This is a genomic window from Acinetobacter sp. RIT698, from assembly GCF_009668065.1.
GTDB classification, from domain to species: Bacteria; Pseudomonadota; Gammaproteobacteria; order Pseudomonadales; family Moraxellaceae; genus Acinetobacter; species Acinetobacter guillouiae.
In genome coordinates, this window is record NZ_WJYH01000038.1 from 1 (window position 1) to 41,686 (window position 41,686).

Genomic DNA, 41,686 nt, shown 5'->3' on the forward strand with positions numbered 1-41,686 from the left:
ATACTTATTGATAATGACTCATCACTATATTGTTATAAGCCTCTGGATGATGTAACCAAGGAATATGCCCTGAGTTTGAAAGTGTAAATACGTGTGCTGTAGGGTATCGATTGATCACAAAGTTTTTACTTGTTGTATAGATGTCCTGATCTCCATAGACAATGGTAATCTTAAAATCTGGTTTATCTAATCCAGTTAACAGCGGATATTTGATGATTTCAGGTCTGGTTTTATTGATCGGCTCTGCTTTCAGTAAATCAAAATCATCAGTGAGATCTGGATGATCTGTTGCAATAAATCCTTCATTATAGTTTTTCATGACTTGTTTAAAGAGGCGTTTATAAGCTTCATTGCTTCCAAGCGCGCCTAAAAGGCTATTTAATCCCATTTTTGTCCATGCCCAAGCACTTGTTTTGGACTTATTAAGTTGCATGACTTCTTTTTCAGTTTGCTTCCATTGCGTATTGGTACCTGAACCTGGGCTACATAAAAAAAGACTGAGTAAATTATCGGGATGTTTTTCAGCATAGATTTGTGCATAAAGTCCACCCCAAGAGTGTCCCCATAAATGAAACTTATTGATTTTATAGAACTCTCGAACAGTTTCTATATCGCTTAAATAAGCCTGCATAGAATAGTCTTTATCACGACAAGGAGATTTTTGGGTTCCTCTTTGATGAAATGTGATCACTTGAAAATAATCTTTTAAAAGATCGGCAACGGCAGAGAGATCACTTGGAAAACCAGGTCCTCCATGCAATAAAATTAGTGTCTCTTTGTCTGGATTTGGATAAACAATACTAAATAAGGTATTTCCATTATGATCGACAATGTTGCTTTGCATTTGCGTCTTATAATTTACTGATTGTAGCGTAGAAGACTGTTTTTCTATCGAATTTGCATTATTTTTCATGTCCAATATGGTTCCTCATTTTATTTGAGCAAATCAAAAAATGGTAAGGTGAACGAATCTAAAAATGTTTCTATATTGATTCTGATTTTTAAAAAGTATTTTTATACAAGCTTATATAGTAGCTTATTTATACCAGATGATAAACCCGATGAATGGGCTAAGAAAAAATCAAGCGTAGCGATGACTTGTAATTGTTTGATTAAAATATCTTGAGTTTCTATTTTGAAAACGATGATTTGTTCACTTATTTTATGATAACAAATTATTATTTATCTGATGAATAAAGATCTTTTGAAAATCAAAAAAAGATCATGAAAAGTGAGTTGTATGGGTATTGAAAGTGTGTTTTCCCTTGGGGGAAGGCTAAGCTGGGGGGATTCTATATTGATCTTTGCTTTAAAAAGGACTTATGCAAGAGTCTTAATATAATGAGTAGATTTTAAAAAATTAATCTTATTAAAGCAGTGGAAGGATGATAAATGATGCGTGAAGAATTCTAAATTTACGCTTTATCAATAGAATTACTGGCGAAAGTAAGTCTATTGATAAAATTCAGCGAGCACATTCTTTTTAGATACACAATTGGTGATTTAAAAATACTTTAAGTTTTTCCAATCAGTAAAGATAGGATTCCTGCAGCAATCAAGGGACCCACAGGAACACCTCTGAGTAATGCAACTCCAGCGACTGTTCCAATCAATAAGCCTGCAACGACATTGGGTTGGCTGGTCATTAAGGAAACGCCACGACCACCTAACCATGCAACCAATAAACCGATCGCAATGGCTGTTAATGATTTCCAATGCATAAATGATTTTAAAATGACATCACCGGGGATTTTGCCGCTGGCAATTGGAGTAAGCACGCCAATGGTTAAAATAATAATGCCGACTTCTAAACCGTGAGTTTGTAATAATGGGAAAAACTCACTTAAAGGTGTGATTCTAAAGACGATCAAAACCCCAGCTGCAATGGTGACCGCAGTATTGTGACTAAAAATACCACATGCCAATAAAACAAGGAGCACAATTAAATTTAGGTCTAGACTAGAAAGACTCATCAATATTCAGCATTAAAAATTAATATATCCATCCATTATACTGAAAAGCGGTATGTGAATTTGCCTTGTCTGGCAATGATTCACATTTAAATTCAGTCGAGTGTGGATTTAGTGGACAATAAATTTTTCAGTTTCAGCACCCAATAAATTCCATTCATACTCAAAGTCTTGTGCCAGTTTAGACAGATTTGTTGATTTAAGTTGTTGTATTAAAATGTTTTGTGCCTCTTGCATAGCTTGGTTTAAAGCTTTATTCACCACCAATTCAACCAGACAGTTGGGTGTTTCTTGTTCATTGCCAATGGCAAAAATAGTAGGTTCTCCAACAGCCTGATAAATATCAAATAAAGATATTTCCTCTAAAGCTTGTACTAAGGTCCAGCCTCCACCGGGGCCTTTGTCTGCATGGACAAAGCCTGCTTTTTTTAAACCAGACATGGTACGACGTACTACGACAGGATTGGTGTCTAACATGATTGAAATTTGTTCAGAGGTGAACGGTTTTTTTTCACGGGCCATATGTAATAGCACATGCAACATTCGAGAAAGCTTACTATCTTTACGCATAGTTCTTAAGTCAACGCTCTTTTGTTAATTGTAACATTAAAAGTTGCAATTATAAAAATAACTCAATATAGTAACTTTAAAAGTTACTTATTGGTGTTGAAAATGAACTACGATGTTGTAATTATTGGTGGGAGTTATGCAGGTTTATCAGCAGCATTACCATTGCTTCGTGCTAGAAAAAAAGTGTTAATGATTGATGCAGGCATGCGTCGTAATCGTTTTGCTGAACATTCACATAATTTCTTAACCCAAGATGGCAATACGCCAGCAGCAATTATTCGTGATGCAAAATTACAGTTAGACAAATACCAAACTTTGTCATGTATCAACGCATCCGTCACCGAAGTGAGGGCTGTCGGGGAGCAATATGAGATTCAAGTAGACCAAGCCGATGAGACGTGTACAACCATTCAAGTCAAAAAAATAATTATTGCTACAGGTATTAAAGATGATTTACCTGAAATCGATGGTTTAGCAGAACGGTGGGGGAAAAGCATTTTTCATTGTCCATACTGTGATGGCTATGAGTTAAATCTTGGAACACTTGGAATGTTATGTTCAGGTCTACATTCGATCCATATGGCATTGATGTTACCTGACTGGGGCAATACCACTTTATTTTTAAATGATGTAATTTCACAAGCTGAATTAGATCCAGTCACACTTGAGCAGCTTAAACAAAGAAATGTGAAATTGGATACACGCAAAATTGTCAAAATACACAATCATTGTGATTTAGTCTTTGAAGATGGTGAGCAGGTTCAATTAGATGGATTATTCGTCTCCACTTTTATGCGTATCAGCGCGCCTTGGATTAAAAAACTGGGGATAGTGCTTGATATAAATGAATATAGTGAAGCCATTCAAACCACAGCCATGAAAGAAACCAATCTTAAAGGGATATATGCTTGTGGGGATATCACCCGTTCAGGTGGTTCAGTTGCTTTCTCAGTTGCAGATGGAGCGCTGGCGGGTGTTGCTGTACATAAGTCATTTATCCTTAATACTTGATAAAAGCATATATTGATCATCAATAAGGCTAAAAAAGCCTGAATGTTGTTTGGGTTTCAATTCACGATACTTTAAAATGTATCGTGAATTTTTAAGGTATTAATTTATGTTCTTGGAAAAAATGTTGCAATCACAAGGCTTTGGTTCACGTAAGCATTGCCAACAACTCATTAAAAATGGTGCAATTCAAATCCAAAACGAGGTCGTTACCGACCCTAAATTTAAACTTGATACCCAAAATCTAGTATTTTCAGTCTATACCGAAACATTTCAATACCGTGAAAAAGTCTATATTGCCTTAAATAAACCGCAGGACTACGAATGTTCCCATCAATCAACACACCATTTTAGTGTTTTTGATTTATTTGATGATGTCCTTATGAACCGAGGTTTACAAACTGTTGGTCGTTTAGATCAGGACACGACAGGTTTATTGCTACTGACGGATGATGGGCAGTTTTTGCAAGCATTGACTCATCCTAAAAAGCATGTGGCTAAAGTTTATCAAATACAAACAGCAGATCCGATTACAGATGATCAGATTCAACAACTTGAACAGGGTGTAGAATTACGCAATGAAAAGGGTACCTTTGCAGCAACAGATGTACAGCGCTTGGCTGAATATGCATTACAAATCACTGTGCACCAAGGGGTTTATCATCAAGTCAAACGGATGTTGGCTGCTGTGGGGAATAAGGTTGAAAGCTTGCATCGTGCACAAGTCGGGCAATTAGCACTCAAAGACTTAGTTGAAGGTGAGTGGGTTTATTTGACAGAAGATCAGGTGAATGCTGCTAGAAATAGTCAAAATGAACAAATAGTGATTTGATCATGGCTTTAAAGCTCTATATTGCTGTTTTAGATGAAATGCCAGACTTTATGGTTCCAACCCTTGTTGCGCATGCAGTCTTGGCTGCGCACTTACAATTTGTTCAAGATGCTGATGCTGAAAGTTATAAAAATTGGTTAGAACATTCTTTTCGTAAAATTGTGGTCAAGGTGAATCAAAAAGAATTTGATAAAATTGCTCAATTAAAGTGTTATTTAGGGCATGAAAGTACAGTATTGGATGCTAAGAAATCCTGTGCAGTGGTTTTTCCTATTTCACAGGACACGGTACCCAATGTACTTAAATTCGCAAAGATGTGGAAACCTACGTTGAATTGATTGAAAAATGCATTGTAAAAAAACTACTTGAGGAAACAATGAAATGTTTGGAATTCATTGTCTTTAACAAAGCCCATTTGCTCATAGAGTTGATGTGAATGGTAATTGTTTTTCTGGGTTTCTAAACTGATCCGTTGCGCATCTTCATGACGTGCAAACAGAATTGCAGTATCAATCAGTTGTTTGGCAGAACCTTGTCGACGAAAAACAGGTGTTACATAAACATCATCTAAAATATAATACTTTGAACAAGAAACTGATGAAAAGCCTTGGTATAACAACACAAAGCCTGTAAAAACATCATCTTTTACATGAATAAAGATAACACTTTCTTGATTTTCAAAACGTTGTTTTAAAAAATTAAAGGACTCTTGGATATTGGAAGATGCGCCGTAAAATTGGCGATATTCATCAAATAAAGTAGCAAGTTGATTTAAATCTTCTTTGGTCGCTCGTCTAACGATCATTTATTACTCCTTGCAATGATTTTTATCTTTGCAAAAGAGCATAACCAAAAAATAGAAAAGTAAACTTAATTATTTGTTTAAAAATGCGACAGTGTTATTTTTTGTCACTTTCACCCAAGATGGCATTCAGCTCTGCAAATAGATCTTCGTCGTCATCATTTAAATCAACAGAAGAATTGAGTTGTCCGTTTTGTTGGTCTTGCTTAAGTTTTCTCAGCTTGAATAACTGATCCATATTGATATTTTGATTTTCTATGGCGAAAGGGATGGATTTTGTGATGACAACTTGTTTAAAAAACAGTCGAACTGCTTGTGCAGGCGTAATCCCCAATTGTTTAAAAACAGCAAATGCTAGTTTTTTTTCTTGTGAATCAAGGCGTACTTGATAGACTTCGGTTTTTCTCATGAATAGTGACCAAACAAAATTTGAGTTTGAATGCTTATTTTAATCAAAGCTTTCGGAATTTCAATGCTTAATCGTCAAAAAGTCATATATTTGTCATTACGTCAAAATTACAGTGTCAATTCATAGTCAGAACAAAAGCAATATTCGACTTGTGTAATCGGGTCAAGGAACTCAATTTTCTTGGCTAACAGCTGTAAGGGTTGTGAAAAATCAGCAGCATCTTTATGTAGAACTTGCGGGTAAAAAGGGTCATTTTTAATTGGAATATTTAACCAATTTAAATGTACTCGTAATTGATGTTGTTTACCTGTAGTCGGCTTTAGTAAGTATTTTGCCCAAATTTGATTGTGTTCAATTAGATCAATTTCGGTATATGAGTTTGATTTTCCCTCAACAACTTTCATAGTGTAAAAGGGTTCGCCCTTTTCCATTCTCAAGTCCACAGCACATGGAAATTTTAAATCAGTATTGAATTGAGCAATCGCTTGATAGGTCTTATTGACTTGCCGTTCAGCAAACATTTGTTGATATAAACCACGTGTTTGAGGCCGTTTAGAAAACAATACAATGCCAGCAGTTTCCCGATCTAAGCGATGGATTGGGGTGAGGTCTGGGTTGTTTGTGGTTTTTTTTAAACGAACTAATAAGGTTTCTTGTATATATTGCCCTGATGGGCTGATGGTTAAAAAGTGAGGCTTGTCTACGACAATTAAATCTTCATTTTCAAACAATATCTTTTCTTGAAATGGCACATGAATTTCATGGGTTAGAAATCGATAGTAGTAAAGATGGGTATTCTCTAGATAAGGCTGATCAACCGTTAATGCTTGACCTTGCATATCGATGATGAGTTGCTCTTGAAAACGTTGTTGCCATTCATTGGCTGAAATATGTGGAAAATGTTCACATAAATAACTGAATAAATTTTTAGGTAAAGCTGCTCGCTTGGGGAGATAAACTTTTGATGCAGTTACACCATCTCTCATTGGTGGTTGATATTCTGAAACAAGGGTGACGGGTTTCATAAGCGTATTTTTTATGCAGATAAGTTTAAAGTGAGTGCTCTAAGCGAGTTGGAAAGTATCAAAACATGATTTCTAAACAATGCAACATAGGTTTTAAAGTCACGCAATGCTATCATATTGTCTGGTTTGAATCATGTCGTGAGCGTTATGCAATATTCATATAAATTAAGTCTGAGCAATGAACAAGACACCGAAATGTTGGCACAAAAGTTAGCTCAACATATTGCAAAAGGCGTGATTTATTTAATCGGTGACTTGGGGGCAGGTAAAACCACACTTACACGCTATTGGTTGCAAAGTTTAGGTCATCAAGGTGCGGTTAAAAGTCCAACATATACCTTGGTGGAACCTTATAATATCAATGCGAAAGAGGTGTTTCATTTTGACTTATACCGTTTAAATGATCCTTATGAGCTTGAATTGATGGGTATTCGTGATTATTTAGAGGTCGAGAATGCTTTATTCTTATTTGAATGGCCTTCTAAGGGCGGTGATGAAATTCCACAGCCAGATCACGTCATTCGCATTTTAAAAACAGAAGATGAAGCTGCACGAGAAGTGGTCATTGAAAGTATTTCTGCTGAATTGATTGAAGCGTTGACTTGATCAATGTTTTCAGCATTTTAAGTCCATCATATATTTTAATTTATTTAAATTTTTAGGTTAATTGAATGCAACGCGAAGATATCAGTTTAAGACGTATCCAAAATCTAGATCCAGCACTGGCCAACCAAATTGCTGCAGGTGAGGTGATTGAACGACCATCATCGGTAGTGAAAGAGTTGCTTGAAAACTCGATTGATGCAGGTGCGACTGAGCTGATTATTCGTGTGGCAAATGGCGGCAGTACCCTGATTGAAATTATTGACAATGGTCGAGGTATTCACGCTGAGGATCTAGCACTTTCAGTCACCCGTCATGCAACCAGTAAAATTCAATCTGCTGAAGATTTACATGCAATTGTGAGTTTGGGCTTTCGTGGAGAGGCGCTTGCATCTATCGCAGCGGTTTCGCGTTTAACCTTAACCAGTAGTCAGGATGATTCAGGTGTCGGTTACCAACTGGAAGTCAATGGTACAGCATTTGATCATCAAGATATTCAAGCGGTAGCAACCCAACAAGGTACACATATCCGTATTCAGGATTTGTTTTTTAATGTGCCTGCGCGGCGTAAATTTTTAAAGAAACCAAGTACTGAATTTGGTCATATTGAAGAAATTGTACGTCGAATGGCACTTACGCATTTCGATATCCGCTTTGTTTTAGAACATAATGATAATATTCGCCTTAATTTGCCGATTGCAGATAGTGGTGAGCTAAGATTTCAACGGGTACAGCAATTATTAGGTCGCCAATTCACTGAAAATGCTTACTGGATAGATGCAGACAGTATTAGTATGCGTTTATCAGGCTGGTTAGGACATCCTTCAGATGCGCGTGCACAAGCCGATTTGCAATATGTCTATGTGAATGGTCGTATCGTCAAAGATAAAACCATTTCTCATGCTTTGCGTATGGCATACGATGGTATTTTGCATGGGCATCAACATGCTGCGTATTTGCTGTTTTTAGAAGTTGATCCTGAAAATATTGATGTGAATGTGCATCCAACCAAGCATGAAATTCGCTTCCTTAATCAGCGTGAAGTGCATGAGTTTGTACGACATTTTGCTAAAGACACCTTATCTCAATTCCAAACTGCAACTGCGGATTTATCTTCTGCAATGAAGCAGGATGGAGCAACAGAAAATCAAACATTGCCAGCACAGCCGCGTTATCAGGAACAATTTCATTTACATCGCAATGCGCCAGCTGAGCAAGATGTAAGTGATCAAAATAGCCGAAGCAATTCAGATGGGTCTATACAGCATAGTGGTCTAACAGATTTTAGTGATGCACATGCCCAAACAGTCAATTATTCCCACTATGAACCACAACAGCAGTATCGTGGCACTCAACAACTCAATAACGCCTTGAAAAGCTATTTAGCCCCTTTACGTGAGTCTGGGGATGCTGATCAAGAATTAACAGATCAAGCGTCCTATGAGCGATCTGTACAAGAAATCCAAAATAAACAGGTCCATCAGGTTGATGAATATCCATTGGGAATTGCAATAGCGCAATTACATGGAATTTATATTCTTGCACAGAATACGGAAGGCCTGATTATTGTCGATATGCATGCAGCGCATGAACGTATTTTGCTACAACAAATGAAATCTGCATGGGATAAACCAGAATTTTGGACCTCACAGCAGTTGCTTATTCCTAAAGTCATTTCGATTACCCGTATGCAGGCAACCCGTGTTGATGATTTAAAACCACAGTTGGAACGCTTAGGTCTAGAAATTGATCAATATGGTGATGATCAAGTGATTGTACGTGGTGTGCCTGCGATTTTACATAAAGCAGATTTTGAATCCTTGGTACCTGAATTACTCAATGATTTAGATCCAAATGATGAAGCGCAGGCGCTACAGCAAAAGCGTGATCAAATTTTAGCAGGCATGGCATGCCATGGTGCAGTGCGTGCTCATCGAATGCTGAGTCTTTCCGAAATGAATGCTTTGTTGCGTCAAATGGAACACACAGAATTTGCCAGTCAGTGTAATCATGGTCGACCAACATGGCGAGCATTTCCATTACCCCAATTAGATAAATTATTTGCTCGAGGAGAGTAGTTGTACATGTCAAATCAATTGCCCGTCATCAATTTAATGGGACCAACCGCAAGCGGTAAAACTGCTTTGGCATGTGAACTGTATGATCATGGGAATTATGAGCTTATTTCTGTAGATTCTGCCTTGGTCTATAAAGATATGGATATTGGTACTGCAAAGCCAACCAAAGCGGAGCAGGAGCGTTATCCGCATCATTTGATTGATATTATTACCCCACTTGAGGTTTATTCCGCTGCTGAATTTGTCGAGGATGCTTGTCAACTGATTGATGATATCCATGCACGCGGTAAAACACCTATTTTAGTTGGCGGTACAATGCTATATTTTAAAGCGTTGCTTGAGGGGCTTTCTACAAATTTACCGAGTGCTGATTACGCGATTCGTGCTGCGATTGAGTTAAAAGGTGAAACGGAAGGCTGGCAATCGGTGTATGATGAATTAAAATCTGTTGATGTATTGGCAGGTGAAAAATTTAAAGTCAGTGATAAGCAAAGAATCATTCGCGCTTTAGAAGTGTATAAAATTACTGGTCGTCCGATTACTCAACTACAGGCGGAACAACCGAAGAATCAACCGTACCGATATGATTTTCATAATTATGCTTTATTGCCTGATCGCCTAGAGCTGCACAAGAGAATTGAACTTCGTTTGGAAAAAATGTGGGAAATCGGATTTTTAAATGAGGTTGAAAATCTTATGAAAAAATACGATCTCGAAGAAAATTTACCTTCTTCACGCTCTGTTGGATACCGACAAGCGATAGATTTTTTAAAAAACAGTGATTTGAGTCAAGAAAGTGAGCGTCAAATGAAGGATAAAGCACTATTTGCGACACGACAATTAGCAAAACGTCAATACACATGGTTACGATCTTTGCAAGAAACACACTCTTTTCAAACTTTTTTTACGATAAACCAAGCACAAGAAGACTTGCGAAACTTATACGGATAAAGCAAAATTTAACAACTACCTTTTTTATAAATTTTAATTGAAAAATAAAGGTAGTTTTTGCGCTGATTTTAATTTTTTTTGGAGTATAAAATGTCTAAAGGTCAAACTTTACAAGATCCGTTCTTAAATTCTCTCCGTAAAGAACGTATTCCTGTTTCTATTTTTCTTGTAAACGGTATTAAATTACAAGGTCATATTGAATCTTTTGACCAGTATGTTGTTTTGTTGAAAAACACAGTAAGCCAAATGGTTTATAAGCATGCTATTTCAACTGTAGTACCTGCACGTAATCCACGTCCTGCTGGTGCTCCTGCTGGTGCTCAAGGTGCTGCTGGTGGCTTCGGTGGTCAAGCTGGCGGCTTCGGCGGTCAAGCTGGTGGCTTCGGTGGTCAAGGTGGCTTCGGTGGTCAACAAGGCGGCTTTGGTGGTCAACAAGGCGGTTTCGGTGGTCAAGGTGGTTTCGGTAGCCAAGGTGGCTTCGGTGGTCAAGGTGGCTTCGGTGGTCAAGGCGGCTTCGGTGGTCAAGGCGGCTTTGGCGGTCAAGGTACTGACTTTGGCGGCGAAACAAAATTTGAAGATTCACAAGAAGATGAAAACAATCGTTAATTTCTTGATTTAACAAGAACGATTGTAAAAGAGACGCCAAATTGGCGTCTCTTTTTTATTGGTGTTGCTAAATTTAGAGATAAAAAAACCAGTGCAAAAGCACTGGTTTTAATTTAACGACTTAGCACAGACTTAACTTTCATTTTTCTTTGGATCTAGGCTTGGGTCTTTGATTTCAATGTAAGTATTTGCACGTAACTCTCTTAACCAGCCATCATATTCTGATTCGAATTGACGTTCGCCTAAAATTTGGCGAGCCATACGCTTTTGGTACTCTGAGGTCATATCTTGTTGACGTGTGCCTGTAACTTGGAGAATATGCCAGCCAAATTGAGTTTGAAATGGTTTACTGATTTCGTTGACTGGCGAACTTTGCATGAGTTTGTCAAATTCAGGAACCATCATGCCAGGGCTTACCCAACCAAGGCTTCCGCCATCACGAGCAGAACCAGGGTCATTTGAATAGGTTGAAGCAAGCGTAGCAAAATCATCGCCCGCTTTTAAGCGGTTATAAATACTGTCAATGGTTTGCTTTGCATTTTCAGGGCTAACAACTTCTGATGTTTTAATCAAAATATGACGCGTATTAAATTGCGGAACTAAAGCTTTTTGCTCATTCGATTTTTTTTCTAATAATTTTAAAACATGAACGCCGTCTTTTGCTGGAATTAAGTCAGTGGTTTGTCCTGGCTCAAGAGTCGTAACACGTGCAGCAAGATCTGTTGGAATATCTGAAAGCGGACGGAAGCCCATATCAGCACCATCGACTTTAACTTGGGCTGTGCTAAATTTCTTTTCTAAGCTTTTAACGTCATTGCTGTCTTTTAAGTCAGTACGAACTGCTTTTGCAATACTTTCTAACTCACTTGCAGGCGCTTCTCCTGAAATACGCATATGTAGTACATGGACTTGACTACCAACAGCAGCTTGACCTTCAGGTGATTTTAAGAAGTTTTCAACATCAAGGTCAGTGATCTTGATACGAGACATCACTTGTTGTTGACTCAATCGTTGAATGAGTAAATCTTCTGCAACACGGTTACGAAGTAATTCATAGGTACCGGGTGCAACAGCATCTAATTTTTTTTGAAAAGCTTCTAAAGAATTTGCACCAGATTGTTGAGCAACTTTTAATACGGCTTCATTTAAGCTTTTTTCATCTGCTTTTAAGCCATACTTCTTTACTTGTTCAAGCTGTGCATCATGGGTGATGAGCTGACTCAGTACTTGCTGTTGCAGAATGTTTTGTGGTGGGATTTCTTTCTTTTGTGCCTGAAGTCGATGTGTCGCTTCAGCAACACCTTGGTCTAAATCACTTTTTAAAATTGCTGTAGAACCAACAATTGCAATGATTTGGTCCTGCGGAGCAGCATAAACTGATACCGAGGTGGAGATGAGTAAAGCTAAGGTTGATGCTTTAAATAATTTTTTAAATTTTTGCGTCTTCATTAATGTGTCCAAGATTGATTAGCTTTATCAAAACCTAAAATACGATTTTCAAGTAATGAACTTAACTTGTTGTTCAAACCACCAAGTCCTTTTAGTGTGATCTCAGCCATCACTGCGCGTTTTGGCTTTGTATCAGGAAGAGAAACGTCATCTAGATCATTAAAGTACGAGCGACCATAGACGGAAATTCCCCAACAACAAGATTCATAATTCACACCCAATAAATATTCGCGTGCGACATGGTTGTCAAGGTCATATTGAACATGCCCCATAATACGCCAGTTGTCTTTTACAGGCTGTATAAATGATGCAACTGCTTGATCATATTCTCGTTGACGGTCAGGAAGGTTATTGCGATAAAAATAACCGACGTTATAAAGGTTTCCACGCTGGCCTGTATAATACAGTTGGAAGTCATGTTGTGCGCTATCACCATTTGACATCCACGCTGAGTTGGTACTCAATGTGAAGTTTTGTGAAAGTTGGCTAGAAAGACTCAGCACAGGGCCGGTATGTTTTTCTCTGTCTAAATCATCAGTATTGTTAAGCAGTGTAACTTTTCGATCATCAAAATAATAACTTTGACCAATACTGGCTCTTAAACGCTCTAAGCCCACCGTATCAAATAAACTATAACTTAAGCCTAAAGATAAAAAGTTATTGTCTTCTAAGCGGTCGTGTCCATAAAAGCGGTACGGGCTAAACAATTGATCATAGCTGATAGAAGCTGTTGTTGAATCAAAGTTTGGATAACCTGTTTGATTTTTATATGGTGCATAAGCGTAGAAAGCACGAGGTGTAATAGTCTGGAGGAATTTCCCGTCCTTTTCAAAAGTTAAACCCGTATCCAAGGTAAATTGAGGAACAACAACGGATTTATTTTTGCTATCTTGGCTTTGGTTATTTAAGTTAAGTTGATCTACCGTGGTTTGATCATAGAAAGTATTTAAACTACGTACAGAAACTTCAGGGATCACAAAAGACCATGGATTGCGGAAATTATAACGTGTCGCAAATTGGTTATATAAACGTGTACCACTTGGCTGGTTGTTATAATCAGCGTCGTTGATGTCTTTTTGGAAATACGCAGTATCGTTATTAAATTCGTATTCCAAACCTTGCGGATTTCCAGCGACATAGTTCAGTAAAAACTGTGGTAGGCGGGCATATGGCTTATCTACATCTTTGATGGTTTTATCAAGTGTTTGAAAGTCTTCAACTTTAAGCTGAGCTTTTAACCCAGGAATACCGTGATTGTAGTTAAGTTCCCAAGCGCGGCGTTGGTTAAGCTCTGTGCGAGAATTTGGATTGCTATCTAGATCTGAGAAGAAGTCTTTATCAGAAACATAGTTATATTCTAAATTGGTTGACCACTGTTTGGTGATATCCCACTTGTGTAGGAAATGGAGGTCTTTACGATCTTCATCATTATAGTCGCGGTCAGAGGGTAAGTAACTTCCCCAGACGCTACCAGCACCAAAGTTCTCAGTCAAGTAGCGAAATTCACCTTGAGCCATAAGACCACGGTCAGTAATCAGTCGTGGTGTAATGGTGGCATCATAATTAGGTGCCAAATTTAAATAAACAGGAACTGCGAGTTCAAAACCGCCATCATTGGTAAAGCCGAAACTCGGGCTTAAAATCCCGGTTGTACGGCGGTCATCGATCGGGAAGTTAAAGTATGGAACTGCGAGTACAGGCACATCCTTAACATAAAGTTTAGTCCCGCGCGTTACACCACGACCAGTATCTTGATCCAATTCAATTTTATTGGCCTGAATTTTCCAAGTGGGTTTTTCATCAGGTGGGCAGGTGGTATAGGTTGCATTTTCAAGGATGATATTGGTTGGTGAGGTTCTTTCTATTTTTTCTGCATGACCATGTGCATGGGTCAATTCTGCAATATAGAAACTATTATTTAACTGACCAGTTTCATCTTTCAGGTTGTAATCAATCTGATCACTTTGCGCGATGATACCACCTTGCGCCATTTGTACATTGCCTTTCGCTTTGGCGAAAGTTTGTGTTTTATCAATGGTCACTTCATCAGCACGGATCATACGTCCAGATTGGTCAATGACCACATCACCAGACAGGAAAGAGTCACCATTGGGATTGTAATACCCATTATCTGCGGTAATCACAGATGAGGCTTCTTCTGGATTTGTCGATTTAGTTTGAGTACTAAAAGGCGTTACCCAGACACCTTCACAATAACGGCTACTTGGATTTTTTAAATCACGTACCTGTGCTTTAGGTGAGTTTTTGTCCACATAATATTGTTCAAAGAAATTTTGTCCTGCAAAGCTTTCTTTGATGGCTGCATTCAGTTGCTTATTATTAACTTCAGAAACAGTGTCTGTCGATTCAGCATAGCTGGATACTGAACTCCCACAAAGAAGTGTCAAAATAGCAGTCGCTAAAGGATTAAATTTAAACTGATGCTTCATTTGTCTCATTAACCAAATATGCTAATCGCAATTAATTATTGTCGCATCATAGAGAAAAAGTCGATAAGTAGCTACACTTAGCACTTCAAAAATTCAGCCTGAATTAGATTAAATTGCAAATGAATACACAACGTGAACAATTGATACAAACATGGTTAACATCTGTACTCAGTTCAGATCAATTTGAAATCAATTTTTTAGCAGGCGATGCGAGTTTCCGTCGTTATGCACGAATTACCTTGAATAATAAAACATTTATGCTTATGGATGCACCTCCTGAGAAGGAAGATTGTCGTCCTTTTGTTGCGATTGATGAATTCTTTGACACAAATGGGGTGCGTGTACCTCATATTGTTGCCAAGGACTTAGATCAAGGTTTGTTGTTACTTGAAGATTTTGGCGATGTATTGCTATCTACACAATTGAATGATCAAACGGTAGATGCACATTATGCGCAAAGTTTTAAGCAGTTGGTGCAGTTGCAGTCGATTGTCGCTGATTCATCACAATTGCCAGCATATGCCTATGAAAAGCTGATCTCAGAAATGGAATTGTTAACGGATTGGTTGTTACCATCATTAGCAATCCAAGTGACAGATGAAGAACATGCTTTAATTAAAAGAACTTTTGCTATCCTTGCCAATGCAGCTTTGGCACAACCTCAAGTAATCGTACATCGTGATTTCCATAGTCGTAACCTGATGATTCTTGAAGGTGAGAAAGACCAAGGTGTGATTGATTTTCAAGACGCAGTGATCGGTGCGGATACTTATGACTTGATTTCGATTACCCGTGATGCCTACGTACAGTGGGGTCCTGAGCGTGTGTATGAGTGGTTTAAAGTGTTTTATGACTTGTTGCCAGAATCTGCGAAGCAAGATCGTGATTTTGATCAATTCAAACAAGATGCTGACTTTATGGCAATTCAGCGTCATATCAAAATTTTAGGTATTTTCGTTCGTTTGTTTGAGCGTGATGGTAAGTCTGGTTATCTCAAGGACTTGCCTCGTGTCATGTGGTACTTACTGGAAGAGTCAAAACCTTACCCAGAATTACAATCGTTTATGCGTTTTATCCATGCACGGGTTTTGCCGAAATTTGAAGAAAAATATGGCGCATATGAGGTGGTTGCAGCATGAAAGCGATGATTTTAGCTGCTGGTCTAGGCAATAGAATGCGACCTTTGACCCTCTATAAGCCAAAGCCTTTGTTGGAAGTAGGCGGCAAAGCACTAATTGTATGGCATATTGAAAAATTAAAAAAAATTGGCGTGACTGAAATCGTGATTAACTCTGCATGGTTGGCAGATATTCTGATTGGCACCTTGGGTGATGGCTCACAATTTGGTGTGACTATACGCTGGACGCGTGAAGATGAGGGCTTGGAAACCGCAGGTGGGATTATCAATGCCTTAGCGCTTCTCGGTGATCAACCTTTTATTCTGGTCAATGGTGATGTATGGACCACTTTTGATTTTGCATCATTATTAGATATCAATCTTGCCGATGATCTTGCACATTTGGTTTTTGTCAATAATCCTGAACAGCATCCACAGGGTGATTTTACCTTGGCAAATGGTCGTGCTTATACCTTTGAGCAAAATCAGCAAGGTGAAAATTTAACTTATAGTGGTGTCGCTGTGATTAACCCAAAAATGTTTGATGGTCTGGAACAGGGTAAAAGACCACTTGCACCTTTGCTTAAACAAGGCATGCTAGACGGTAAAATCTCGGCTGAGAAAATGCAGGCAGCGTGGGTTGATGTGGGTACACCTGAGCGTTTAACAGCCTTGGATTTGCAAATAAGACAGGGTGAGTATAGTTAAGTGAGGATAAATACGCCTAAGTGCGTATTAACTCATCGTTAACTACTGTTCCACGGGCGAGAAATAGGTATACTTTCAGCTAACTTTTTAGAGATGTTATTTGATCATGCATCCATTTTTTCAAGAGTTAATGCAAGGCAGTCTAAAGCTTGGCTTAAAACTTAGTGATGAAGCATTAGGATTATTGTTGCAATATCAAGATGCACTCGTCCTGTGGAACAAAGCTTATAACTTAACGGCCATTCGTGATCCAAAAGAAATGTTGGTTAAACATTTATTGGATAGCTTAAGTATTTTAAATGATTTACCCGCTGGTCGTTTACTCGATATTGGTACAGGCGGGGGTATGCCAGGGATGATCATTGCACTGTGCCAACCTGAACGCCAATGTGTTTTGTTGGATTCAAATGGTAAGAAAATTCGTTTTCTGAAACAGTTTATTGCAGATTTAAAACTAAAAAATGTTGTCGCAGTTCAGACACGTGTAGAAAATGAAGATAGTATCCATGATCTAGGGCAATTTGATGTGATCACCAGTCGTGCATTTGCTTCATTGACAGATTTTGTGACAGCTTCAGAACCTTATATGCATGAACGCAGTATCATTGCGTCAATGAAAGGTTTGATTCCCACTGAAGAAGTTGATGCTTTAAAAGACAAGTGGAGTTGTGACATTATTGAATTGCATGTACCTCGATTGGACGAACAACGTCATTTACTTTTATTAAAACAGATTTAAAACAGACTAAGGGTTGGGGTTACCATGGCTCAAATTATTGCTATCGCAAACCAGAAAGGTGGCGTAGGTAAAACCACGACAGCCGTGAATTTGGCTGCCTCTTTGGCAGTGTTGAAAAAGCGTGTTTTATTGGTGGATATGGACTCACAGGGTAATGCTACCATGGGGTCGGGTATTCAAAAAAATGATTTGTTGTATTCAGTCACCGATGTACTTCTGGGTGAAGTACCGATTGAAACTGCAATTAGTAAAGCTGAAGTTGGCTATAAAGTGCTTGGCTCAAATCGTGATTTGGCAGGTGTTGAGCTGGCAATTGCAGAGCAAGATGGACGTGAGTTTATTTTGCGTAACGCTTTACAGCAGATTGAAAAAGACTTTGATTATATTATTGTTGATTGTGCACCAAGTTTAAGTTTAATTACGGTCAATGCTTTAGCCGCAGTCGATGCAGTGATTATTCCAATGCAATGTGAGTATTATGCATTAGAAGGATTGGCAGATCTGACCCAGACCATTGATAAAATTCAGCAGGCTTTAAACCCTGAATTGGAAATTATTGGGGTGCTTCGTACCATGTATGATGCGCGTAATGCACTCACTCGTGATGTTTCTGCCGAATTAGAACAGTATTTTGGTAAGAAACTTTATGATACAGTGATTCCGCGTAATGTGCGGTTGGCCGAAGCGCCAGCACATGGATTACCGATTATTTATTTTGAGAAAAGCTCTAAAGGTGCAATTGCATATTTAAATTTAGCAGCTGAAATGTTGAAAAAGAGTAAAGTGAAAAAAGGAAATAAAGCATGACCGTGAAAAAAAGAGGGTTGGCAAAGGGTCGTGGCTTAGATGCATTATTAGGTTCAATCCAAAAAGAAAAACTACAACTTGAAGTCCAAGCATTGGATCATGGCCAATTAAAACAGATGGATGTAACCCAATTAAAACGCGGTGCATATCAACCCCGTCGTTTTATTGGTGAGCAGGATTTACAAGAACTTGCTGCATCGATTAAAAAACATGGTGTAATGCAGCCGATTGTGATTCGTCCTATTGAAAATGACGAAACTCCCTATGAAATCATTGCAGGTGAACGTCGCTGGCGTGCTGCGCAATTGGCGGGTTTAACTGAAATCCCTGCAATTGTACGTGATTTGACCGATCAGGTTGCGATTGCCTTGGCATTGATCGAAAATATTCAACGTCAAGATTTAAACCCTGTTGATCAAGCACTAGCATTACAACGTTTTCATGAAGAATTTGGGCTTAGCCATCAAGAAATTGCAGATACTGTAGGTAAAGCACGCACTACCGTAAGTAATTTATTGCGCTTATTAAGTCTAGAAGATGAAATCAAAGATTTAATGCAACAAGGTTTATTAGACATGGGGCATGCCCGTGCGATATTGACCCTAAAAGCTAAAGATCAATTGCAAATTGCAAAAATCGTGATTGATAAGAGTTTATCTGTCCGTCAAACCGAGCAATTGGTGCGTGATTGGAATACACCAAAGCAGGAAAAATCTAAAGATCCACTTGCGCCAGATGTACAACAACTGACTCAGAAATTGTCAGAACGTTTTAGTGCAAGTGTAAAATTAGACTATAACAAACAGGGTAAAGGAAAGCTGGTCATCAGTTATAACTCTCTTGATGAGTTAGATGGAATTTTAAATATCTGTTTACCAGAACAATAATGTTTAAGCGATTTAATTAAATTGGGGAACTAAAGATGTGGGAACTTGTTAAAGCCGGCGGTTGGTTAATGCTGCCATTGGTTTTATGTTCAATTTTTACTGTTGCGATTTCAATCGAGAGATTTATACGGCTGAAACGATCTTTAGTTCTACCTAAGTCGCTTATGATGCAAAAAAGTCGCAATGTTGACGATGTTTTAGATGAAATGGAACAAGATCAAGCTGTTTGCCAAACTGCATTGGGCTATATTTTTAAAGATGGTATAGATGCTTACGCTCAAGGTGAAGCATTTGCACGTGCTCAGATGGAAGCGACTGCTTCACGCGAAATTGGATATTTAGAAAAAAATATCAATTTCTTAGGTACATTGAGCGCTGTTGCACCGTTATTGGGTCTATTGGGCACAGTGATTGGAATTATCGAATCCTTTTTAGTCATTGATTTAGGTACGAATGCCAATCCAACCATGATGATTCCTGGTATTTCTAAGGCATTAATTACCACAGCTGCCGGTATGGTGATTGCTATTCCAGCACTATTTGCCTACCGTTATTTTCAGCGCCTAGTTCAGGAATATGTGGCTGAACTCGAGCAACAGTCGACTTTATTTCATGCCGCCTTATTTTTTCAGAAACACCTTGAAAATGAAAAAAAGAAAGCTGGTTAAATCCGTTTTAGGGGTGTTTCATGAAATTTAGACGCAGAACAGTTGAAGATATTCATATCAATCTTACGCCATTGATTGATTGCTTGTTATTTATATTGGTGATTTTATTACTGACCACCACCTTTAACCAGCAAAGCCGGATCAATCTTTCTTTACCGGATGCACAAGGTGTTCCGCCAAAAGAATACAAAAATAAAATTGAAGTCATGGTAGACTCGGCAGGACATTATGCAGTAAATGGGCAGGCACTTTCGAGTAAAGAGTCGGCTGATTTAAGTACTGCAATTAAGCATGCAGCAAATGATAATCGTGATCTGATGTTTGTGATAGCTGCAGATGCTAAAGCGACGCATCAAGATGTTATTCGAGTGATGGACGTCGCAGGACAGCTAGGTTTCGTTAACATCAATATCAGTACCAAAGTTCCATCTCGAGGTTATTAATTAGTGAATCAGGATTTTAAGGTCTATGTCCGTCTTTTGGCATATTTAAAGCCGTATTGGGGGGCAGCCTTACTCGTTATTATTGGATTTGGCATAAATGCGGCAACTGAAGTTTCTGTAGCGAAATTACTCAAGTATATTATTGATGCAATTCAAGGTGGTAATCGTGGTGATCTTGATTGGTTCCCAGCACTGATTATTCTATTGATATTCTTCCGTGGCTTAGGTTTGTTTATGGGAGGCTACTTTACTGCAGTCATCTCAAGAAGTTTGGTATTTAGTATTCGCCAAGAAGTTTATGCCAAACTGTTAAAACTACCAGCACAGTATTACTTGGATAATTCATCTGGCCATATCACTGCAAAAATTATGTATAACGTTGAGCAGTTAACCGCAGCTTCCTCTGAATCATTAAAAACATTAATTCGTGATGGCGCAATTGCTTTAGGTTTATTGGGTTATCTACTGTATACCAATTGGCGTTTAACTTTATGTATTTTTATCTTTATGCCGATTATTGGCTTATTGGTACGTAAAGCTTCAAAACGTATGCGTAAACTCTCTATTCAAGTACAAAATACGATGGGGGATGTCAACCATATTGTACAAGAAACAGTCAGTGGTAATGCTGTTGTAAAGAGTTTTGCAGGTGAAGAAAGTGAACAACAACGTTTCTATAAGTCGTCAGAAGAAAACTTAAAACGTGGCTTGAAAATGGTGGTTGTACAAAACCTAAATAGTCCACTGGTACAATTGGTCATGGCTTTTGCTCTGGGTATCATTATTTGGTTGGCATTACGTCCACAAATTTTAGGCGATACTTCGGCTGGCGAGTTCGTTGCTTATATCACAGCAGCAGGGCTATTGGCGAAACCTATTAAAAACTTAACGGATATTAATGAAAAATTACAACGTGGTATTGCTGCGGCATATTCCGTATTTGAAGTCCTAGATTTGCCACATGAAGAAAATACTGGAACGTTAACGCCAAAATTATTGGGTGATATCAAGTTTGATCATGTGTCTTTGATTTATAAAAATAATGTAAAAGCAATTGATGATTTGTCATTAGACATACAAGCAGGCCAAACCATTGCTTTGGTTGGGCGTTCAGGTGCTGGTAAGTCATCTTTGGTGAATATGTTGGTACGCTTTCAGGAAATTAGCGCAGGGCAGATTTATCTAGATCAATTGCCTATTCAAGATATTGAACTCAGTTGTTTACGTACTCAAGTTGCAATGGTCAACCAGCAAGTGGTTTTATTTGATCGAACAGTGCGTGAAAATATTGCATATGGTCAGTTAGAAAAAGCATCCGATGAAGCCATTATTGCCGCTGCTAAAGCAGCCTATGCACATGACTTTATTATGGAGTTACCAAATGGTTATGACACACCTTTGGGCGCGCAAGGCTTAAGTCTTTCTGGTGGTCAGCGTCAACGTATTGCCATTGCACGTGCAATCCTTAAAAATGCACCAATTCTTATCCTTGATGAAGCCACCAGTGCTTTAGATAATGAGTCTGAACACTTTATTCAAAAAGCATTTGATGAAGCGATGCTTGATCAAAATCGAACCACGATTGTGATCGCTCACCGTCTATCCACAATTGAGAAAGCGGATAAGATTGTGGTTATGGATAAAGGGCGTATCATAGAGCAAGGTACTCATACGGAGTTATTAGCGAAGCATGGCGCTTACTATCAATTGTATGAACGTAACTTTGAGGAATAATCGAACATGTCTATTGCGCAAATCATTCAAGATGCTTGGAATAAACAGTCCAAGTGGTTGATTGCATTGCGGCCATTGTCATGGTTATATCAATTCGGTTTTACGGTAAATAAGCAACTGTATCAAAAAGGTATAAAAAAAACCTATAAAGCACCTGTCCCAGTGATGATTATTGGAAATATTACTGTGGGCGGGAGTGGGAAGACACCGTTATTGATCCAGTTGGTGAAATATTTGCAACATCACCGTGTTCGTGTTGGTGTGATTAGCCGTGGTTATGGGGGGCAAGGGCCTTTTCCTGCACTGGTTACTTTAGATTCTGTGCCTGATCAAGTGGGCGATGAACCCTGTTTAATTGTTCAGTCTACTGAGGTTCCCATGGTGGTGGGTGGCAATCGCCAAGCCAATATTGAGTTACTACTGCAACATTATGAACTTGATTTGATTATCAGTGATGATGGTTTACAGCATTGGGCTTTAGCGCGTCAAATCGAATGGATTGTGTTGGATAATAACCGGGGTTTGGGCAATCAAAAACTGCTTCCTGAAGGTTATTTACGCGAGCCTGTGAGCCGTTTAAAGCACGGTACCGTGATTGAGCATTCGCACCAGCCACATTCAGCTCTGAATATGCATTTAGAAGTGACAGAACCTTATCTATTAAATCCAAGTTTTGACCAATCTGAGCAGTTTGATCCTACACTCGATTATTATGCAGTTGTTGGAATTGGTTTTCCTCAACGCTTTTATAATACCTTGGAAAGTATAGGTGTAACTCAATTTCAATGTCATGAGTTTCCAGACCATTATGATTATGAAATTGATGATTTGCAGTTTGAAGATAACAATCCGATTATCACCACTGAAAAAGATGCAGTAAAGCTTTTACCATTATTGAAAAATCATTCTACATTTAGTCGTGAGATTTGGGTGGTTCCAGTAGGGGCAGTCTTGTCTGATGAATGCTATCTATTACTCAACCAACAACTTACTCAACTTGGTATTGATCTAATACAAGGTTAATTTGATGAAACATATTGTTATTCCTGCGCGTTTTGCGAGTTCACGTCTTCCGGGTAAACCGCTTTTAGAAATTCATGGACGAGCCATGATTTTACGTGTGGTTGATCAAGCAAAAAAAGTACAGGGGTTTGATGATCTTTGTGTGGCAACAGATGACCCACGTATTGCAGCGCTTTGCCGAGCAGAAGGTGTGGATGTTGTGATGACTGATCCGAGTCATCCTTCAGGCACAGATCGTTTAAGTGAAGTTGCTCGGATCAAAGGTTGGAATGCTGAGGATATTATTGTGAATGTACAGGGCGATGAGCCTTTGTTGCCTGCACAATTGGTGATTCAAGTTGCGGAGTTGCTAGCACAGAAAGCAGATTGTTCAATGTCGACCTTATGTGAGCCGATACATCAGCTTGACGAGTTTCAGCGTGACAGCATCGTGAAAGTGGTGATGTCAAAGTTCAATGAAGCGCTTTATTTCAGTCGTGCACAAATTCCTTATGATCGAGAGGATGTTAAACAGGCTGAGCAAAAGCTACATCAGCATGCTTATCGTCATTTGGGCTTATATGCTTACCGTGTCAAGCTTTTACAAGAATATGTCACTTGGGATATGGGTGTTTTGGAACAGTTGGAAAGTTTAGAGCAATTACGCGTTTTAGAAAATGGACATCGTATTGCGATTGATATCGCACAAGTAAACTTACCACCGGGTGTCGACACTCAAACAGATTTGGATCGCTTAAACGCCTTAGATGTAGTGGTTTTTGAATAGTTTGTCTTTGCATTATTTATACTTACGTCACTTGTTTTTACCTCACTTGTATTTAGGTTTTTGATTCATGGATGCTTCTAATTCTCAGGTTTATCCTTGGCAGCAACAGACATGGGAAACCTTAACAGGTCGCTTTCCAAAATTAGGGCATGGTTTATTGTTCTATGGTAAAAAAGGTTGTGGTAAACATGCATTTACCCAACATTTTTTGTCATGGGTTTTGTGTTTAAATAAAACACCACAAGGTGCTTGTGGAGAGTGCGCAAGTTGCCAGTGGCTCAAATCGGATACCCACCCTAACTATGTTAATATCACGACCGATGAAGAGAATAAGAAGCAAAACGCGAAAATTAAGATCGAGAAGATCCGTGATTTACTACCATTTGTGCAGCAAACAGTAGATGGTTGGCGCGTTATTGTGATTGAACCTGCAGAAGCTTTAAATATTGCTTCTGCAAATGCATTATTAAAAACACTAGAAGAGCCAGGTGATCGGGTACAGATTATCTTACTTGCAGAACATTATCTAAAGTTGCCTGCAACGATTCGTAGTCGGTTACAGCACTTTGCCATGGATCGTATTAGCCCCACGCTTTCAGAACAATATTTGCAACAGCATTTACCAAGTGAAATGCATTCTAAAATTAACTTGTTGATGAATTTATCCAATAACATGCCATTGCAAGCATTGGCGCTTGCTGAGCTGGATTGGTTAAACCGACGTGGGGAATTTTTACAAGATTGGCAAAGACTGGTCAGTCAAAAAAGCATGCCTTTACAGTTCGCTTCAAAATGGAATAAAGAACTGAGCTTTTATGATTTTTTACAAATGTTTGAATACTTGTTGTCAGATATAATTTGTGTCAAGCTGAATCAAGTTGTAAAGAATTCAGATTTGCAGTTGGATGAGCTTGCAGCGCAGTATCAATTGCAAAGCTTGTTCTCTATTTATGAGGATTTACAACAATCTAAGCTAAAAGTTGATCAAAATGTACAAACAAATCTAATTATTGATCAATTGTCGATTCAGTTAATGAATGTGACATAAAATTTGAATATTCAGGGGGAATAATCATGCAACCACGTATGGGCGGTTTGATTCAAGTCAACATCAATGATCGTGCAACCTTACAAGCCAGTTATATGCCTTATATTTTAGGTGGTGGCTTATTTGTACCATCAAAGAATGCTGTAAAAATGGGCGATGAAGTGTTCGTATTGGCAGGTTTGCCAGATCAATCACAGAAAGTTCCTTTAACAGGGAAAGTGATTTGGATTTCGCAAAAGCAAAATGGAATTAAGCCACAAGGTTTTGCAATTCAACTCACTGGCGAAAAAGGCATCTATTACAAAATGGAAGCAGAAAAACTACTCGCAGGCAGTATGTCTTTAGACCGTCCTAGCTTTACAATGTAAGCCAATTTTCAATATTTAGGAATTTCTGTGTTTGTTGATACGCATTGCCATTTAACCATGTTAAATCTTGAACCTTATGCTGGGGATCTCGATGCCGCATTACAACAAGCAAGAGATGCTGGTGTGTCCAAATTTATGGGGATTTCTGTAGATTTGGATGACCATATCGCACTTGCAGAAATTGCCGCAAGACATTCAGATGTGGGCTATAGTGTTGGTGTGCACCCATGTGAAGATCCTGCAGTGATGCAACGTGCAAGTGTTGAAAAACTGGTTGAATTGGCGCAGGCTGAAAAAGTTTGGGCCTTGGGTGAAACAGGTTTGGATTATTTTCATAGTACTGAATTTATTGCTGAACAAAAAGCCTGTTTTGCACGACATATTCACGCATCGCAACAGCTTAAAAAACCTGTAGTTGTCCATACCCGTTCAGCAAAGCATGAAACTGTAGACATTATTCGGGCTGAAAAATCAACACATGGTATTTTGCATTGTTTTACAGAGGATTGGGAGACTGCAAAGGCGGTTTTAGATTGTGGCTACTATATTTCCTTCTCTGGGATTGTTTCATTTAAAAACGCGCAAGATTTAAGAGATGTTGCAAAGCAAGTACCTTTAGATCGCTTGTTGATTGAAACGGATAGTCCTTATTTGGCGCCGATGCCTTATCGAGGAAAACCGAATGAACCAAAATACGTTCCTTATGTAGCCAAAGCGCTGAGTGATGTATATGATAAAACGCTTGAAGAGATCGCTTTCATTACCACACAAAATTTTGAAAATCTGCTTCAACAAAAGTGATTGAAAAGCACTGATTTAAAAAGCAATCAATAGAAGTGCGTCAATTTATTAACGGATAGAATTAACAAGAGAGTTTATCGGGTGAAGATGGATCGACAGGCTCAGTTTAGAGCAAGAGAAGCATTGATTTTTCAGGTTGCTGAACAACTGCTTTTAGAAAATGGTGAAGCTGGGATGACATTGGATGCCCTTGCTGCGGAACTAGATCTAGCTAAGGGAACACTTTATAAGCATTTTCAGAGTAAAGATGAGTTGTATATACTACTCATCATTCGTAATGAACGTATGTTACTTGAAATGGTACGTGATACTGAAAAAGCGTTTCCTGAGCATTTGGCTTTTTTTATGTTGCACCATTTACACCATCCTGAACGTGCAGTGTTATTCCATCAGATCGAAGAGCGATTATCCACTACTGGACAAGGCATCCATCATTTATTTAGTGAACTCTATCAAGTGCGTAAACAACGTTTACGTATCATTATCCGAATGACAGAATGCTATCTAGAATCCATTCAAAGTTTGATGTCTGTACGTGATTATTTGGCTTCGATTTGGTCAATTACGCATGGTGGAGCAGCGATATTGAATTCAAGCTTCTATCAACGTTATTTAGGTTGTCGAGATACCTTACGTGTCGCATTGATTGATCAGGCTTTGGCTGTGCCAAAACATCCACAAGCCTCAGAACAGGTGGCTTAGCTGCAATGAAAAATCTACGATCATCTCAAAAAATGCGAGGTTTTACCTTAATTGAGGTGATGGTGGTGATCGTCATCATCAGTATTATTGCCTCATTGATCATTTTAAATATTGATGGCGTAGATCAGCGTAAAGCTATGCAAGCGCGCGAGATGTTATTGCTCGATTTAAAGCAGATTAATCGTGAAGCCAATGATCAAGCGCGTATTTATGCACTCGAATTACACAATGCTACGGATGTTGCAGATGCACAGTATGGTGTTATTGAATATATTCCAGTCAAAGAAGACGCTGAGCAACGTATTCGAGTGGTTGACAATAAACCATGGGAAGAAGTGACGGACTTTCCTAAAAGAGCGTTGCCAGAATACGTTTCATTTTCTATTGAAACGGAAGATCATCAATTCCAAAATGCAAATAACTCAGAACTCTTGGGGAATAATGCACCTAAATTGATTTGGTTTGGAAATGGTGAAGTCAAACCTGTCACAATTCAAATGTATTATCAGCAAAAGCCAGTGGGTGGGGTGATTCGAGTTGATTATTTGGGTAAAGTAGATGAAGAAAAATAAGGGCTTTACTTTAATTGAGGTGGTTGTGGCTTTGGCGATTTTTGCAGTCGCAGCAATGGCTTTGACTAAAGTCGCGATGCAATATACGCAGTCGATAGCCAACGCGATTTTACGAACCAAAGCTCAGTTTGTTGCACAGAATGAAATCTCAATGATGATGATTAATCGTGAATGGCTGTCAGGAACATCATCCAAACAAATCACCACACAAGGTGAAACTTGGCAGGTAGATAAAAAAGCAGAATCTACACTGAGTCCAAATGTACAAAAAATAGATGTGCAAGTGAGCCTTTTTGATCCAGATACGGGTAAAGTAGAAGCAGGGATTACCAATATGGTGTTCTTTAATTATCCGATCAAAGAAAAATAATGATGAATCTAATCAAACATAAAAAAAATCAAACTGTGTATTCACAGAAAAGTACGGGTTTTACCTTAATTGAACTTTTGGTGGCTATTGCAATCTTTGCTGTTTTGTCAGCATTGGGCTGGAAAATATTTGACTATTTGATTAAGGTTAAAGATCGTAATGTCATACATGAGGAAAATTTAGGTCAATTGCAAGGTGCCTATCAACAGATTCAGCGTGATACCTTACAGATTGTTCCTATTTCTGCGAGAAGTGGTGAGGAAATTGAACCTGCTTTACGCTTAGACAATCAAAAACTTTCTTTCAGTAAAACAGGTGTAACCGACCCGCTTAAACAGGGGCTGTCACCCTATGAACGAATTGAATATGTTTACAATGCACAAGAGAAAAAACTTTATCGGTTAAAATATTCAAATTTAAATCGCAATAATTCAGAACAACCCTTATCGAGTGTATTATTGGCAGATGTTGATCAGTATCGTATTGATGTTTTAAATCCAACTGAATTAGATCGTTGGCCAAACGATATGATTAAAAATGATGGGCAATTGCCACGTGGGATTAAAATTAAAGTCACGATTCGTGATATAGAATATGAATGGATTTTTAGTTTGCTTAATTCTGACTATCTGATCAATAACGGCACAGGTAATTAAATCAGTATTATGTTAGATGTGGATCAATCAATTTAGGTAAATCATTCATGCAGTTGAAGCAGCAAAAGGGTATCGCATTAATTACGATTTTAGTGATGGTCGCTTTGGCAACCATTATTGCTGCGACGATTGCTAAACGTCAAAATTACACCAATGAAAGTACAGGGTTTTTAAAACGGCAAAGCCAAGCACTTTTTTATGCAAAGAGTGCTGAAGCATTTTATTCTGAGATATTGGTACAAGACAGCGAAAACAGCAAAGAGGCAGATTATTTACAGGAAACTTGGGCAAAACCAATGCCAGCATTTCCCGTTGAAGATGGATATGTTACAGGTGTGTTGGAAGATGAGTCAGGTAAATTCAATTTAAACAGTTTATTAACCAATGAAGGTAAGCCCAACGATGCAGCACAGAAATATTTTTCTAAACTGTTGGTTCGTGTCGGTTTACCTGCTGATGCTGTCCAAGCCGTGATTGATTGGCAAGATCCAGACAATGAAACCATAGGTTCATTCGGCGCCGAAACAAGTTATTACCAAGGTTTACCTAAACCATATTTGGCTGCAAATCGAAAATTTTCCAGTGTTGAAGAACTTAAACAAGTACGTGGTTTTGAAGAAAAAAAGTATGATTTAATCGCACCTTATATATCGGCACTGCCTGATATTGCCACACGAATTAATGTTAATACAGCACCTGCAATGGTTTTGGCAGCCATGGATGAAAAACTAGACGTAAATAGCATACAAACAGCTTTAAAAGCGAGACAAGAAAAACTTGAGCACTTTGCCAATGTAGGTGAGTTGATGAAAGTCGCACCATTTGACACATTGGAAGCTGCAAGTAAAACCGAGGCAGATAAGATTTTCGGTGTGACATCCAATTATTTTAAAGCCAACATCGAAGTATCTTTAAGCAATCGAAAGCGTCAATTTACTACGCGCTTTATGCGTAATGATAAATCGCAAGTTTATGTTTATTCGCGTAGCCTTGCGCCATTTTGAAAATTTTAGTGAATATTTATTTTAACTATATGATTTTAAATAACTATAAAAAATAGTTAAAAGGTAGTCAAAAGGTTGGTTGATTGAGTAAACATGATTCGATAAGCTAAATAGGCCTAAAAAAGCAGATCATCCTTTTTGCTAATTGCAATCAACGTGAAAATTAATGCTCAGGGTTCGAGTTTTGCTTTATAATCGAGATTCTTTACCGATTTGTTTATAAAATTTGGCTCATGTTAATTCGTAAGTTATTTAAGTTTGAAAATGCACATATTGTGCGCAATTGCACGTCAGATCGTTGCAAACGGTCTATACACGGGCACAGCTATAAAGTTGAATTACTACTTAAAGCTTCAAAACTTGATCATGGTCAAATGGTATATGACTTTGGATTGCTTAAAGGTGTAATTAAAGAAATTTTCGACAGTTTTGACCATGCGATCTGTTTTTGGCAAGAAGATAACCCTGAATATATTCAGGCGTGTAAAACCTTTAGTGCTCGTTGGGTGGCTTTGCCAGTTTCTCCATCGGCTGAACAGTTTTCACGGATATTCTTTTTTCTCGCGCAACAGATTTTAAAATCCACCATTACCCAAAATGGGGAAGGGGATGTTGAAGTCTATTCTGTGATTGTGCATGAAACCGATACAGGTTATGCGCAAAGTTTTCAAGAAGATATTGAAAATGCTCAGATGGGACTGTTGAATCTGGATAAAATTATTTTTTCTGAGCAGGTCATATCTGAATGGTCTGACCCAGAAATGTATGAAAAATTGAAACAAGGTATTCCGTTTCAAAACCCTGAAGTGGATTTACAGGTTAAAATTTAAATGATGATTCTTGAGTGAAATCCATCTTTAGGACAAATAAATTTTTAGGAAAATGAAATTTAGGATGAAAGTTGATGCAATTATCTGAACTCGAACAAACAAAATTAAATCAAGTTCGGTTAGATCAAAGTTGGAAAGAAGGTTTAGCTGAGTTTCTTTTGAGTCAGCAAATGGATGATTTGCGTTCTTTTTTAGTTGCTGAAAAAAATGCAAATAAAACCATTTATCCACCGAGCTCACTTATTTTCAATGCATTAGACACAACGCCATTGAATCATGTAAAAGTGGTCATTTTAGGACAGGATCCTTATCACGGCCCTGATCAAGCGCATGGCTTGAGTTTTTCCGTACAAAGAGGCGTTGCATTGCCTCCGTCTTTACGTAATATCTTTCATGAGTTAAATACAGATTTAGCTGTGCCTGTATCCCGACATGGTGATCTCACTAAATGGGCTCAACAGGGTGTATTGCTTTTAAATAGTGTGTTGACAGTGGAAGCTGGGCAACCGACATCACATCAAAAACGCGGTTGGGAAAATTTTACAGATCATGTGATTGATGTGTTGAATGAGCATAGAGAGCACATTGTATTTATACTTTGGGGTGCATATGCTCAGAAAAAAGGACAACGTATAGATCAAACGAAGCATCTGGTATTAAAAGCTGCACACCCATCTCCATTGGCAGCAAATCGTGGTGGCTTTTTTGGTTGTAAGGTTTTTTCAAAAACAAATAATTATCTGAAACAATATGGCATTGAGCCAATCGACTGGCAGCTGGACGCATGACAAACTCTCCCGAAATAAATAATTATCACCCAGATCTGATTATCGAAGAAGCGAAAAAGGGATGGCGAATTATTCGCTTAAATCGTCCTAAGTCGCTTCATGCACTTGATGAATCTATCGTTGCGGCATTATTGAAGCTGTTTGAGGATTTTCATCATGATGACTCAGTTAAGGCAATTTGGTTGGATTCAACCACGCCAAAAGCTTTTTGTGCAGGTGGTGATGTTCGTAAACTTCGCCAATTGGTGATCAACAATGAAGTTGAAACAGCCAATAAGTTTTTTGAAACGGAATATGCTTTAGATTTACTGTTGCATAATTATGCTAAACCTATAGTGGTTTGGGGTGAAGGTTATGTCATGGGTGGTGGCTTAGGCTTATTTATGGCTGCCCCATTTCGTTTAGTTACTCCGTATTCGCGTCTTGCTATGCCTGAAGTGAATATTGGTCTATATCCAGATGTGGGGGCTACACGTTTCTTGGCAGATCGTGGTCCGATAGGTTTATTCACAGGTTTAACTGGTTCGATCATGACTGCAGCGGGTGGTTATGGGATTGGCTGGGCAACTCATATTTGTGATGCCCAACGTGATGTGGTTTTACAGAAACTGATTGATATTGATTGGGATCATTATCCTGCTGGTGATTTCCGTGCTTTAGATGACACCTTAAATAGTTTACATCGTCCTGTTTCACCGGGACCGTTGCAAAACTCTTTGGATGTGATTCATAGTGTTTGTCGTGGTGTAAACTTTGAACATGATTATGAAGCGATTATTGGCCTAAGTGATGCGCGTAGTGATTGGTTGCGTCAAGCCAGTGAGAATCTACAAAAGGGCTCACCAAGTACTGCTGCGATTACCTGGTTGTTATGGCAGTGGGGACGTCAAGTTCATCCGTGGTCTGAGGTTTTTGAATTAGAAAAACAAATTTCTGATTGGAAAATTCGTCATCCTGATTTTGTTGAAGGGGTACGCGCACGTTTGGTGGATAAAGATTTATCACCAGAGTGGGAACAGGTTGAGTCTCGAACATTGCGTGGAATACTTGCTAAAAATCCACCTGTCACAACGATTGACAGTTGGAATGCGCTGCTAAGTCAGTACGGTATCATTTAAGGTCATATGACTGAAAAAACTCAACAACACATAGATCAACAATGGATGCAGCTGGCTTTAGAGCAAGCTGCATTTGCTGCATCTATCGGTGAAATTCCTGTTGGTGCAGTGATTGTAAGTCAGGGGCAAGTCATTGGTGAAGGTTATAATCAACCGATTGCTCAGCATGATCCAACAGCTCATGCGGAAATTCAGGCACTGCGCAATGCGTGTCAAAAGATTGAAAATTATCGCCTGCCAGAAGACGCCACTTTATACGTCACACTTGAACCTTGTACCATGTGTGTTGGTGCATTAATCCATGCAAGAATCAAACGTGTGGTTTTTGGCGCGACTGAACCTAAAGCGGGTTCACTTATCAGTAGCCGCCAACTGTTAGAGATTGGCTATTACAATCATATATTTCAGTTTGAAGGCGGTTGTTTACAAACGCAGTGCTCAAGCCAACTGTCTGATTTTTTTAAAATGCGTCGTGAGCAAAAAAAACAATTAAAGTTACAACAAAAGACCTTAAATGACTCTTTAAAATGATCTAGAATACACAAGATTTTAGTGACAATGAAAATTGTCAAAATAAGGGTTTAAAAATATAGTTAAAGTTTAAAAGGGTATAACAATGAATTCTATTCAAGTAAAACAAGAGTTTAATGCACCAATCGATCAGGTCTTTGACTTGTTATCAAAGCATTCAACCTATAATGTGGCTTTTGCTCCCATTCAAGTTGTACGGGTAAAAGATGCTGCTGATCCTGAACGCCCAGATGGATTGGGTTCTATCCGTCGTATGGGGTTTGGTCCGATCAAGCCGATTCAAGAGAAAATTACGCATCTGGATGTCAATAAACGTATTGAATATAAGTTAATTAACAATCCATTGATTAAACATCATATTGGAATTATTGAGTTTACAGCGCTTGATGCAAACAAAACCCGTGTTGACTATACGATCGAATTACAAGCACGTGCACCATTTGTGAGTAAATTAATACTTGCACAGCTTAAACTAGCGATTACACTTGGATTTAAGAAACTTGCTAAGTCTGTAGCTTAATTGGAAATTCAATGACAATTCAAATTATCACAATCGATGGGCCAAGTGGTTCTGGTAAAGGAACACTTGCAGCAAAACTTGCGAATCACTATCAATTCCATTTATTAGACTCTGGTGCGCTGTATCGTTTGCTTGGATTGTCATTGCATCAAAAAGAATTGTTGGACGCATTAGATACTGAATCTGTATTGCAACAAAGTGTGACGATTGCAACAAATTTAGATATCGTATTTAAGAGTGCTGACAACGGAATCATGATTTTGTTAGATGGTGAGGATGTCTCACAAACGATTCGTACTGAACGTGTTGGTGAATTTGCTTCAAAAGTCGCAGCAATTCCAGCGCTTAGAGCGGCATTGGTAGATCGACAACATGCTTTTGCTCAGTTGCCTGGCTTGGTTGCCGATGGGCGTGATATGGGCACTTCTATTTTTCCACAAGCACAAGCGAAGATTTATCTCACTGCTTCAGCCGAGTCCCGTGCAGAGCGTCGTGTAAAACAGTTGCAGGGAATGGGGCTGGATGTTAAAATAAGCGACATTTTAGCAAATATACAAGCTCGAGATAAAAGAGATATGGAACGCACAGTCGCTCCACTCAAGCCAGCAGAAGATGCTTATATCATTGATAGCTCAGAAATGAACATCGATGAAGTGTTTAAACTGATGACTGATTATGTCGAGTTACATTTAGCTAAATAAAGAATATTTAACCAAATATTAGCCAAAGCATAGCTTGATCAGTTTATACGGACTATGTGGATGGCTTAACTAAACCGGCCTTGTCTGATCCAAGACCGTTGACTTTACTAGGTATATCATGACCGAATCTTTTGCAGCCCTCTTTGAAGAAAGCGAATCAACTCTCAATATCGACAAAGGTGCCGTTATTAAAGGTATCGTTGTTAGCATCGACTCTGACTGGGTTACTGTTGACACTGGCCTTAAATCTGAAGGTGTTGTTGCACGTTCAGAATTCTTAAACGAACAACGCGAACTTGAAGTTCAAGTTGGCGATGAAGTTGATGTTGTTGTTGAAGCGCTTGACAACGGTATGGGTCAAACAGTTTTATCACGTGAAAAAGCGAAACGTGCTGAAACTTGGACTAAACTTGAAAAAATCTTTGAAGACGGCGAAATCGTTACTGGTGTTATTTCTGGTAAGGTTAAAGGCGGTTTCACTGTTGACATCGGTCCAGTTCGTGCATTCTTACCAGGTTCATTGGTAGATACTCGCCCTATTCGTGATACAACTCACCTTGAAGGCAAAGAGTTAGAATTCAAAGTAATCAAACTTGATGCTAAACGTAACAACGTTGTTGTATCTCGTCGTGCTGTAATGGAAGCTGAATCTTCAGCTGACCGTGAAGCGCTTCTTTCTCAATTGGAAGAAGGCCAAACAGTTACTGGTACGATCAAAAATCTTACTGATTACGGTGCATTCGTTGACCTTGGCGGTATTGATGGTCTTCTACATATCACAGATATGGCTTGGAAACGCATCAAACACCCTTCAGAAGTTGTTGAAGTGGGTCAAGAAGTTACTGTTAAAGTACTTAAGTTTGACAAAGAACGTAATCGTGTATCTTTAGGTCTTAAGCAATTAGGCGAAGATCCATGGTTAGCGATCATGAACCGTTATCCTAAAGGTTCTATCGTTAAAGCACGTGTTACAAACTTAACTGACTACGGTTGTTTCGCTGAAATCGCTGAAGGCGTTGAAGGCTTAGTACACGTTTCAGAAATGGATCACACAAACAAAAACATCCACCCATCTAAAGTTGTTCAGATTGGTGATGAAGTTGATGTTATGGTTCTTGAAGTTGATGAAGAACGTCGTCGTATTTCATTGGGTATCAAGCAAACTCGTGCGAACCCATGGGAAGAGTTCTCTAAGTCACACGACAAAGGTGAAAAAGTTTCTGGTACGATCAAGTCTATCACTGACTTCGGTATCTTCATCGGTTTACCTGGCGGTATCGATGGTCTAGTTCACTTGTCTGATATTTCTTGGAACGAACAAGGCGAAGACGCTATTCGTCGTTACAAGAAAGGTGACACAGTTGAAGCAGTTATCTTGTCTGTAGATGCTGAAGGTAACCGTATCAGTCTTGGTATCAAGCAAATGAACAGCGATCCGTTCAATGACTTCTTAGCTGCTAACGAACGCGGTGCGTTGGTTAAAGGTACAGTAACTGCTGTTGACGCTAAAGGCGCAACAATTAAGTTAGCTGACGAAGTTGAAGCTTCTTTGAAAGCATCTGAAATCAACCGCGATCGCGTTGAAGATGCAACTAAATTCTTAGAAGTTGGTCAAGAAGTTGAAGCTAAAATCATCAATGTAGATCGTAAATCACGTTCTATCAACTTGTCGATTAAAGCGAAAGACGAAGCTGAAGAGAAAGAAGCTGTAGCAAACTTGAAAACTACAACTGCGCCTACTGGTCAAGACAATGGTCCTAAGACTATTGGTGATTTGATCAAAGCACAGATGAACCACTAAGTTATTGTTAAGAAGTATTATTTAATGTAATTAATTAATATTTTTTATTCAAATAGTGTAAAAGGTAGCGTAGTATATGATTACTGCGCTACCTTTTTGTATTTAAAAAGGATATTATCTGGTGTATATCAATTAGCATTAAAATTAATGAGGTCTTAAATGACAACTGAAGCACTTAATAAGTCTGACTTAATAGAAAGAATTGCTCTTAAAAATCCGCATTTAGCAGAGCCATTAGTCGAAGAAGCAGTTAAGATTATGATCGATCAAATGATTGCATCATTATCTTCAGATGACCGTATTGAAATTCGTGGGTTTGGTAGTTTCGCTTTACATCACCGTGAGCCACGTGTGGGTCGTAATCCTAAAACAGGTAAATCAGTAGAAGTTGCAGCAAAAGCTGTACCTCACTTTAAACCTGGTAAAGCACTCCGTGATGCAGTAAACGAATCTGCTAATTAATAAAATTCGAATGAGGTGAGTATGCGCTATTTCTTAGTTGCATTACTACTGGTAGTCTTTGGTTATGCTTTAGCATTAGTCTTGCAGAATCCAGCTGAACTACCTGTAGATTTATTGTTTACTCAAGTACCAGCAATGCGTTTAGGCTTATTGCTATTATTAACTTTGGTACTCGGGATTGTTCTTGGATTGTTGCTTGGTGTACAGGTTTTCCGTGTATTCCAAAATGCATGGGAAGTTAAGCGTCTTCGTAAAGATATTGATCATCTCCGAAAAGAACAAATACAGACAGCACAATTGGCCGCTGCTGAGGCTGCTGCAAGTGCTCGTCATGAAAAGACGGTATTAGATATTCAGCCAGAAAATAAGAATATCAATCCGCTTTAATCATTATGATAAAAAAAGCGCTTTACCATCACTGTAAAGCGCTTTTTTGTTGGTACTGATTTTTTTAACTGTGTCGATTATTCAACATTAAAAACTTTGTTCAATATCATCAAACAAATAAAAGAATATAAGTTCGCTATTTTTTAATCATATACGATATTTAAATAAGCTTGAGATCTGACCAGACCAGGTGTCACGGTATTGGCTGTTCTCACGTAATTGGCTTTAATCACATGTTGAATCAGCTGAGAAGTGCTTAAATTGCCAAAGGTCCATTTGTTGGTACTCTTTGATTGGTTTGGATCTAGACTAATTATCGCATTATTTTTATCACGTAAACGAATACCTACACCAGTCGCATACCCAGCACCAACTTGATTCTCTAATATATTTGTCGCATTGGATTGATTTAAGGCATCCGTGGTATAAGCCTTTATTTCACGACCTGCACCATCATTTAAATTTGCACAATTTATACTGAGGGTTGCTGTATTGCTTGAGCTTAACGCGGTTTCATTTCCGACTAAACCCAAGTTTCGTACACTAACATCAGGCAGCGCAATGGTGTAGCTACTTTGACTCAGTGAGCATGTGGATTCAGAGATATTGACTGTTGCATTTAAATATACGGGAATTTGTCTATTTGCAGGGATGAGACCATTATCACTTACACGTCTTAAACTGATAGTTGCTATTTGTAGATTAGACACATTAATTGTTGCAGGATAGGAGGTCATTGTTGATGTTCTGGGCAAAACATATAATGTCACTCTCATTTTTACACCATGTGTATCACCACTATAACTATAAATGGCTAATTCAGTGGTATTTAGCGTTTTTAATGTGCCACTTGCAGGTGCATCGCCCATTTCAACTTTAATTCCTAAAGCTGGGTAAGCATTTAAACGCGAAATATTGGCATCATAAGGAATCACATTGGTGGCAAAAACATTCCCAAAAATGGTTCTATTTGTGCCAACAGTACATCCACTATAGACACGGAAAATATCAAAATTTGCTGAAGCAACTTCGCGAGAATAGACATTGGACTGTACCGATGTCCCTTCATATTTATTAATGTTCATAGTACTGGCATTCATCGTCGGCATGCTATAGCCGCTGGTGAAATTGCTGCCTACACTGCAATCTGCAAATGCTGCAAAACTTGCAGGGAGTGTAGATAACATAAATAACAATTTATATTTCAGCATAAAATTACTCCGTGCTTATTTACAGTTTAGGCTAAAGCTTGCAAAAGGGGTTTGATTTTTACTTTGTTGCAATATTTCTTTGGAAATATCGAATTGACAAGAATCAGTATTACTCCAATAGACGCTATAGCGTTCAGGATTTATATTTTGCATAAAAATTTGCTGACCTTGTCCTACTGTAGTAACAGCATTACCCAAAGTATCTTTCACTTGAGCACCCATTGGAATGAGCACCTCATTTGCGTGTTTAAGTTCGATTAAGGCTTTTGTGGTTTTTAATGCTTTAAAATCAACCAAAATACTTGCGTTTGATTTGGGTACAACTTGTAATTGGGTTGCATCAACATCGGTATTTAATGGAATTGTATTTGGGTTTAGGTTGATACTATTGTATTGGTAAGGATTTAGATAGGGAATAATTGCATTGCCCCAACGATCAATTTTAATATTATTTCCATTGGAGAGGCTGGTTCCCTCTAAACCTTTGGCATGAATAATTGCAAAAGTATCATTTAAATCATTGGCTAAGGTAATACCGTGTTGATGTGCAACAATTGCACCTTGTGCTTGTAAAGAGTATTGACGTTGTTGGTCAAAGTCAGTTGCATAAGTCGATGCTAAATAAACCGGATTGGTTCGATAACTCAAAGAACTGCTGAAGAGATCTTTATCTTTACTATTTGAATAATTGAAGTTATAGCCGAACTGCTGATTTTCACCTAAATTTCCAAATATGCCGACTTGATTGGTATTGAGTGCATTATTATCTGGATAGACTTCACTACTTAGACGTAAATTACTATTTTTCTTTTTAAACGATAGAGGAATATTCACATTCACAAAGTATTGAGTGTCTTTATCTAATTTGTATTGATCATTTTGAGTATGTTGCATACCGACATAGTAACTGATGCCTTTATAACTATTGCTATAGCTAATTTGATAAAATTTTTGTGTATTGATTTGATGCCAAAATTTATATTGCGAAAAACTGGCTGAAACAGCACCAAACTGATGACCTAAGTTTTGGCTTAGTTGAATATAGTTTGATGACTTGGGACGACCATTAAGCACCAGCGCAGAACTGTTGTTTTGGATATAACGATTCTGCATGGCTTCATCAAAGGAATAATATTGATCATTTCCATAAACAGTACTGTTTAAACTGATATTTGTTTTTGCACCGTTTAGAGCAAGGTTATAGCGCAGCGTAACCAAAGAACTGTCTAAATTTTGGTTGGATTGGTTAATATCTGCTTTAACATAATTGCTTTCTAGGGCAATACCACCGAGCTTGGTATTTAAAGCGGTTCCAAGAATATAAGATTGATAGTGATCACTGATCAGTGCTGAGCTGCTCACAGAGATAAAATCATTTAATCCATAATCAAAAGATGCATTAATTAATTTCTCATCATAGGATTTGCTATTTTGACGAAAAGTACCTGCTGCAATTTGATAACGATACTGTTGCGCGCGGATAGACTGAATAAAATTATTATAAGGCAAATCAAAACTGCGGATTTCACCATTTGCTTCAATAATATCTACATTTAATGTGCCACCCGTCCCAGGTGTTTGGAGATCTGTAATGTTAAATGCACCGGCAGGAACAGTGCGTTCCATAATAATTTGTTGATTTTGGCGTACCCGTATTAAAGCATTACTTTTTGCATAACCTGAAATTGTAGGTGCATAACTTTGCAATGAAACCGGAAGCATTCTGTCATCACTGGCAAGTTGTACCCCACGAATGGCGATACTCGAATTACTATTGATGGTTTTTGTATTGGTATAGAAATCACCAAGGCTAAGCTGGGTTTTTAAACTAGGCAGTACTCGCATAAGCTTGTTTTCATAGCTAGTATATTGGCCTGAATGATTGCTGTCTCCCATACTGGTGCTACCAGAATGACGGAATTGCCAATCATCAATATTGATACCAGAATTAATATTGAGAAAACTAGAATCTTGTTTGTTGTCCTGACCATAATCTGAATTATAGTAATTGTAGTAATATTTGAGAAAAGCGCTATTTCCACCAGTTTCCCAAAGTGAGGGATCTATATAGCCAAATGGTCGCTCATTTAACATTGATTGAGGGCTTGAAACATCCACGCGTTGTTCCGCTATATTCAGCTTCCAGAACACGACATGATTCATTAAGCGTGTATCGATACAGTCCCCAGTGACTTTATCTAAATTGATAAGTTTATGATTGAAATCAAGCTGCTTAACAGTACTGCGTGGAATACAATAGCGTTGCTTTTCAGGTGATTCAGGATCATCTGAAATATGCACAATAGAGCGGGTGATATAACGATCATTTAGGTAAATATCGAGGATGTAATCATTTGGCGCGACTTTATCGCTTGAAACAAATTTTTCAAGATCAATTGTTTTAGAATTTTTGCCGTATAAAAAACTATTATCGAATTGTGGTGCTTGCGCTATAACATTTTGATTGCATAGATATAGACTTAGCGCCAAAACACTATACCTAAGTGTGAAATGTTTCAAGCACAATTCTCCCAATAATTTAGATTAAAACTGTTTCTCTATTGTCGATAAACTGCCGTAGTCATTGATTAAATAAAGCTGGACGGACTTGGCGTCTGATAAATTTTCGACCTCAATTTGTTGTTTTGAAAATGGTTCTATAAAGCTTAGATTTTTAATTTCGCTTGGCGCACCATTTTTTAAAACCAGATTCGATTTACCAAAATTTAAGTAATAAGGTGTCGGATTATTGATTTGTAGTTGGTTATTTACACGTTGTAATTCAACTTTTTGAAACGCTTGTTGCTGTTCCATTTTGATGCCAGTTGGTCGGTAAAACAGTTTTAAGCGGTTACGAATCGCAAATTGTAAGTAATTTGCTTCAGCTGTTGGCTTGGCTGGGATATCAAGTACGTTGAGCCAAAACAATGTTTCTCGATCAGTAGCAAGTTTTTGTTTTTGATTGAAAATGACACGTAAAGATTGACCTTTAGCAGCTTCAATCGTGGTTATTGGAGGGGTAACAATAAATGGGGCTTGGGTTGTGGTTGGATCTGCAATAATGTCTTTACTGTCCACCCATGATTGTACTAATGCAACTTGATCACCTACATTGGTTAATTGCACAGATACAAATTCTTTATCACTAGGGTAAATTACACGGGTACCTGTAATCACAATACCTGCTTGAGCGGATGTGATCAAAGTACTGAGCATTAACAAGCTAGAAATAAAAATGGTTTTTTTCATCGAAAGACCCTTGGGGAGAGGCAAGTCTGGTTAAGATGTAGAAATTAACGCAGACTTGTTTGAAAACTTACAGATCCAAATTTTTAATTATGGATATACAACATAGTAAGTAGCAGTCGTGCTTACATCACCAGCAGTTGTTGCACCAGTTGCATAGTAACGCGCATAAAAATCAAGATTTGCAGAACCGTTTGCAGTTGCAACATTTGAAGTCACAATGTTTTGGCCTGTACGATCTTTAGTAAGGTCAATTACTGCTTTTGCAGAGTTTAATAATTGAATATTTACATTTGTTGCACCGCCAGTCGTTACGGTATTGTTTAAACGGCCTGCAGTATTAATATTTGCATTGGTGTTGTCATAATAAACACCCACATTACCTACAGGGCATGCAGTTAGATTAATGGTAAATTTAGTGTCGCCATTTGTTGTCGCCGCTGTCGCTAAAGTTGATTTACCTACAGTCGGTAAAACAACAGTGTAGTTACCAGCAGTACCACCAACTGTACAGGTTTGATCAACGATTTTACCTGTAACTGTTACTGTACCATCAGCAGCCGCAAAAACTGTTGAAGATGCTAAACCTAAGCCAATGATCGCTAAACCCAATTGAATATTTTTCATAGAATTTCTCTCAATACTGCGTTGATTTGCCCTTTACTGGTACTTTCCTAATAAAGGGGAAGTGTTTAGGAGCTAAACAATAAGGGCTACTATAAATTTTTCCTAAATAAAAACAATGAAAAAAAGAGACAAATATCACATTATTTTTATCTTATAAGCACAATATAATGTTATTTGTTTTAGATTTGTTTTTTATTATTTAAATACAAGAGTATGTTTATAATTAACATGTTTATTTAATTTAAAGCGGATTTGTTTCTGTTTACTAAAAAGTGACAAAAAATGTCACTTTTTGTGA

At 38.2% G+C, this 41,686-nt stretch carries 46 protein-coding genes; 34 read left to right on the forward strand and 12 right to left on the reverse strand.

The window, feature by feature from the left end; genetic code table 11:
• Positions 1–4: 4 nt before the first annotated feature.
• From GJV03_RS15570 to GJV03_RS15580, 3 genes are all read right to left on the reverse strand, one after another.
• On the reverse strand, positions 5–913 hold the full coding sequence (locus tag GJV03_RS15570) for an alpha/beta hydrolase (RefSeq protein WP_154130498.1): 909 nt from the start codon (positions 911–913) through the stop codon (positions 5–7).
• Positions 914–1,514: 601 nt separating this feature from the next.
• The gene (locus GJV03_RS15575; protein WP_056510794.1) at positions 1,515–1,973 is read right to left on the reverse strand and encodes a DUF441 domain-containing protein; all 459 of its coding nucleotides are present in this window, start codon (positions 1,971–1,973) and stop codon (positions 1,515–1,517) included.
• Positions 1,974–2,081: 108 nt separating this feature from the next.
• On the reverse strand, positions 2,082–2,540 hold the full coding sequence (locus GJV03_RS15580; RefSeq protein WP_004720880.1) for an Rrf2 family transcriptional regulator: 459 nt from the start codon (positions 2,538–2,540) through the stop codon (positions 2,082–2,084).
• Between the two features lie 102 nt (positions 2,541–2,642).
• Between GJV03_RS15580 and GJV03_RS15585 the strand changes: the two genes are divergently transcribed.
• The 3 genes from GJV03_RS15585 to GJV03_RS15595 all read left to right on the forward strand — a co-directional run bounded on the left by GJV03_RS15585 (position 2,643) and on the right by GJV03_RS15595 (position 4,718).
• Positions 2,643–3,551: an NAD(P)/FAD-dependent oxidoreductase gene (locus GJV03_RS15585; protein WP_004720874.1), complete on the forward strand. Its 909-nt coding sequence runs from the start codon at positions 2,643–2,645 to the stop codon at positions 3,549–3,551.
• Positions 3,552–3,657: 106 nt separating this feature from the next.
• Positions 3,658–4,380: a pseudouridine synthase gene (locus tag GJV03_RS15590; RefSeq protein ID WP_004720873.1), complete on the forward strand. Its 723-nt coding sequence runs from the start codon at positions 3,658–3,660 to the stop codon at positions 4,378–4,380.
• A gap of 2 nt (positions 4,381–4,382) precedes the next feature.
• Complete coding sequence (locus GJV03_RS15595; RefSeq protein ID WP_105712781.1) at positions 4,383–4,718, forward strand: peptidyl-tRNA hydrolase; 336 nt, start codon at positions 4,383–4,385, stop codon at positions 4,716–4,718.
• Positions 4,719–4,741: 23 nt separating this feature from the next.
• Here the strand turns inward: GJV03_RS15595 and GJV03_RS15600 are convergent, their stop codons facing one another.
• The 3 genes from GJV03_RS15600 to GJV03_RS15610 all read right to left on the reverse strand — a co-directional run bounded on the left by GJV03_RS15600 (position 4,742) and on the right by GJV03_RS15610 (position 6,616).
• Positions 4,742–5,185, reverse strand: a complete 444-nt coding sequence (locus GJV03_RS15600) for a GNAT family N-acetyltransferase (RefSeq protein WP_004720871.1) — start codon at positions 5,183–5,185, stop codon at positions 4,742–4,744.
• Positions 5,186–5,279: 94 nt separating this feature from the next.
• Positions 5,280–5,591: a type II toxin-antitoxin system RelB/DinJ family antitoxin gene (locus GJV03_RS15605; RefSeq protein WP_004720870.1), complete on the reverse strand. Its 312-nt coding sequence runs from the start codon at positions 5,589–5,591 to the stop codon at positions 5,280–5,282.
• Positions 5,592–5,698: 107 nt separating this feature from the next.
• Complete coding sequence (locus GJV03_RS15610; RefSeq protein ID WP_154130499.1) at positions 5,699–6,616, reverse strand: pseudouridine synthase; 918 nt, start codon at positions 6,614–6,616, stop codon at positions 5,699–5,701.
• Between the two features lie 147 nt (positions 6,617–6,763).
• Here GJV03_RS15610 and tsaE point away from each other — a divergent pair, with 147 nt between their 5' ends.
• From tsaE to hfq, 4 genes are all read left to right on the forward strand, one after another.
• Positions 6,764–7,222: a tRNA (adenosine(37)-N6)-threonylcarbamoyltransferase complex ATPase subunit type 1 TsaE gene (tsaE, locus tag GJV03_RS15615; RefSeq protein ID WP_105712779.1), complete on the forward strand. Its 459-nt coding sequence runs from the start codon at positions 6,764–6,766 to the stop codon at positions 7,220–7,222.
• A gap of 65 nt (positions 7,223–7,287) precedes the next feature.
• A complete protein-coding gene (mutL, locus tag GJV03_RS15620) occupies positions 7,288–9,297 on the forward strand; it encodes a DNA mismatch repair endonuclease MutL (protein WP_154130500.1) in 2,010 nt (669 codons plus the stop codon).
• A 6-nt stretch (positions 9,298–9,303) separates the two neighbouring features.
• Complete coding sequence (gene miaA / locus GJV03_RS15625) at positions 9,304–10,248, forward strand: tRNA (adenosine(37)-N6)-dimethylallyltransferase MiaA (protein WP_004720866.1); 945 nt, start codon at positions 9,304–9,306, stop codon at positions 10,246–10,248.
• Positions 10,249–10,338: 90 nt separating this feature from the next.
• Complete coding sequence (hfq, locus tag GJV03_RS15630) at positions 10,339–10,854, forward strand: RNA chaperone Hfq (RefSeq protein WP_004720864.1); 516 nt, start codon at positions 10,339–10,341, stop codon at positions 10,852–10,854.
• A 132-nt stretch (positions 10,855–10,986) separates the two neighbouring features.
• Here hfq and GJV03_RS15635 read toward each other — a convergent pair whose 3' ends face one another.
• Together GJV03_RS15635 and GJV03_RS15640 are read right to left on the reverse strand one after the other, a co-directional pair.
• Complete coding sequence (locus tag GJV03_RS15635) at positions 10,987–12,303, reverse strand: peptidylprolyl isomerase (protein WP_004720862.1); 1,317 nt, start codon at positions 12,301–12,303, stop codon at positions 10,987–10,989.
• On the reverse strand, positions 12,303–14,753 hold the full coding sequence (locus tag GJV03_RS15640; protein WP_154130501.1) for an LPS-assembly protein LptD: 2,451 nt from the start codon (positions 14,751–14,753) through the stop codon (positions 12,303–12,305). The genes GJV03_RS15635 and GJV03_RS15640 overlap by 1 nt, the downstream gene beginning before the upstream one ends.
• Positions 14,754–14,872: 119 nt before the next feature.
• Between GJV03_RS15640 and GJV03_RS15645 the strand changes: the two genes are divergently transcribed.
• The 27 genes from GJV03_RS15645 (at position 14,873) to GJV03_RS15775 (ending at position 36,304) form a co-directional block, all read left to right on the forward strand.
• On the forward strand, positions 14,873–15,892 hold the full coding sequence (locus GJV03_RS15645) for a phosphotransferase (protein WP_004720858.1): 1,020 nt from the start codon (positions 14,873–14,875) through the stop codon (positions 15,890–15,892).
• Entirely contained in the window at positions 15,889–16,578 is a 690-nt protein-coding gene (gene murU / locus GJV03_RS15650; protein ID WP_154130502.1) for an N-acetylmuramate alpha-1-phosphate uridylyltransferase MurU, read from the forward strand. Before GJV03_RS15645 ends, murU begins: the two co-directional genes overlap by 4 nt.
• 106 nt (positions 16,579–16,684) lie before the next feature.
• Positions 16,685–17,317 (forward strand): 16S rRNA (guanine(527)-N(7))-methyltransferase RsmG, encoded by a 633-nt coding sequence (gene rsmG, locus GJV03_RS15655; protein ID WP_154130503.1) that lies wholly within the window; start codon positions 16,685–16,687, stop codon positions 17,315–17,317.
• A 24-nt stretch (positions 17,318–17,341) separates the two neighbouring features.
• Positions 17,342–18,124: a ParA family protein gene (locus GJV03_RS15660; protein ID WP_004720853.1), complete on the forward strand. Its 783-nt coding sequence runs from the start codon at positions 17,342–17,344 to the stop codon at positions 18,122–18,124.
• Positions 18,121–19,011 carry a ParB/RepB/Spo0J family partition protein gene (locus tag GJV03_RS15665; RefSeq protein ID WP_004720851.1) on the forward strand — a complete coding sequence of 297 codons (891 nt, stop codon included), beginning with the start codon at positions 18,121–18,123 and terminating at the stop codon, positions 19,009–19,011. The genes GJV03_RS15660 and GJV03_RS15665 overlap by 4 nt, the downstream gene beginning before the upstream one ends.
• A gap of 35 nt (positions 19,012–19,046) precedes the next feature.
• Complete coding sequence (locus GJV03_RS15670; RefSeq protein ID WP_154130504.1) at positions 19,047–19,679, forward strand: MotA/TolQ/ExbB proton channel family protein; 633 nt, start codon at positions 19,047–19,049, stop codon at positions 19,677–19,679.
• Positions 19,680–19,699: 20 nt separating this feature from the next.
• Positions 19,700–20,122, forward strand: a complete 423-nt coding sequence (locus GJV03_RS15675) for a biopolymer transporter ExbD (protein WP_056510829.1) — start codon at positions 19,700–19,702, stop codon at positions 20,120–20,122.
• 3 nt (positions 20,123–20,125) lie between these two features.
• Positions 20,126–21,856 (forward strand): lipid A export permease/ATP-binding protein MsbA, encoded by a 1,731-nt coding sequence (msbA, locus tag GJV03_RS15680; RefSeq protein ID WP_105712771.1) that lies wholly within the window; start codon positions 20,126–20,128, stop codon positions 21,854–21,856.
• A gap of 6 nt (positions 21,857–21,862) precedes the next feature.
• On the forward strand, positions 21,863–22,879 hold the full coding sequence (lpxK, locus tag GJV03_RS15685; protein ID WP_154130505.1) for a tetraacyldisaccharide 4'-kinase: 1,017 nt from the start codon (positions 21,863–21,865) through the stop codon (positions 22,877–22,879).
• A gap of 4 nt (positions 22,880–22,883) precedes the next feature.
• Positions 22,884–23,645, forward strand: a complete 762-nt coding sequence (gene kdsB / locus GJV03_RS15690) for a 3-deoxy-manno-octulosonate cytidylyltransferase (protein WP_154130506.1) — start codon at positions 22,884–22,886, stop codon at positions 23,643–23,645.
• 67 nt (positions 23,646–23,712) lie between these two features.
• A complete protein-coding gene (locus tag GJV03_RS15695; protein ID WP_154130507.1) occupies positions 23,713–24,693 on the forward strand; it encodes a DNA polymerase III subunit delta' in 981 nt (326 codons plus the stop codon).
• A 26-nt stretch (positions 24,694–24,719) separates the two neighbouring features.
• Positions 24,720–25,061: a PilZ domain-containing protein gene (locus GJV03_RS15700; protein WP_004720833.1), complete on the forward strand. Its 342-nt coding sequence runs from the start codon at positions 24,720–24,722 to the stop codon at positions 25,059–25,061.
• 27 nt (positions 25,062–25,088) lie between these two features.
• Positions 25,089–25,862: a TatD family hydrolase gene (locus tag GJV03_RS15705; RefSeq protein WP_004720827.1), complete on the forward strand. Its 774-nt coding sequence runs from the start codon at positions 25,089–25,091 to the stop codon at positions 25,860–25,862.
• Positions 25,863–25,949: 87 nt separating this feature from the next.
• The gene (locus tag GJV03_RS15710; protein ID WP_004720824.1) at positions 25,950–26,564 is read left to right on the forward strand and encodes a TetR/AcrR family transcriptional regulator; all 615 of its coding nucleotides are present in this window, start codon (positions 25,950–25,952) and stop codon (positions 26,562–26,564) included.
• A gap of 5 nt (positions 26,565–26,569) precedes the next feature.
• Positions 26,570–27,136, forward strand: a complete 567-nt coding sequence (locus GJV03_RS15715) for a prepilin-type N-terminal cleavage/methylation domain-containing protein (protein WP_154130508.1) — start codon at positions 26,570–26,572, stop codon at positions 27,134–27,136.
• Positions 27,123–27,506 carry a type II secretion system minor pseudopilin GspI gene (gene gspI / locus GJV03_RS15720; protein WP_154130509.1) on the forward strand — a complete coding sequence of 128 codons (384 nt, stop codon included), beginning with the start codon at positions 27,123–27,125 and terminating at the stop codon, positions 27,504–27,506. Before GJV03_RS15715 ends, gspI begins: the two co-directional genes overlap by 14 nt.
• Positions 27,506–28,162: a type II secretion system minor pseudopilin GspJ gene (gene gspJ, locus GJV03_RS15725; RefSeq protein WP_154130510.1), complete on the forward strand. Its 657-nt coding sequence runs from the start codon at positions 27,506–27,508 to the stop codon at positions 28,160–28,162. Before gspI ends, gspJ begins: the two co-directional genes overlap by 1 nt.
• A gap of 47 nt (positions 28,163–28,209) precedes the next feature.
• Positions 28,210–29,166, forward strand: coding sequence for a type II secretion system minor pseudopilin GspK (gene gspK, locus GJV03_RS15730; RefSeq protein WP_154130511.1), 957 nt, complete (start codon positions 28,210–28,212; stop codon positions 29,164–29,166).
• Between the two features lie 233 nt (positions 29,167–29,399).
• Positions 29,400–29,996, forward strand: coding sequence for a 6-carboxytetrahydropterin synthase (locus GJV03_RS15735; protein ID WP_004720811.1), 597 nt, complete (start codon positions 29,400–29,402; stop codon positions 29,994–29,996).
• Between the two features lie 74 nt (positions 29,997–30,070).
• The gene (ung, locus tag GJV03_RS15740) at positions 30,071–30,784 is read left to right on the forward strand and encodes a uracil-DNA glycosylase (protein ID WP_151957114.1); all 714 of its coding nucleotides are present in this window, start codon (positions 30,071–30,073) and stop codon (positions 30,782–30,784) included.
• Positions 30,781–31,902: an enoyl-CoA hydratase/isomerase family protein gene (locus GJV03_RS15745; protein WP_056510865.1), complete on the forward strand. Its 1,122-nt coding sequence runs from the start codon at positions 30,781–30,783 to the stop codon at positions 31,900–31,902. The genes ung and GJV03_RS15745 overlap by 4 nt, the downstream gene beginning before the upstream one ends.
• Before the next feature lie 6 nt (positions 31,903–31,908).
• A complete protein-coding gene (tadA, locus tag GJV03_RS15750; protein ID WP_056510868.1) occupies positions 31,909–32,433 on the forward strand; it encodes a tRNA adenosine(34) deaminase TadA in 525 nt (174 codons plus the stop codon).
• An 85-nt stretch (positions 32,434–32,518) separates the two neighbouring features.
• Positions 32,519–32,953, forward strand: coding sequence for an SRPBCC family protein (locus tag GJV03_RS15755; protein WP_004720803.1), 435 nt, complete (start codon positions 32,519–32,521; stop codon positions 32,951–32,953).
• Between the two features lie 11 nt (positions 32,954–32,964).
• Entirely contained in the window at positions 32,965–33,654 is a 690-nt protein-coding gene (cmk, locus tag GJV03_RS15760) for a (d)CMP kinase (RefSeq protein ID WP_004720801.1), read from the forward strand.
• 118 nt (positions 33,655–33,772) lie between these two features.
• Entirely contained in the window at positions 33,773–35,455 is a 1,683-nt protein-coding gene (rpsA, locus tag GJV03_RS15765; protein WP_004821252.1) for a 30S ribosomal protein S1, read from the forward strand.
• A 159-nt stretch (positions 35,456–35,614) separates the two neighbouring features.
• Positions 35,615–35,917, forward strand: a complete 303-nt coding sequence (locus GJV03_RS15770; RefSeq protein WP_004720793.1) for an integration host factor subunit beta — start codon at positions 35,615–35,617, stop codon at positions 35,915–35,917.
• Between the two features lie 21 nt (positions 35,918–35,938).
• Positions 35,939–36,304, forward strand: a complete 366-nt coding sequence (locus GJV03_RS15775) for a lipopolysaccharide assembly protein LapA domain-containing protein (RefSeq protein ID WP_004720791.1) — start codon at positions 35,939–35,941, stop codon at positions 36,302–36,304.
• A gap of 143 nt (positions 36,305–36,447) precedes the next feature.
• On the opposite strand, the gene GJV03_RS15780 is transcribed toward GJV03_RS15775, so the two are convergent.
• The 4 genes from GJV03_RS15780 to GJV03_RS15795 form a co-directional block, all read right to left on the reverse strand.
• On the reverse strand, positions 36,448–37,515 hold the full coding sequence (locus GJV03_RS15780; RefSeq protein WP_154130512.1) for a fimbrial protein: 1,068 nt from the start codon (positions 37,513–37,515) through the stop codon (positions 36,448–36,450).
• Between the two features lie 15 nt (positions 37,516–37,530).
• Positions 37,531–40,035 carry a fimbria/pilus outer membrane usher protein gene (locus GJV03_RS15785; protein WP_154130513.1) on the reverse strand — a complete coding sequence of 835 codons (2,505 nt, stop codon included), beginning with the start codon at positions 40,033–40,035 and terminating at the stop codon, positions 37,531–37,533.
• Between the two features lie 24 nt (positions 40,036–40,059).
• Positions 40,060–40,764, reverse strand: coding sequence for a molecular chaperone (locus tag GJV03_RS15790; RefSeq protein WP_151957119.1), 705 nt, complete (start codon positions 40,762–40,764; stop codon positions 40,060–40,062).
• A gap of 87 nt (positions 40,765–40,851) precedes the next feature.
• Complete coding sequence (locus tag GJV03_RS15795; RefSeq protein ID WP_004720781.1) at positions 40,852–41,388, reverse strand: fimbrial protein; 537 nt, start codon at positions 41,386–41,388, stop codon at positions 40,852–40,854.
• Between the last annotated feature and the right edge of the window lie 298 nt (positions 41,389–41,686).

Coding starts and splice junctions, on each gene's coding strand:
- hfq (WP_004720864.1), top strand. CDS start 10,339: ATGTCTAAAGGTCAAACTTTACAAGATCCGTTCTTAAATTCTCTCCGT.
- gspJ (WP_154130510.1), top strand. CDS start 27,506: ATGATGAATCTAATCAAACATAAAAAAAATCAAACTGTGTATTCACAG.
- GJV03_RS15670 (WP_154130504.1), top strand. CDS start 19,047: ATGTGGGAACTTGTTAAAGCCGGCGGTTGGTTAATGCTGCCATTGGTT.
- GJV03_RS15755 (WP_004720803.1), top strand. CDS start 32,519: ATGAATTCTATTCAAGTAAAACAAGAGTTTAATGCACCAATCGATCAG.
- GJV03_RS15700 (WP_004720833.1), top strand. CDS start 24,720: ATGCAACCACGTATGGGCGGTTTGATTCAAGTCAACATCAATGATCGT.
- GJV03_RS15580 (WP_004720880.1), bottom strand. CDS start 2,540: ATGCGTAAAGATAGTAAGCTTTCTCGAATGTTGCATGTGCTATTACAT.
- GJV03_RS15585 (WP_004720874.1), top strand. CDS start 2,643: ATGAACTACGATGTTGTAATTATTGGTGGGAGTTATGCAGGTTTATCA.
- GJV03_RS15575 (WP_056510794.1), bottom strand. CDS start 1,973: ATGAGTCTTTCTAGTCTAGACCTAAATTTAATTGTGCTCCTTGTTTTA.
- rsmG (WP_154130503.1), top strand. CDS start 16,685: ATGCATCCATTTTTTCAAGAGTTAATGCAAGGCAGTCTAAAGCTTGGC.
- GJV03_RS15645 (WP_004720858.1), top strand. CDS start 14,873: ATGAATACACAACGTGAACAATTGATACAAACATGGTTAACATCTGTA.
- GJV03_RS15795 (WP_004720781.1), bottom strand. CDS start 41,388: ATGAAAAATATTCAATTGGGTTTAGCGATCATTGGCTTAGGTTTAGCA.
- rpsA (WP_004821252.1), top strand. CDS start 33,773: ATGACCGAATCTTTTGCAGCCCTCTTTGAAGAAAGCGAATCAACTCTC.
- miaA (WP_004720866.1), top strand. CDS start 9,304: ATGTCAAATCAATTGCCCGTCATCAATTTAATGGGACCAACCGCAAGC.
- GJV03_RS15770 (WP_004720793.1), top strand. CDS start 35,615: ATGACAACTGAAGCACTTAATAAGTCTGACTTAATAGAAAGAATTGCT.
- GJV03_RS15675 (WP_056510829.1), top strand. CDS start 19,700: ATGAAATTTAGACGCAGAACAGTTGAAGATATTCATATCAATCTTACG.
- GJV03_RS15695 (WP_154130507.1), top strand. CDS start 23,713: ATGGATGCTTCTAATTCTCAGGTTTATCCTTGGCAGCAACAGACATGG.
- GJV03_RS15715 (WP_154130508.1), top strand. CDS start 26,570: ATGAAAAATCTACGATCATCTCAAAAAATGCGAGGTTTTACCTTAATT.
- GJV03_RS15665 (WP_004720851.1), top strand. CDS start 18,121: ATGACCGTGAAAAAAAGAGGGTTGGCAAAGGGTCGTGGCTTAGATGCA.
- kdsB (WP_154130506.1), top strand. CDS start 22,884: ATGAAACATATTGTTATTCCTGCGCGTTTTGCGAGTTCACGTCTTCCG.
- tadA (WP_056510868.1), top strand. CDS start 31,909: ATGACTGAAAAAACTCAACAACACATAGATCAACAATGGATGCAGCTG.
- gspK (WP_154130511.1), top strand. CDS start 28,210: ATGCAGTTGAAGCAGCAAAAGGGTATCGCATTAATTACGATTTTAGTG.
- GJV03_RS15710 (WP_004720824.1), top strand. CDS start 25,950: ATGGATCGACAGGCTCAGTTTAGAGCAAGAGAAGCATTGATTTTTCAG.
- cmk (WP_004720801.1), top strand. CDS start 32,965: ATGACAATTCAAATTATCACAATCGATGGGCCAAGTGGTTCTGGTAAA.
- GJV03_RS15660 (WP_004720853.1), top strand. CDS start 17,342: ATGGCTCAAATTATTGCTATCGCAAACCAGAAAGGTGGCGTAGGTAAA.
- GJV03_RS15600 (WP_004720871.1), bottom strand. CDS start 5,185: ATGATCGTTAGACGAGCGACCAAAGAAGATTTAAATCAACTTGCTACT.
- lpxK (WP_154130505.1), top strand. CDS start 21,863: ATGTCTATTGCGCAAATCATTCAAGATGCTTGGAATAAACAGTCCAAG.
- GJV03_RS15605 (WP_004720870.1), bottom strand. CDS start 5,591: ATGAGAAAAACCGAAGTCTATCAAGTACGCCTTGATTCACAAGAAAAA.
- ung (WP_151957114.1), top strand. CDS start 30,071: ATGCAATTATCTGAACTCGAACAAACAAAATTAAATCAAGTTCGGTTA.
- GJV03_RS15610 (WP_154130499.1), bottom strand. CDS start 6,616: ATGAAACCCGTCACCCTTGTTTCAGAATATCAACCACCAATGAGAGAT.
- GJV03_RS15590 (WP_004720873.1), top strand. CDS start 3,658: ATGTTCTTGGAAAAAATGTTGCAATCACAAGGCTTTGGTTCACGTAAG.
- gspI (WP_154130509.1), top strand. CDS start 27,123: ATGAAGAAAAATAAGGGCTTTACTTTAATTGAGGTGGTTGTGGCTTTG.
- GJV03_RS15790 (WP_151957119.1), bottom strand. CDS start 40,764: ATGAAAAAAACCATTTTTATTTCTAGCTTGTTAATGCTCAGTACTTTG.
- GJV03_RS15570 (WP_154130498.1), bottom strand. CDS start 913: ATGAAAAATAATGCAAATTCGATAGAAAAACAGTCTTCTACGCTACAA.
- GJV03_RS15745 (WP_056510865.1), top strand. CDS start 30,781: ATGACAAACTCTCCCGAAATAAATAATTATCACCCAGATCTGATTATC.
- mutL (WP_154130500.1), top strand. CDS start 7,288: ATGCAACGCGAAGATATCAGTTTAAGACGTATCCAAAATCTAGATCCA.
- GJV03_RS15635 (WP_004720862.1), bottom strand. CDS start 12,303: ATGAAGACGCAAAAATTTAAAAAATTATTTAAAGCATCAACCTTAGCT.
- tsaE (WP_105712779.1), top strand. CDS start 6,764: ATGCAATATTCATATAAATTAAGTCTGAGCAATGAACAAGACACCGAA.
- GJV03_RS15780 (WP_154130512.1), bottom strand. CDS start 37,515: ATGCTGAAATATAAATTGTTATTTATGTTATCTACACTCCCTGCAAGT.
- GJV03_RS15640 (WP_154130501.1), bottom strand. CDS start 14,753: ATGAAGCATCAGTTTAAATTTAATCCTTTAGCGACTGCTATTTTGACA.
- GJV03_RS15775 (WP_004720791.1), top strand. CDS start 35,939: ATGCGCTATTTCTTAGTTGCATTACTACTGGTAGTCTTTGGTTATGCT.
- GJV03_RS15595 (WP_105712781.1), top strand. CDS start 4,383: ATGGCTTTAAAGCTCTATATTGCTGTTTTAGATGAAATGCCAGACTTT.
- GJV03_RS15735 (WP_004720811.1), top strand. CDS start 29,400: ATGTTAATTCGTAAGTTATTTAAGTTTGAAAATGCACATATTGTGCGC.
- murU (WP_154130502.1), top strand. CDS start 15,889: ATGAAAGCGATGATTTTAGCTGCTGGTCTAGGCAATAGAATGCGACCT.